Raw genomic sequence first — 44,506 nt, 5'->3', positions numbered from 1 at the left:
GGCGGGTGGGGCTGGCGACGCCCGTGGGCGCGTTCTTACTGGCCGTGGTATGGCGCGGGCCTGATCGGAGCGGGATACGGTGTGGGTTGGGGTTCGCCCTATTATTCCAACATCGGCTACGGCGGCTGCTATCAGCTTTGCAACGTGTGGACCAATTGGGGCTGGCGGCCCCAGTGGGTGAACGTCTGTCAGAGCGGCTGGGGCGGCTGGTGAGGCGACTGGGGCTGGTAAACCGATCGCTTCGCATCAGCCTTTTGAGACATGAACGCCCTTCCGATTTCGGCAGGCGTTCATGCGCCGAGGGAGGAGCTGGAGTGTCTAAGACGATCACAGCGGCGGCCGCGACCGGCGCTCTGCTCTTTGGCGTGATGGCCCATTCCGGCGCCTCCCAGGCGCAGCGATGGGACGGATGGCATGGCTTCGGCTGGGGCGGCGGCGGCTTCAATGGCGCGATACTGCCCGGCGTCGGCTGGGCCGGCCGTTGGGGCGGTCGGGGCGGCTGGGGCCGGCCCGTAGGCTGGGGCCAGCCTTGGGGCTGGAGCTATTACCGCACAGACCTCCCCGCCTATTCGCCCGGATACGGCGCGGGATATGGTTGGGGCTGGCCCAGCTACGCCAACGCCGGCTATGGCGACTGCTATCAGCTCCGCAGGGTGTGGACCCATTGGGGCTGGCGACGCCAATGGATGAACGTCTGCCCGGGTTGGGGCTGGTAACACGCGGCGGCCTGCTTAAGCGCCCTTCCGATTTTCCGGGAGGGCGTTTTGTATTGGCGCCTCGCCGGCCGCCCGGATCGGTTGCGGCGACGCTGATAATGGCTAGATTGCGGGCGTCGTCACTCGCGAGGCCACCTCATGCCGCAGCATGCGCGCGTCATCATTATTGGGTCCGGCCCAGCCGGCTATACGGCGGCGATCTACGCCGCGCGTGCGCTGCTCGAGCCGATGCTTATCGCCGGCTTCGATCAGGGCGGCCAGCTCATGATCACCACCGAGGTCGAGAATTACCCGGGCTTCGCCGAGCCGATCCAAGGCCCCTGGCTCATGGAGCAGATGCGCCTGCAGGCCGAACATGTCGGCACGAAGCTCGTCTCCGATCATATCGTCGAGGCGCATCTCGACGAGCGGCCGTTCAGGCTCACTGGAGATTCGGGCAAGTCCTACACTTGCGACTCGCTCATCGTCGCGACGGGCGCCAAGGCGAAGTGGCTCGGTCTGCCGAGCGAGGAAAAGTTCAAAGGCTTCGGCGTCTCCGCCTGCGCAACCTGCGACGGATTTTTCTTTCGCGGCAAGAGAGTGCTTGTCGTCGGCGGCGGCAACAGCGCGGTCGAAGAGGCGCTGTATCTTTCCAATCTCGCGTCGCATGTGACGATCATCCACCGCCGCGACGAATTCCGCAGCGAGCGCGTATTGGTGAAGCGTCTGCTCGCGCAGGAAAACGTCTCGATTCTCTTCAATCACGTCATCGACGAGATTGTCGGCGACGAGAACCCGCTGAGCGTCACCGGCGCGCGCGTCAAGAATGTCGCAACCGGCGCGATCCACACGCTTGAGGCGGATGGCGTCTTCGTCGCCATCGGCCATTCGCCGGCGTCGGAACTCTTCCGCGGCCAGTTGACGATCAAACCGTCCGGCTACATCGCCGTCGAGCCCGGATCGACGCGCACCAGCATGCCGGGCGTCTACGCCGCCGGCGACGTCGCCGACGAGGTCTATCGTCAGGCCGTCACCGCGGCGGGCCTCGGCTGCATGGCGGCGCTGGAAGTCGAGAAGTTTCTGCTCGATGCGCCGAAGTCGGCGGTCAAGGAAATCGCCTGAGAGAGTTCCCTCCCCCCGCTTGCGGCGGGGATGAATCACGAGGTTTTGCGCAATCTCGAAAGCGTTGTGGACACGATCTGCGCAGCGCTCTACCAAACGATAGAGCCCCCCACCCCTAACCCCTCCCCGCCGCAGGCGGGGCGAGGGGAATAGACTGCGCGAATGTCCGATCTCCTTCTCGAACTTTTCTCCGAAGAAATTCCGGCGCGCATGCAGCGGCAGGCGGCTGACGACCTCAAGCGGCTCGTCACCAATGCGCTCGTCGATCGCGGCCTGACTTACGAAGGCGCCGCCGCCTATGCGACGCCGCGCCGTCTCGCGCTGCAAGTGGTGGGCCTGCCGTCGCGCCAGCCGGATCTGCGCGAAGAGCGCAGAGGCCCGCGCGTCGGCGCGCCCGAGGCGGCGGTCGCCGGATTTCTAAAAAGCGCCGGCCTCGCCTCGCTCGATCAGGCGAGGATCGAGAAGGACAAGAAGGGCGCTGAATTTTATCTCGCGGTCATCGAACGCGCGGGCGCCGAAACCATCGACGTGCTCGCCGAGATTCTGCCGGCGATCATCAAGAACTTTCCTTGGCCGAAATCGATGCGCTGGGGCGCGGCGTCCGAGCGCGGAGATTCGCTGCGCTGGGTGCGGCCGCTCCATTCCATTGTCGCGACCTTCGGACCGGAGACGGAATCTCCCGAAATCGTCCGCTTCGAAGTCGACGGAATCGCGTCTGGCAATGTGACCCACGGCCATCGCTTCCTGGCGCCGCAGCCCATTCGCGTGAAACGCTTCGAGGATTATGCGCTCTCGCTCGAGCGCGCCAAGGTCGTCATCGATCCGGCGCGCCGGCGCGACATCATTCTGCATGACGCAAAGGATCTCGCCTTCGCGCAAGGGCTGGAGCTTGTCGAAGACGCGGGCCTGCTCGAAGAGGTCGCGGGCCTCGTCGAATGGCCGGTGACGCTGATGGGCGCCTTCGACGAGAGTTTCCTCTCCATTCCGCCGGAAGTCATTCGGGCGACGATCCGCGTGAATCAGAAATGTTTCGTGCTGAAGCGACCTCGTGCTTCGAGGCTCGCTTCGCTCGCGCCTCAGCATGAGGTCGCGGAGGCTGCCAGTCGCCCTCATCCTGAGGCGCCGGCGCAGCCGGCCTCGAAGGACGAGGGCGAACTGACCAATCGCTTCATCCTCGTCTCGAACATAGAAGCCTCCGACGGCGGGGCGACGGTCGTCGGCGGCAATGAGCGCGTCATCGCCGCGCGTCTCTCGGACGCGAAGTTCTTCTACGAGACCGATCTCAAGACGAGGCTCGAAGAGCGTCTGCCGAAGCTCGACGCTATCGTCTTTCACGAAAAGCTCGGGACGCAGGACGATCGCGTGAAGCGCATCGCGGCGTTGGCGACAGAACTTGCGCCGATCGTCGACGCCGATCCTGAGAGAGCCGAGCGCGCGGCGACGCTCTGCAAGGCCGATCTCGTTTCCGAGATGGTCGGCGAGTTTCCTGAATTGCAGGGGCTGATGGGCCGCTATTACGCAAGCGCGCAAGGCGAAGACGCCAGCGTCGCCGCGGCGATCGAGGAACATTACAAGCCGCAGGGGCCGAACGACCGCATTCCGACCGATCCCGTGTCGATCGCTGTGGCGCTTGCCGAAAAGCTCGACACGCTCGTCGGCTTCTGGGCCATCGACGAAAAGCCGACGGGCAGCAAGGACCCTTACGCGTTGCGCAGGGCGGCGTTGGGCGTCATCAGGATCGTGCTGGAGAACGAGCGGCGACTCGAATTAATCCCCATCCTGGGAAGTCATACTGCGCGCGTTCACATCGACATCCATTTTGAGAAGCTGAAGGGACAGATTCGCATTGCAAATGAGATGCCTAAGGCGGGCTTTTCGATGGAACAAAAGGAGCGGCTTGTCCAAGAATTACTCTCTTCAGCCGATCCGGAAAGAGCTGCAGAATTTCTAGACGCACGCGTTCCGGGTGCGTGGCAGGAGAGCTTCGACCTCCTCGAATTTTTCATCGATCGCCTGAAGGTCTACTTGCGCGACAAGGGGGCGCGACACGATCTGATAGATGCGGCGCTTGGCGCCGTCGCTTTCGCCGACTCCGATGAGGAGCAAGCGACAGGCGCGCCGCTACAGGACGATCTGCTCATGATCACGCGCAAAGTCGAGGCGCTCGACACATTCCTTGCAACCGACGACGGCAGGAATCTGCTCGCCGGCTACAAGCGCGCCAGCAACATCCTGAAAGCCGAGGAGAAGAAGGACGGGCCGGACGCCTATGCGCGTCGCCACGCGCCGAACCTGCGCATCGAGCCGCAAGAGCATAAGCTCGCCGCGGCGATCGCCCGTGCGCGCGAAGAGACCGCCGAACATCTTTCGAAGGAAGATTTCGCCGGCGCCATGCGCGCGCTGTCAAAACTTCGCGAACCGGTCGACGTCTTCTTCGACGATGTGACGGTCAACGCCGACAACGCCGATCTGCGGTTGAACCGGTTGCGCCTCCTCGCCGAGCTGCGCCGCGTGATGATAGGCGTCGCCGATTTCGGCAAGATCGCGGGAGAGACGGGGACGGCGTGAAATATTTCCTCATCCTGAGGAGCAAGCGAAGCTTGCGTCTCGAAGGACGAGGAAATCAGGGACGTTCTTGAAATTCGCCCTCGTCCTTCGAGACGCGCCTTTCAGGCGCTCCTCAGGATGAGGGCGAATACTTACGCCCCATTTCCGGTGAAATTACGCGGCGCGGGCGAGATGATCTTCGCCGAACCGCCGCCGATCTCGAGCACCGATAATCCGCGTTCATTGCCGCCGTCCGGCTTGAAGCGGAAGACGCCGTCGGCGCCGTTGAAGCCGGAAGGATTGGTCAGCACGCTTTCCGAATAGCGCTGCGATCCTTGCGAGCGCGACAGCGCGATAGCGAGCGACACGGCGTCATAGGCGAGCGTCGCGACGCGCGCCGGGTCGGACCCGTATTTGGCCTTGTAGCGCTGCGCGAAAGCGTTGAAGCCGGCGTTCTCCGGCGCCGTGAACCAGGCGCCCTGCAGCGCCGGCAGGCTCAGCGTGCGCGCGTCGTTCCACAGGCCCGTGCCGAAAATCTGCACCTTCTTGGAGTCGATGCCATTCGCCACGAGCTCCTTGGACACCGCCTGCATCGCCTCGGCCTGCTCGGGAATGAACAGCGCGTCGAACTGATCGCGCGCGGCGGCCAAACGTTTCACGGAATCGCCGGGCGCGCCGGGCTTGTAGCGCTCGATGACCGGCACGCGAATCCCGTAAGTCGCGGCGCTCTGCTGGAACTGCGCCATGGCCAGCGTGCCGTAGTCGTTTTCGGGCACCAGCGCCGCAATCGATTTCTTGCCGTGCTGCGACGCGTAGCTGACGCCGCGGTCGACATAGCCCTCCACCGGGAAGGACAGCAGATAGCTGCCGCGGCCCGCGGCCGAGGAGTCCGTCGAAAAGGCGATCATCGGCTTGTTGGCGGAACGCGCGACGCGGCTGGCCTCCTTGACGCCGGCGCCGAACACCGGACCCAGGACGACCTCGGCGCCCTCGTTGATCGCCGCCTGCGTCGCCGCGGCGGCGCCGGACGGCGTCGAGCGATCGTCCTTGACGAGGATCGTCACGTCATTGGCGCCGCTGTCTGCATAGGCGAGCTTTGCGGCGTTGAGCAGCGACGCGCCGACGGAGGAAGGACCTGAAGGGCCCGTCAGCGGCACGATCAGCGCGATTTTCACCGCGCCTGTTCCTATCGTCTCGCTTTCTGCGGGGGCGATCTGGGTCGCGCCGCTGAGCTTTAGATCACGCACGCCAGGCGCCCACGGCCCGCTCGTGGGACTGCAGGCGGCGAGCGTGGCCGCAAGGCCGACGAGCGCAGCGCGCTTCGCCACGGCCCCGCCGCGCGGGAACGCGCCGGCGCGCGCGCGAGAAGACAATATCGACATGAAAACCCCCTGCGCGCCCAGGGCTCCCGCCATGGCGCGGCTATTCCGCGCTAAGGGTCCGAGTCCCTAGCCGAAAGTCAATAGACGGTCCATTTGGAGGAATTGCGGCTGGCGTGCAGTTGGCGCTTGTCCTCTTAAACGAACATCTAGTATCTTAAAACGAACAAAGAGCGACGCGCATGACCATCGAGGCCATTTCTCCGCCTGCTGCGAGCTATACCGCCTTCGGCCTGCGCGCCGAAGCCGAGAGAATCGAGCCGGGACTGCACCTTGTCGCGACTCCGATCGGCAATCTGAAGGACGTTTCGTTTCGCGCGCTCTCCACCCTCGCCGCGGCGGACGCGGTGGTCGCCGAGGACACAAGGGTCACCAAGACGCTGCTCGCCCATTACGGGATTTCGACGCCGCTGATCGCCTATCACGAGCATAACGCCAGGGTGATCCGCCCTCACCTTTTGGCGCGGCTCGAGGCGGGGGCGAAGCTCGCGCTCGTCTCCGACGCCGGCACCCCGCTCGTCTCCGACCCCGGCTTTCGCCTCGTTCAGGAGGCGCTCGAGAAAGGCGTGCATGTGACGTCAGTGCCCGGCCCTTCCGCCGTGCTGGCGGCGCTGGTCGTGGCCGGACTGCCGACCGACCGCTTCTTCTTCGAGGGGTTTCTGCCCCACAAAAGCGGCCCGCGGCGCGCGCGGCTCGCCGAACTCGCCCAGATTCCCGGAACGCTGGTGTTTTTCGAAAGCCCGCGCCGATTGGTCGAGACGCTCGCCGATTGCGCGGCGATCCTCGGCAAACGCAATGCTGCGATCGCCCGCGAACTGACCAAAATGTTCGAATCGGTCCGGCGCGGGACGCTCGACGAACTCGCGGCGACGCTCGCCGAAGAGGAACCGCCACGGGGCGAGATCGTGCTGCTCGTCGCCCCGCCCGGCGCCGACGCGGCGCAGACCGCGGCCGCCGATCTCGACGCCAAAATCGAAGAGGCGCTGATTGCGCATTCGGTGAAGGACGCGGCGAGCGTCGTTTCCGCGGCGACCGGCCAACCGCGCCGACAAGTCTATGCGCGGGCGCTGGAGCTGGCGGCGGGACGCGCGAAGTAAGATGAACTTGCGCCCCCTCCCCAACCCTCCCCGCTGCGCGGGAGAGGGAGTCCGACTCGGGTCCGCGCAATGAAACTGCACAATCTGCGTCGTTAGGGTCCCCTCTCCCGCGCAGCGGGGGAGGGACAGGGAGGGGGCATAGTGATCGCGCTCGTTTCATCATCAGCGAATTGAAGGACGACGCCCGCCGCGCCGCTTATGTCTACGGCCTTCGCGCCGAGACGGCGGCGACGCTGTGGCTGCGGGCGCGGCTCTATCACATCCTGGCGCGCAATTTTCGCGCGCATGGCGGCGAGATCGATATTATCGCGAAGCGCGGCCGCACGATCGTCTTCGTCGAAGTGAAGGCGCGCGGCGCACTTGAAGACGCCGTCATCGCCATCACGCCGCAGAAACACCGCCGCTTCTCGCAGGCGGCAGGTCGCTGGCTCGCCGCGAACCCTTGGGCGATGAATTACACGCTGCGCGCCGACGCGATTTTTCTCGCGCCGCGGCGGCTGCCGCGCCATCTCGAAAACGCCTTCGAGCTGCGCGTCGGCTGACGCCCAAGGCGGACCTCACCAGGTCTGGATAAATCGCCGTTCGAAACCCTCCAGCGCGACCGCCGTGAGCACGCCGCTACTCACGGCGCGGGTGTCGAGATTGATCCGGTTCGGCAAATCCTCAACATCATTATGCGGCGTATGCCCATGCACGATTACCTTGCCAAACGATTCGGCGCAGTCGAGAAACCCTTCACGGATATTCATCAGATCGTGCGGATCTTGCAAATGCAGCGGCCTGCTGCGGCGCACGCCCGCGTGGCAGAAGAAATAGCCGCCATACTCCGCCCACAGCCGCGTTTCCTCGATAAAGCGGCGATGTTCCTGTGGGAAATGCGCGAGAAATTTGACGCGGACCTGCGACGCGCCGCCTTGCGCGACTTCTTCGCCCGCGTCGACGCCGTAAGAATGCAGCGTCGTCAGCGCGCCGTTTTCAACCCAGTCGTCGAGCGCTGCGGCGTCGTTGAGGAAGCGCAGCAGCGCTTCTTCATGATTGCCGCGCAGCGCGACGATGGGCGTTGGGAACTCCCCGCTGGACAAGCGCTTTAAAACACCGTTCGAGCCAAGTCCTCGGTCGATATAGTCGCCGATGAAGACGGTGACCGCCTGCCCGCAGGGACGCGCCCTGAGATCTTCGACCATGGCTTCGGCGAGAACGTGCAGAAGATCGGCGCGGCCATGAATGTCGCCGATCGCATAGATGCGCATGCCGGGCGGCGCCTCGGCGGTTTTCAAAGCGGAGGGGAACCAGCGCGTCGTCATGGCTTCTCCCGAAGTCATCATTTATCGTTAGGAAGCGTTTTGGCGAGCCATAGGGCGCCTGAGGGGGTGGCCTCATCGGCGGGGAAGCCTGTGGTCCTTTCCTCTGGCCGCCTCGGCCCCGACAATGCAGCCAGACGCAGAAGGGGCGAGGGAGAGCATGCTGAATTCACAAAGGGTTTCTCATTACGCGGCTCGCCTCGCGCTGATTCTCGCGTTCGCCGTGACCTTTGTCCTCTGCGCGCCGGTCCTTGCGGATACGCCGGATGAAACCTTCAAGGCGCTGGGTCTTGCGAAGACCGCCTCGCCCAAGGAGCTCTACGACGCGCTGACCAAGCGCTACTACGACGAATCACAAGGCGCCGGCAAAGGCTCTTTCTCGAAATATTGGGAGCCGATCCCAATCTCCAAATATCTCAATCCGCACGACTTCTATAAGCCGCCGCAGACGATCGACATCGACGCGCAGCGCGCGCAATGCGTCGAATGCCACAGCCAAGTGACGCCCGGGTGGACGCACAGCTGGAAGGGCAGCGTGCATGGCAATCTCGACGCGATCCGCAATCTGCCGGACTCGGATGCGCGCGCCTATAAGAAGGCGATGATCACGGAGGTCGAGAATAACCTTCGCTCGATGGGAACGCTCAAAGCAGGCGAGAACCTGAAGGAAGTCGGCTGCATCGACTGCCATATGGGAGTCGGCAAGGATCACGGCCAGCACAAGACCGAATTGCGCATGCCCGACGCCGCGGCCTGCGGACAATGCCATGTGCAGCAGTTCGCCGAACGCGAGTCCGAGCGCGACACCTTCACCTGGCCGCAGGATCAATGGAAGCCCGGCCATCCCTCACACGCGCTGTCGATGAAAGCCAATGTCGAGAACGCGGTGTGGGCGGCGATGGAGCAACGCGAAGTCGCGGAAGGCTGCACCTTCTGCCATACGCCGCAGACGACGTGTAACTCCTGCCACACGCGCCACGAATTCTCGGCCGTTCAGGCGCGTAAGCCGCAGGCCTGCGCCATCTGCCACAATGGCGTCGATCACAATGAATTCGAAGGCTACATGCTGTCGAAGCACGGGACGATCTATCAGACGCGCGGCGACACATGGGACTGGAACGTCCGCCTCGCCGACGCGATGGAAAAGGGCAATATGAACGCCCCGACCTGCGCCTTCTGCCACATGGAATATCAGGGCAAGTTCACGCACAACATGGTGCGCAAGTCGCGCTGGGCCTTCGTGCCGATGCCGAAGATCGCGGAGAACTTGAACCATCCGTGGTTCACGCAGCGCAAGGAATCGTGGGTTTCGACCTGCTCCAACTGTCACTCCGACAGATTCGCCCGCGCCTATCTCGACGGCATGGATAAGGGCATCGTCTCCGGCCTCGACATTACCGAGAAGGCGCGCAGCGTCCTGGTGAAGCTCTACAACGACAAACTGCTGCCGGGTCAGACGACGAACCGTCCGGCGCCGCCTCCGCCCGAGAAGGACGACGCGGGCGGTTTCTTCCAGCTCTTCTGGCAGAAGGGCAACAATCCGAGCGCGATCGAATATGTCTTCGCCGACATGTGGGAGCATCATCAGATCAAGCACTACAAGGGGCTCGCGCATATGAACCCCGGCGGCTACACCTATACCGAAGGCTGGTCGCAGCTCATCGGCGCGGCGGCGAAGATCAATGACGAGGATACGAAGCTGCGCGAAGCCGCGGAAATCCGCGCCGAGCTGAAGCGCATCGCTGGCCAGAAGCGCGGCGACCTCGATCTCGATTCGCCATCGCGCCGCGCCTTCGCGGGCGGCCTCGGACTGCTGGCCGTGCTTGCCGGCGCCGGTCTGCTCATGCGCCGAGGACGCACGGGCGGGTGAGAGAACGGCGTCAAGGCCGTCATTGCGAGCGAAGCGAAGCAATCCAGAATCGTGCCCACGGCTCTGGATTGCTTCGTCGCTTCGCTCCTCGCAATGACGCCATTCTTGCATTGAAATCGCGATTGTCATTCCCGGCGCGCGAAGCGCGACCGCGAATCCAGGGAAGTCTCCGAAACATTTGGCTGCTGCTCTGGATTCCCGCTTTCGCGGGAATGACAATCCGGTGCTGAAACAATCAGAACTCTGGTGGTTAGACGCGCATGACTCCCCGCATTCGGCTCATCGCCGGCGTCGCCCTCATCGTCTTCGGCTTCGCCCTGCTTGCCTGGGCGATCTACGCCGGACTCAATCCAACCGCGCCGTTTGAAACCCGGCTCACGCCGATCTTGGCGGAAGCGGCGAAGGATGCCGAAGGCTTTGGACTGACGCCAGAGCGCCTTCAGCAGATCGGGGTATCGGCGAAGGACGAGCGCGGCCCTATCGCCACTGGCGTCGTCGCGCGCGATGACGCAGGTCGGCTGACGCCGCTCGTGTGGCGCAATCAGGTAACGGAACCGATCTTCTTCGCGGACATTTCCGCAGCCGATGCGACAAAAGTTCTTGCCGCAATCCGCGAACATACGCCGCAGGACGCCGTCGTGCTGGCGTGGTGGGATTTCTCGCGCGCGATCCGGCTTATCGCGGGACGCGAAGCGCCGCTCGACGACGCAGAGGCGCGCGGCCTTCTGTTGCCCGCCGCCTGGTCGGCTGCGGGGGCGGCAGAGCGCGCGCGATGGGGGGCGGGAGTACCGACCTCGTCCGCGAATAGTTTCACGCGTTTCATGGACGCGCTGCTCGAGGCCGATGAGGCGCGCGCCAGCGAGGCGTTGAAAAAACTTGCCGGCGGCAAGCCCGCCTATGTCGCTATGCGCATTTCGGACGCGTGGATGCTCGCCGCCGCACGGCCGCAACAGCTCTCCATCGCCTATAAGGATTTCGCCGCGACCGGCGTTTCGCACGGTCTCATCAAATCCGCGCAACAATGGATGCGCGATCAAAAGATCGAAGGCGGCTTCGCCGTCGAACCGATGGGCGGCGCCACGCGACTGCATTATTTCCAGCGCAAGAGCGACGGCGACAGGCTGATTGCGCGGCTATTGCCGTTCTCGACGTCCCTGCCCTCGCCGCTTACGCGATTTTCCCTCGTCTATCAGCACAAGGGATGGTGGATTTACCGGCTCAACGATTAGTGGGTCAGCACCTTTAGCGCAATGATCGTCCGTCTTGGCGACAGGTCGCCAAGACGGACGATGAACGCTCCTCCCCATCAAACGAATTCGCGCGCAGGGCGGTCGGGGCTCGGGTAATCGCCATGCCTGCAACGCTCCAAGGCAATTTCCGTCTTTATTGCTGAGGCATGCGGCTCGACCTCCTTCGCAAAAAGCTTCTCTACAACGCACGCTTGATCAAACAGATGGTTCGGATGCCCCCAATTCGTGAGCTATATCGGGATTAAAATGGCTTTTTGCCAATAATGTTTACAGTAGATACAAATTGCTATGTTTACATTACCAATATAAATTTCATTATACTGTTAAAATGTTTACATTCTCTTTCATTTTAGAATGCGTTAGCCTCGCATGTGTTCTCGTTGGAGTAACACTGATGTCAAACTGTAATTGCAAGGAGGCTTCTACTATGGCGAATGATCCGTCATCCAATCAAGTTCCTGATTTCACGGTCTCAGGCTTCGCCGCGCAGGGCGGCTCCTCGGAGTTTCAGGCGCTTCTGCCCAATGTTCTGGCGCTGGCCATAAAGTTCTGCGTGAAGGGAAGTTACAATCAGCAGACGCGTCAGCTTTGCGTCGATATTCCCGTGATTGGCACCAAGTGCATTACGATCCCGCTGAGTATTCCGATCAGCGCCAGCATCAAGGTCTGCGGCGAGACCTGCGGGAGCTTTATCCCGCATGGCGTGAAAGTATCGGTGTATATCGACAATAACCCCAACCCCATCTGGTCGGGCGTTATTTGGGGAACTTGCCCCTAACGATCACGCCTGGCGCCTTCGCTCGAGGGCGGAGGCGTCGGGCTCTCTTGCGTATAGCGCTTTAAACAGTGCGGGATTTTCCGCCCAATAGTTGATCGTCGGCTGACGAAATCTCATAGACCGCGCTTGGAGTTCACTCGCCCAGCCCATCGCAAGCGCGAAGCAGGCCCGCAGGACAGCGCAGCGCCCTCCAAACTTCGCTTAAGCCCTTACGGCTTGTTAATGCTCCAGCCCTATGATTTGTTGTGCGCCGCACCGCAGCCCCACAAATGGCGAAATTGCAGGCGATAGACCGGGCGTCGCAGCCAAAGCCGCCGCAGAACGCCTGCCGACTCAAGGACAAATCATGAATCCAGCCGAGATCGCCGCGAGCCCTCTCGCCGCTCCCGCCGCCGACATCACGATTTGGAGCATGTTCTGGGGCGCACATATCGTCGTCAAGATCGTCATGGTCGGACTGCTCGCCGCCTCGGTGTGGTGCTGGGCGATCATCATCGACAAGACGCTGCTTTTCGCGCGCCTGCGCCGCTCAATGGACCGCTTCGAAGAAAGCTTCTGGTCGGGCAATTCGCTCGAGGAGCTGTACGGCAAGCTCTCCGAGCGGCCGCAGACCGGCATGGCGACGCTTTTCGTTGCGGCGATGCGGGAGTGGAAGCGCTCCTTCCAGGGGGGCGCCAGCGCCTCCTTCATGGGACTGCAGGCGCGTATCGAGAAGGTGCTCGACGTCTCGATCGCCCGCGAGGTCGAGAAGCTTGAATCCAATCTGCTCGTGCTCGCGACCGTCGCGTCCGCCGGCCCCTTTGTCGGTCTGTTCGGCACCGTGTGGGGCATCATGACGTCGTTCCGCTCGATCGCGGCCTCGAAGAACACCTCGCTCGCCGTGGTCGCGCCCGGCATCGCCGAAGCGCTGCTCGCCACCGCGATCGGTCTTTTCGCCGCCATTCCGGCGCTGATCGCCTACAACAAGATGCAGGGCGACGTCGCCAAGGCGCAGGCGCGGATGGAAAGCTTCGCCGACGAATTTTCCGCCATCCTGTCGCGGCAGATCGACCAGCACGCGGCCTCATCGAACCGTGATCGCGCGGCGTAGGCATGGGCGCTTCCCTCTCGACCCCGGGACGCAAGGGCGGCAGGCGGCGGCGCGGCGTGCCCCGCTACGGCGCCATGGCCGAAATCAACATGACGCCGTTCATCGACGTCATGTTGGTGCTGCTCATCATCTTCATGGTGGCGGCGCCGCTGCTCGCAACCGGCGTCGCCGTCGATCTTCCGCAGACCAAGGCCGGCGCGCTCAACATCGATCAAAAGCCGGTCTCGATCGCCATCGACGAGAAGGGACAAGTGTTCCTGATGGATCAGCCGGTCGAGACGACGCAGCTGCTCGACAGGCTGAAGGATGCCGTGAAGCAGGGATTCGACGAACGCATCTATGTGCGCGGCTCCAAGGCGGTCAACTACGGCCGCGTCGCCGAAGTGATGTCGCTTGTCATAAGCGCCGGCTACAAGAAGGTCGCGCTGGTGACGGAGCAGGAGAAGAAGTGAGCTGAGCGGAAGTGAAAATTTCGCGCTCCGAACCTGGTTTTCCTCTCTCCTCGGCAATCCACGCAGGATTGCTTCTGGCCGCGTTCGTCCTGTTTTCCGACGCGCGCAAATTCGAAGATGCGGTGGAGATGGTTCCGGTCGACCTCGTCACCGCCAGCGAACTCACGCAGATCATGAAGGGCGAAAAAACCGCGCGCGAGATCAAGCCCGCGCCGCGCGTCGACAAGGTCGCGCCCGAAGTTGAGACGAAGCCCGAGCCGCCGCTCGCGCAGGCCAAGAAGGACATTGCGACGCCGCCCCCCGTAGCGCGTCCGCTGCCGCAGCCGACCGCCGACGATGCGCCGCCGACGCCGCCCAAGCGAGTCGCCGCGCTGCCGCCAAAGCCGGAGCCGCCGCCAAAGCCTGTGGAAAAGCAACCCGAACCGAAACCGGCGGCAAAGCCTAAAGCCGCCGCCCCGGAACCGGAGAAGAAAGAGCCCGAGAAAAAGGAGCCGGACGAAGCGGAAGTCGTGAAGCCAAAGCCGCCCGCCCGCACGAAGCCGGATACCACAGCGAAGGACGCGGCTGCGACGGAGAAACCGAAAGAGCGGCTTAAGATCGACGAGGTGGCGAAGCTCCTCGAGAGCAAGAAGCCGCAAGACAAGCCTGAGCCCGAGACATCGATCGGCGAACTCGCCGAAAAAGCCGTCAAGGAGTCGAAGCCGAAGTCGGGCGAGGAGAATGCGCCGAAGTCGAAATTCGACGCCGCGAGCATCTCGAAATTGCTGAGCCGCGAAGCGCCGCAACGCAAGGCCGCGACCGGCCGAGCGACGCAGGCGGCGGCGCTCGGCGCGCCAACGGGAGCAGCTGCAACGATGTCGGCTTCGATGGAGGCGCGCATCGCCGCCTACATTCACGACCACTATTATCCCTGCTGGGCGTCCGGCTTGTCGCTCGGCGGGCAAACCTATACGCCGATCGTCGAGTTCCATCTTTCGCGCGAGGGCGAACTTGAAGGGCGTCCAAAACTGCTGAACGCCTCGGCGAGTCCGACCGAACACGCCCGCGGCGAGCAAGCGATGCAGGCGGTGCGCCGCTGCAGCCCGATGCGCATTCCGCCCGAGTTCCTGCCCTATTACGAAGAGGCGCTACACGAGGTCACGATCCGCTTCCAGGACGCGAATTAGTGAGCGGCGGCGTTCAAGGCGAACGGATTTGCCCCCACCCTGTCCCTCCCCCCGCTTCGCGGGAGAGGGGACGCTCGCGCGATGCGGATGAAGCGCAAAATCTGCTCCCTCTCCCGTCCGAAGTCGGCTGTTGCCGCCTTCGGAATAGATATGCAAACCGGGAACACCCGGTTTGCGCAGCGGGGAAGGGTTGGGGAGGGGGTCGATGACGCTCCCTCCGACATTATCCATCGCGGCGAAGCGCTACGCTTTCTTCACGCCGATGCTTGAAAGATATCGCCCATGACACGCTGCATCACCCGCCGCGCCGCCGCCGGCCTCATCGCCGGCGCCGCGCTCGCCCCTTTCCTTCCCGCTTCTCTGGCGCGCGCCGGACGCATCATCGATCTCAAGGGCGGCGGCTTTCAGCCGGTCAATATCGCCGTCGCGCCTTTTGTCGGCGACGACGCCGCGCGCACCGTGACCTCGGTGACGCTCAACAACTTCAAACGCTCGGTGTTCTTGAATCCGATCGACCCCGGCGCATTGCCGGCAAACGCCGCCCCGCCGGACGCCGCGCCCCATCTAGCGGCTTTCAAGGCCGTGAACGCGCAATTTGTCCTCACCGGTCGCTCGCAACGCGCCGGCGACGGCAGACTGAAAACGGAGTTCCGACTCTTCGACGTGACGACGGGCGAACAAGTCGCGGGCCAGCAATATGTCACCGACGCCGCCAATATGCGGCGCGTCGCGCATCTTCTCTCAGACGCCGTTTTTTCCCGCATCACTGGCGAGAAGGGCTTTTTCGACACGCGCATCGTCTTCGTCGACGAAACCGGCTCCAAGGACAGGCGCCGCAAGCGCCTCGCCATGATGGATCAGGACGGCGCGAATGTGCGCTATTTGACGCGCGGCGACGAACTCGTCGTCACGCCGCGATTTTCGCCTAACTCGCTCGACGTCACCTACATGTCGTTTGGCGCCGACGGCGACCCCAAAGTCCTGTTGATGAATATCGAGAACAGCCAGCGCGAAGTGGTCGGCAATTTTCCGGGCATGACCTTCTCGCCGCGGTTCTCGCCCGACGGACAGAAGATCATCATGTCGCTGGCGCAGGGCTCGACGACCAATCTTTACACGATGGATCTGCGTTCGCGCACGACGACGCGTCTGACCGACACCTCCGCGATCGACACCGCGCCCTCCTATTCGCCCGACGGCGCGCGCATCGTCTTCGAGAGCGACCGCGGCGGGTCGCAGCAGATATATGTCATGGGCGCGCATGGCGGCGAGGCAAAGCGCATCTCATTCGGCGGCGGCCGCTATTCGACTCCCGTCTGGTCGCCAAAGGGCGATTACATCGCCTTCACCAAGCAGAACGGCGGCAATTTCGCGATCGGCGTCATGAAGATCGATGGCTCCGGCGAGCGCATTCTTACCGAGGGCTTTCACAATGAAGGGCCGACCTGGGCGCCCAACGGTCTCTTCCTGATGTTCTTTCGCGACTCTTCCGGCGGCGGCGGACCGAAAATCCACATGGTCGACGTCTTCGGCCGTTCGGAGACTCAGGTGCCGACGCCAGGCTATGCGAGCGATCCCGCCTGGGGCCCGCTGCAGGATTGAGCAAAGGCGCGCTTTTCGATTAGACTGCCTTTATGAAACGCGTCGAAGCCATCACGCGACTGCAGGAATGCGCGCCAGCCATCAAGGCTCGCGGCGCGACGTCCTTATTCCTCTTTGGCTCCGCCGCACGCGATGAAGCGGCGGCGGACAGCGATCTCGATCTTTTCATCGACTATGATCCGGCCAGCCGATTCAACGCATTTGACCTTGTCGGCATTAAACTTTTTCTCGAGGATGAGTTGAAGACTGCGGTGGATTTGACCACTCGGGACGGCCTGCATCCTCGCCTGCGCCAGGCGATCGAGAAGTCGGCGGTCCGCGTTTTTTAATGGCTCGCGAATTCCTCCACGCCGTCGACGATATTTTGGACGCCATAGCCGGCATTGAGGACGCCACGCGCGGAAAGAGCCTGGCCGACTATCAGCGGCAATGGCTTCTGCGCCATGCCATCCAACGCGCAATCGAGATCATTTCTGAAGCAAGCCGCGCAATTCCAGACGAAGTGAAGGCGACGCAGCCAAACATCCCATGGCGGAGCGTTCGCGCTATCGGCAATGTATTGCGTCACGAATATCAAGGACTATCCGATCAAATCATATGGAATGTTGTGGTCGATGAATTGCCGAAACTCAAAGAGGCGATTACGCACATTCGGAATAAATTCGATACGACCGGCCCTTCAATATGACCAAACCCGTCCGTCTCGAAGAAAGCTGGCGCAAACATCTCGCTGCGGAATTCGAACAGCCCTATTTCCGCGAGCTGCGCGAATTTGTCCGCGGCGAATACGCCGCGCGCCGGATCTATCCGCCGGCGCCGCAGATTTTTCGCGCCTTCGACGAATGTCCGTTCGATAAGGTGAAAGTCGTCATTCTCGGACAAGACCCCTATCACGGCGCCGGCCAGGCCTGCGGCCTTTGCTTCGCCGTCGGCGCGACTACGCCGCCGCCGCCATCGCTGCAAAATATCTTCAAGGAAATCCAAGCCGATCTCGGCCGTCCGGTTTCGCGCGATCCCGATCTTTCGCGCTGGGCGCGACAGGGCGTGCTGCTGCTCAACGCAACGCTCACCGTGCGCGAGAACGCCGCCGGCTCGCACCAGAACAAGGGCTGGGAGCAATTCACCGACGCCGCCATTCACGCGCTCTCGCGCGAACGCGAAGCCGTCGTCTTCATGCTGTGGGGCGCTTACGCCCGGCGCAAGGGCGCAGGGATCGACCGGCGCAAGCATCTCGTGCTTGAATGCGCGCATCCCTCGCCGCTTTCAGCCAACAATGGCTTTTTCGGCTGCAAGCATTTCTCGAAGTCGAACGATTATCTGATCGCGCACGGCGAAACGCCGATCGACTGGTGAGGTTCAAAAAGAGCCGGTTCGGCGAACCTCTCATCTGCTCGCGGCCGCCGCTTCATGAATCTTGAGCAGCTCGTCGTCGGTCTGCGCGACGCGCGCAAAGCATGGACGCGACGTCACGCGCTCGACATATGCGGAGATTTGCGCGCTTTCGGGAACAAGGCCAAAACCGACTGTCCACCGCAGCGCGGCGCCCCAAAGAATGTCGGCGGCGGTGAAGCGCTCGCCGAAGAGATAGGGGCCAGCCGCCAATTGCGCGTTGATCAGCGCCATGACGCTATCGAAATCTCCGTAGGGACTTCTGCTTGTAGGCGCCGGTTCACGCTTCATCGAACGATCGACGATCGCAGGCTCGAACGCCGACCCGTAGAACACAAGCCAGCGCAGATAAGGCCCGCGCAAGGCGTCGCCAATAGCTGGCGCGAGGCCTTTCTGCGGAAAAGCGTCGGCAAGATAGATGAAAATCGCGCCGAGCTCGGTCACGAGCGCGCCCTTGTGAACGATGGCCGGCACCTTTCCGAGCGGATTGACGGCGAGGTATTCCGGCTTGCGTTGTTCGCCAAGCTGGAAATTCAACACGCGCAGCTCGTAGGGAACGTCGAGTTCCTCAAGCAGAGTCAGCACGCTCGAGGCGCGCGTGCGCGGCGCGTAATACAAGATCAGACTGTCGTCGTTCATTGGCGCTCCACGCGTGATGATCAGGGCACGAACAAAAGAAAAATATATGTCGCGAAAACGACGAGATGCACCAGCCCGGTCATGAGATTCGTGCGGCCGGCGCCAAAGCTCACAACGCTGAGCAGCAATGTCAGCAACAGCAGGACGGTGTCGCGCTTTTCGAGACCGAAGACGATCTCCCGGTTCGTCGCGACGCTCAGCAGCGCCACGGCGGGGACAGTAAGCCCGATCGTCGCGACGACAGAACCGAGCGCGCCGTTGAGACTTGTCTGCAGCGCATTGCGCGTCGCCGCGCGTATCGAGTTCATCGATTCGGGGAGCAGGACAAGCATCGCCACAGCCGCGCCGGTCACCCGGTTCACGTCGTCGACGCCTCCCCAGCGAAGCGCCTCTTCGAGACCGGGAATGACGCGCTCCGCGAGAAGCGAAACGCCAAGCAGGCTGGCGCCCAGTCCCACGACTGCGAATATCGCCGCCCCGCGCGAAGGCTTCGCTTCGCCGTGGCCCACGGCGGCGACATGCACGTCGATAAAGTAGGATCGATGCCGTACCGTCTGAATGAAGAGAAACGCGCCGTAAAGCAGCACCGAAAGGATGCTGACGAAAATGAGCTGAGTTGTAGACAGGGTGGGTCCGTAGCTCGACGTCGTGTAATCGGGCAGAATGAGCGTAAGAACAGAAAGCGCGATCAGGATGGCCAAATAGGCGCTCGTCGCCATCGGCTGGATTTCCTGCTCGTGGTGACGGAAGCCGCCGAGCAGAAGGCAAAGACCAACAAGGCCATTGCAAACGATGATGATCGCAGAGAAAACCGCCTCGCGCGCTTCGGTCGGATCCTCTTCGCCATATTCGACCATCGAGGCCATGATGGCGACCTCGATAATTGTCACGGCGATCGTGAGCACGAGCGTGCCATAGGGTTCGCCCATTTTGGCGCCGAGAATTTCGGCGTGCTGCAAGGCAGCGAAGACGGCCCCGATCAACAATGCCGCTGCAAGGGCCGGCGGAACGAAATCGATGGATGCGGGAATTTGCGCGATCCAGCGCGCGCCGAACAGAAAAACGCCGGCCATCCCCAGCGCCAGCGCCGGAAACAGCACCGCACCAACGGTGATCCTCGCCGCCTGCATGCCGTCCTCTGATCGCCGCAGCCCAAGCTTTGCAGGACTGTGGCCAGACGGTCATGCGGGATCAAGGCGGCGACCCGAGGAAATGCGCGGCGAGTCGGGGTTCTACACAGAACTTTGGTCCGGGCGGGCGCCTCCGGCGAGTCTTTCCATCCCGGCCGGCGGCGAATAGATCTAGGGAAATGACCGCTCACGCAAATCCGCGCGATCTCCCCCCTGAAGAAGACGACGTCTTTGACGCGCCCGACGCCGCTGAGGAGGCGCAGGCGGAGCTGTGCGATACGGGAGCCGAGGCGCCCGAAACGCCTGAAAGCGTCAAGCGCGGCGTCGACGTCATCAAGAAGCATTGGCGTCACGCGCCGAACGGGCCCGGCGTCTATCGCATGATCGCCGAAAGCGGCGAGGTGCTCTACGTCGGCAAGGCGAAAAACGTGCGCAAGCGCGTCGCGAGCTATACGCGCCTGGCAGGTCATGTGAACCGCATTGCGCGGATGATCTCGGCGACGACGACGATGGTGTTCATCTCGGTCGAGACCGAAACCGACGCGCTGCTCTTGGAAGCCAATCTCATCAAGCAGATGAAGCCGCGCTTCAACGTGCTGATGCGCGACGATAAATCTTTCCCTTACATTTTGATCGCCAAGGATCATGACGCGCCGCAGATCCTGAAACACCGGGGCGCCCGCGCGCGCAAGGGAGACTATTTCGGACCCTTCGCCAGCGTCTGGGCGGTCAATCGCGCTTTGAATGCGCTGGAGCGCGCTTTTCTTCTGCGGTCCTGCGCGCAGAGCTTCTATGACAATCGCACGCGTCCGTGCCTGCTCTATCAGATCAAACGCTGTTCGGGCCCGTGCACCGGCGAAATCTCGATGGAGGATTACGCCGAGCTCGTGCGAGAGGCGCGAGATTTCCTCTCCGGCAAAAGCCGCGCCGTGCGCGAACAGCTGGCGCGCGAAATGACCGAAGCCTCCGAGCGACTGGAGTTTGAGCGCGCGGCGCGACTGCGCGACCGCATCTCGGCGCTCTCGGCGGTTCAGGGCGCGCAGGGAATCAATCCGCGCAGCGTCGAAGAAGCCGACGTTTTCGCCATCGCCAAGGACGCCGGACGCTTCTGCGTCGAAGCGTTCTTCTTTCGCGCCTATCAGAACTGGGGCAACCGCTCCTACTTCCCCCGCGCTGACGCGACGTTGTCCGAATCCGAAGTGCTCGACGCCTTTCTTGCGCAGTTTTATCAAGAGCACCCTTCGGCGCGCTGCGTCTTTCTCTCCCATCCGATCGAGGACGCCGCGCTGCTCGAAGAAGCCTTAACCGCGCGGCTTGGCCGCCGCGTCGAAGTGCTCGCGCCGCAGCGTGGCGAGAAGCGCGAACTCGTGGAGCATGCGCTCCAAAACGCGCGGCAGGCGCTCGGGCGCAAGCTCGCCGAAGACGCAAGCCAGCAGCGCCTGCTCGCGGCGCTTGGCCAGGCCTTCGGTCTCGTCTCGGCGCCGCGGCGCATTGAGGTCTACGACAATTCCCACATCGGCGGCGCACAGGCGATCGGCGCGATGATCGTCGCGGGCGCCGCCGGATTCATGAAAGCCCACTACCGCACGTTCAACATCAGAAGCGCGGAGATCACGCCGGGGGACGACTTCGGCATGATGCGCGAGGTGTTGACGCGCCGGTTCGCGCGGCTCGCAAAGGATGGTGAGAAAGATCAGGACGGCGACGCTTTTCCAGCAAAACCCGATCTCGTTCTGATCGACGGCGGACGCGGCCAATTCGACGTGGCGCGCGACGTCTTGCGCGGACTCGGAGTCGAAGGGGTCGCGATCGCGTCGATCGCCAAGGGCGCCGATCGCAACGCCGGGCGCGAAACATTCTTCGTCGAAGGTCGCGAGCCGTTTCGCCTGCCGCCGCACGATCCGGCGCTCTACTTTGTGCAGCGCCTGCGCGACGAAGCGCATCGTTTCGCGATCGGCACGCATCGCGCGCGGCGCAAAAAGGAATTCACCAAAAATCCGCTCGATGAGATCGCCGGCGTCGGACCCTCGCGCAAACGCGCGCTGCTCCTGGCGTTTGGGTCGGCGAAGGCTGTCTCGAAAGCCGCGCTTTCGGACCTCGAGAAGGTGCCTGGCGTCAACAAGGCCACGGCGCGGCTCGTCTATGAGCATTTCCAGCGCGAGTAGCGCCGGTCGAATGCCCGCGAACAGCGCGCTACTGACCGCCGCAGGAGACGTCGCCTTCTTCGCAGGTGAGCTGATGCTGCAACCGTTTCGTCTGCTGCTCGGTCACATCGGTAAGACATTGCGCCACGACCATGCTGTGAATGCTGCCGCCGATTGTCCGCAGCGTCTCAAAGGCGCATTGCGCATCCCGGTAGGCGATCCAGGATTTTTGCGCCTCCCGTAATTTTGACTGCCCCGCCGCGCTGATCTTTTTCAGCAATTTGGCGTAGACGGCGTTGAGTTCGGCGTCGGCCTGTTTGAAATTCTCTCCCGCGCACAGATTGAGGTCCGTCTGAGAGCCGCGACCGTCGCAGTCCTTCGCGAGCGCCCAGCTCGTCGAATGCGCCAGAACGACAAAAGCCGCGCTGATGGCGGCGGCGCGCCGTAAAGGAAAGATTCTCATTGGCGGATTCTCCTCTATTCGGGATAAGGGCGCTATCATGGGTTGGCATGCGAAAGCTTTTTCGAATTTTTTATCACGCCTATCTCAAGTTTGACCGCGACGACGGTTGGGCGGTCACGAGCTATATCGCGCTCGCAATCCTGACTTCGCTGTTTCCGTTCCTCATCTTTCTGACGGCGCTCGCCGGCTTTTTCGGCTTGGGGCAGGAAGCGGACGCGGCGAGAGAGCTGCTCTTCGACACATGGCCGCCGAATGTCGCCGGTCCGATTTCCCGAGAGATCAGCAATGTGCTGACGCAGCCGCGCGGCGGGCTGCTGACGCTGGGCGCGATCTTCGCCATATATTTCGCCTCTACCGGCGTGGAGGCGTTGCGGGTCGCCCTGAACCGCGCCTATGACGTCAAGGACAAGCGCCCCTGGTGGCTGACGCGCCTCGAATCGATTCTTTACGTCTTTCTCGGCGCGGCCGCGCTCCTCGCCGTCGCGATCCTGCTCGTGCTGGGGCCTCTGGCGCGCGCGATCGCCGAACGCTACGTTCCCGCCATTGTTCAAGATCTTCAGCCGCTCTACGCGCCGGTGCGCTATGGCGTCACCACCGCCCTGCTGGCCATTGCCCTATATGCGGCTCATAAATTTTTGCCCGCGGAACGGCGGGACCTGACCTTCATCGGCCCGGGCATCGCGCTGACGCTGATCGCGTCGCTCGCGCTCGGCGCCGGCTTCGGCGCCTATCTCGTAAGATTCGCCGGCAGCTATGTTTCGACCTACGCCGGCCTCGCCTCGATCGTGATCGCCATCGTATTTCTTCAGATGCTGGCGGCGATCTTCATTTATGGCGCCGAGCTCAATCAGACAGTCGCAACGGGCGGCAAGAGCCCGGAAAACCAGGGTTAAGCGCACCTTAACCGAGATTTTTTACGCTGCCCCGCATCCGCGCGCCGTTGGCGGCGCTGCGATCAAGCGAGGCTTCTCTTCATATGCGCAGCCATGCAAGGGGCCATTTTACCGAGCAGCTTCGCGAGTTTGCGGCGCGCAGGCTGGCGGAAATCCTGGGCGCCGCCTTGCTCGTGGGCGCCGGTGCGCTCACACTAGCGCTCGTCAGCTGGTCCGCCCGCGATCCTTCGCTCAACCACGCGACCTCGGGCCACGTCCGCAATCTGCTCGGCGGGCCGGGCGCGATCGTCTCCGATCTGTTGATGCAACTCGTCGGCTTCGGCGCCATCGCCGCCATCGTGCCGATCGCGACCCAGGGATTGCGTCTTATGAGACGTCGCCGGATCGGCCGCGTGATGCTGCGCGTTGGACTCTGTGTCCTCGGCGTTTTCGCAACCGCCGCGACCGCGTCGCTTCTGCCCGCGACCGAACGCTGGCCGCTGCCCACCGGCCTCGGCGGCGTCGCCGGCGACGCCATCCTTACTGTTCCGCGGTTGATCTTTGCCGGCTCGGGCATGCTGACCGCGCTGTTCGGCGTCGCCGCCGCTTTCGTCGCCATCCTCGCCGTAACCGGCGCAGCGGGGCTGGGCTTCGAATCCGAAGCGGATATGCGCATCCGGTCCTCTGAAGATGACGCGAAGATTCGTCCGGGCGCCGACGATGACGACGACGCCGGCGGCGAGCCTGGCGTCGCGTTGATCTCGCTCGGCGCGCTGATTCATCTTGGACTGGCGTTGAAAGCCTGGATGCTGCGCGCCGCCGCAAGGTTCAAACGTCGCGCCACGACGACGGACCGACCGCCGCCGCCGCGCTATCCGCGCGTCGAGCCGACCTTCGAGGACATGGACGTTTACCCCGCCTTTTCGCCGCCGCAGCCCCTCGATCTCGACGAGGGGACCTATGCGCCCGCGGCCGCCGCTCCCCCTGCTCCCCGCAGGACGCGTGCGCCAGCCCGCGCCGCGCAGCCACGCGTCAATACGCGCTACGAAACGCCGCCCCTGACCCTTCTCGCCGAGCCGAAGAAACAGCCGAGCGGCGTCAAGCTCCCGCAGGAGGCGCTCGAGCACAACGCGCGTCTGCTTGAGGGCGTGCTCGAGGATTTTTCCGTCAAGGGCGACATCATCAATGTCCGCCCCGGGCCCGTGGTCACGCTCTATGAACTGGAGCCCGCGCCCGGCATCAAGAGTTCGCGGGTCATCGGCCTCGCCGACGACATCGCCCGCTCGATGTCCGCCATCTCCGCCCGCGTCGCCGTCGTGTCAGGGCGCAACGCCATCGGCATCGAACTGCCGAACCAGCGTCGCGAGATGGTCTATCTGCGCGAACTCATCGCCTGCGACGATTTCGTCCGCTCCAACCACAAGCTCGCCATCGCGCTCGGCAAGACGATCGGCGGCGAGCCGGTGATCGTCGATCTCGCCCGCATGCCGCATCTTTTGGTCGCCGGCACAACCGGCTCCGGCAAGTCAGTCGCGATCAACACGATGATCCTGTCGCTGCTCTATCGGCTGAAGCCCGAAGAGTGCCGGCTCATCATGGTCGATCCGAAGATGCTGGAGCTCTCCGTCTACGACAATATCCCGCATCTGCTGACGCCCGTCGTCACCGACCCGAAGAAGGCGGTCGTGGCGCTCAAATGGGCCGTGCGCGAGATGGAGGATCGCTACAAGAAAATGTCGAAGCTCGGCGTGCGCAACATCGACGGCTACAACGCCCGCGTCGCCGACGCGCAGGCCAAAGGCGAGACGATCACCCGCACGGTGCAGACCGGTTTCGACCGCGAGACCGGCGAGGCGATCTTCGAGCATGAGGAGATGACGCTCTCCGCGCTGCCTTATATCGTCGTGATCGTCGACGAGATGGCGGATCTCATGCTCGTCGCCGGTAAGGATATCGAAGGCGCGATCCAGAGACTGGCGCAAATGGCGCGCGCCGCCGGCATCCATCTGATCATGGCGACGCAACGCCCCTCCGTCGATGTCATCACCGGCACGATCAAGGCGAATTTCCCGACGCGCATCTCCTTCCAGGTGACCTCCAAGATCGACAGCCGCACGATTCTGGGCGAACAGGGCGCCGAGCAGCTGCTCGGCCAGGGCGACATGCTCTACATGGCGGGCGGCGGTCGCATTTCGCGCGTGCATGGGCCTTTCGTGTCCGACCGCGAAGTCGAGGACATCGTCGCCCATGTGAAGACGCAAGGCGCGCCGCAATATCTCGACGCGATCACCGCCGAGGACGATGTTGGCGAAGACGGCGAAGCGCCCCTTCCCGGCTCGATGGACGCTGAGGAAGGCGGCGACCTTTACGACCGCGCCGTCAATATCGTGCTGCGCGACAAGAAGTGCTCGACGAGCTACATCCAGCGCCGCCTCTCGGTCGGCTACAACAAGGCCGCTTCGCTCGTCGAACGCATGGAGCAGGAAGGCGTCGTCTCCGCGCCCAACCACGCCGGAAAGCGCGAAATTCTCGTCGGCGGCGGCATCGATCGCGGCGCCTTCGATATCGAGGCGGCGGAGTAGGAACTTTTCAGCCGGGAGTTTCTATGCCGTGGTGGATTGAATTCTCGGAAGTCGCTCGCAATCTGGGCCTCGTCGTCGCCGGCGCGGTCGGCGTCTATCTCGGCTGGAAACGAGTGACCGTGGCCAACCAGCAAGCCGAGGCGCAGACCCGTCAGGCAGAGCTGACACGCCGGGACCATGTCGCTGAGCTGTTCAACAGAGCCGTGGGGCAGCTAAGAGACGAAAAGCTTGAGGTCCGGCTGGGGGCGATTTTCACGCTCGAGCAAATCTGCCTCGATTTCGAAGACCTGTCCGGACCCGTACTACAGCTGCTGACTATATATCTGCAGGAAAGCCCTGTAGACTATGGCGACTCCGAACCGCCGGCGGATGTTCGTGAGATTGTCCGGCTGGTGCGCAATCGGAGAGGACGGAGAGAATGACGCAGGCAGCCCGCGGCGAGACGAGACGAGAGTTCAGGATCGACCTGAGCGGGACGTTCATTCGGCGAACCGACCTCAGCAACGCCGATCTCGAAGGAGCCGACCTGCGCGGGGCCGACTGCGCCTTCGTGAACTTTCGCGGCGCGAATTTGCGGGACGCCATGCTGGACGGAACCAATCTGAAAGGCGCCGACCTCACTGGCGTTCGCAATCTTACACGCGCTCAGATCGCACGAGCGATCATTGACGATCAAACCATCCTTCCGTCCGCGCTGGCGGAATAGCCCGGCGCCCGAAGGCGCTTGGCGCACGGTCTGGCAAGAGCAGCTTAAGTCTCGGCATCTATGCCTGAGACGTTCCCCCGCCCCCATTCCGCCAACTTATGCTAGGAAGACGGCGACAGCTTTCCAGAATCGGAACCCGCCGTGAAATACGTCCATTTTGCCGCCCTGCTCGCCGCGCTTTCAATCGCCGTCCCGGCCGCCGCTGCGAATGTCGCGCGCGCTGCGCGGCCGACGCAGGGAAGCGTTCCGGCGGTCGCCGAGAATAAAGCAGCGGAGGCGAAGCCAGCCGAAGCCAGTCCCGTGGAAGCAAACTCCCGATCGGCTGAGGTCAAGCCTGCTGAAGAGAAGAGCTCCGACGCTAAGGCCCTGACGGCCAAGCCCGGCGAGGCCAAGCCTGCAGACCCCCCACCCGCCGGGAAGAAGGGCGCCAAGCCGTCCGCGCAGGGACCCGCCTCTGCCGCCGCCACGATCGCGCCTGCGCCCGCGCCGGAGCCTGAGAAGCCGCTCACCCGCGCCGAGGCGATCAAGCGCGCCAACGCCTTTTTCAACGCATCGCCGGTGATGACGGCCGATTTCGTGCAGATCGGCGGCGACGGCAAGCGTTCGGAAGGCAGGCTTCACGTTCAGCGCGCCGGCCGGGTGCGTTTCGAATACGCCCAGCCGGCGACGATGGAAGTCGTCGCCGACGGCGCGCAGGTCGCGGTGCGCGACCGCAAGCTCAACACGCAGGACCTCTACTTCATCACACAGACGCCGCTCAAATTCTTGATGAAGGACAAGATCGACCTCGAAAAGGACGTCACCCTCGAGGATGTGAAGATCGATGATTCCGGCGTCACCATCGCGCTCGAGGATAAGGCGACCTTCGGCGGCACGTCGCATGTGCGTTTGATCTTTGACCCCAAAACCTTCAAATTGAAGCAGTGGCAGGTGAAGGACCCGCAAGGCTATGAGACCTTGATCTCGGTCTTCAACATCGACCAGGCGAAAGTGCCCGATCCGACGCTGTTCAAGATCAACAAATAAGCCGTTGCCGTCGGCGGAGTCGATTTCGGCCGCGATCCCCTATCTAGCGCTGGCGCTGGGTCTGCTCTGCGCCACGGGCGGCGGAGAGCTGTTCGTGCGCGGCACAGTCGGGATCGCCCGCGCCGCCCGCGTCGCGCCGAGCGTCATCGCCGCGACCGTCGCCGCTTTCGCCACCTCAAGCCCGGAATTGACCGTCGCCATCCAGTCGGCGCTGGCGGGAGAGCCGGAAATCTCCTTGGGCGACGCGCTCGGCAGCAATGTCGCCAATTTGGCGCTGATCTTCGGCGTCGCTCTGCTGTTCGGGCCGCTTGCCATTATCCGCGCCGAGGTGACGCGGAATTTTGCCGTCGCCGTTGCGGCGCCTGCGGCTCTCAGCGTCATGCTGATCGACGGATCGCTGTCTCGTGCGGAGGCTGCCATCCTCTTGGGCGGTTTCGCGTTGTGGTTCGGAATGGTCGCGCTAAAGGCGCGTGAGGAGCGGCGCTTAACCCCGGCGCTGCAGGAGTCGTCTTCAGGCTTCATACGGGCTCTCGTCGAGACCTCGATCGGACTCGGGCTACTGATTGCCGCCGGAAGTCTCATCGTCTTTAGCGCAAGTGAAATCGCCAGGCGATTTGGCTTCAGCGATTTCATCATCGGCGCGACTCTGGTCGCGGTGGGCACCTCGACGCCCGAACTCGCCACTGCGCTGATGGCGCGCATTCGTCGACAAGACGACGTCGGCTTTGGGGCCCTGCTCGGCAGCAATATCTTCAACGGGCTGTTCATCATCGGGGTGGCCGGCGCCATTACGCCGATCCAGACGTCCGAATTGGAGACGGCGCCGGCTCTCATAGCCGGCTTGATCGCGCTCGCGCTGGTTTATCCGCCGCGCAGCGGCGTCTACCGTCCGTGGCGGGGCGCTGCGCTGCTCGCCGTCTATGGGGCCTATTTGGCGGCGGTGATCGCCTTCGGGCGTTAGGCCGCCTTCTTTTTTGGCGCGAGCAGTTTGCGGTTCATCAGGACTTCGGCGATCTGAATCGCGTTGAGCGCCGCGCCCTTGCGCAGATTGTCGGAAACGCACCACAGAACGAGCCCGTTATCGACGGTCGGGTCGGTACGGATGCGCGAGACATAGGTGGCGTCCTCGCCCGCCGCTTCATGCGGCGTGATGTAGCCGCCGGCTTCGGGCTTGTCGATCACCAGCACGCCCGGCGCCGCGCGCAAAATGTTACGCGCCTCGTCCGCCGAGATCGGCTTTTCGAATTCGATGTTCACCGCCTCCGAATGGCCGATGAAGACCGGCACGCGCACGCAGGTGGCGACAAGCTTGATCTTGGGGTCGAGAATCTTCTTCGTCTCCGCGACCATCTTCCACTCTTCCTTGGTGAAGCCGTCCTCCATGAAGACGTCGATCTGTGGAATCAGGTTGAAGGCGATGCGCTTGGGAAACTTCTTCGCTTCGACGGGGTTGGCGACGAACACCGATCGGGTCTGGGCAAAGAGTTCGTCCATGCCCTCCTTGCCCGCGCCAGAGACCGATTGATAGGTCGAGACGACGACGCGCTTGATCGTTGCGGCGTCGTGCAAAGGCTTCAGCGCGACGACGAGCTGCGCCGTCGAGCAGTTCGGATTGGCGATGATGTTCTTTTTGGAAAATCCCGCCGCGGCGCCGGCGTTCACCTCCGGCACAACCAAAGGCACGTCAGGGTCCATGCGCCAGGCCGAAGAATTGTCGATGACGACGCAGCCCTGCGCGCCGATCCTGGGCGCCCATTCCTTCGCGACGGAGCCGCCCGCCGACATGAGACAGATGTCGACGTCAGAAAAATCGTAGGAGTCGAGCGCCTTGCACCTCAGCGTTCTGTCGCCGAACGAGACTTCCGTGCCGATCGAGCGCGATGACGCCAGCGCAACGACTTCCGAAACCGGGAAGCGGCGCTCAGCGAGAATATCGAGCATCTCGCGGCCTACGTTGCCCGTAGCGCCGACGACCGCAACCTTATACGCCATGATCAAACTCCAGCCGGCGACCGCCGGCGCCTGAGATTTTTAGAATGGGAGGCCGACGGACATATTCCCCGACGGCGAAACGCCAATAGGCATTTTCCCGTTCGACGCGTTCGGCGTCTCGTCTTCCTTGTCCTTCTGCTTTACGCCGGACGGCGCCTTGCCGGTGGACCAGCCTTCAAGCTCGCCAAACTGGCGGTTGCCGGCGCCTCCCTGCTGCTGCTGCTGGCCGGCGCCGGCGCGCGGGGCTTGCTGCGCCTTCGCTCTCTTGGCCTTCGGCGGCGTCGTTACAGACCCCGAAGCGTCGAGCGCTCCTGGATCGGCTTGAAGCTGTTGCGCCGAGGCGACCTGGGGCCCGGCCGCGATCAGGAAAGCGGCGCAAAGGAGCGTGCCGAAAGAAAGACGAGCGCAGGTCGACATGGCGCAAATCTCCGTGAACATTTGCCCCCGTCCTAAACCGGCGGCGCGGCGGGATCAAGGCGGGCCAGCCCCGCAGTTTGTGCTGGTCCTGGTCGCCCTAATTAACTTCCGCGGGGATCAGGCAGCGTAAGGCTCGCGATGAACGTCTCAGCCTTTCTCACCGTTTTAACGCTTGGCAGCGCCGTCTCGATCATCGTGCTGATCCTTCTCGGATTGCGCAAGGCGCTTCAAACGCCCCCATGGACGGCGCGCGACCGTGACAAGGTGCTGAGCGCCTTCGCGATCGCGCTCATCGGCTGGTTCCTGGCGGCGACCGTCTCATCGTGGCTCAGCGCTTATCAAGCAGCCCCAGGCGCAATGCCGACGATCCAATACGCGCTTCTTACGCCGATTATCATCGGCGCGTGGCTGATCTGGCGGTCGCCGACAGTCGGCCTGATCATCGACGCGATACCTCAGCAATGGCTCGTGGGCGTTCAAATCTTTCGTGTGCTCGGCGGAATTTTCTTGGTCCTCTATGCGATGGGCAAGATGCCCGGCGTATTCGCCTGGCCCGCAGGAGTCGGCGACCTGCTCGTCGGCGTGCTTGCCGGGGTCATTGCGGCCGCCTATGCGCGCGCCCCGCGCGTGAATCCCGATCTGGTCATGTGGTGGAATATCCTCGGCCTCACAGACCTCATCATCGCCGTCGCAACCGGCATAGCCAGTTCGCCGTCAAGGATTCAGGTCACGGCGTTCGACCAGCCGAACGTGCTGATCACCATGTTCCCCCTCGTGCTCGTTCCCGCCTTCCTTGTTCCGTTGTGGATATTGTTGCATATCGCGTCGCTGGCGAAATTGCGCCGGCGCGCCACAACCGCCAAATAATCCTCACGGCGCGGCTATCTCGCCGCTTCCGCCTCGTCCTGGGCGATGGCCCTGTTTTTGAGTTCCGCGATCGCCTTGGCCGGCGACAGGGACTTCGGGCAGACCTGGGTGCAATTCATGATCGTGTGGCAACGGTAGAGCCGGAAGACGTCGTCCACATAGGAGACGCGATCCGTCGTCGCTTCATCGCGCGAGTCCTGCACCCAACGGAACGCCTGCAGCAGCGCCGCCGGGCCCAGAAAACGATCGGCGTTCCACCAATAGCTCGGACAGGCCGTCGAGCAGCAGGCGCACAGGATGCATTCGTAGAGCCCGTCGAGCTTGGCGCGCTGCTCCGGCGACTGCAGCCGCTCTTTCTCGGGGGCGGGACCGGCCCGCAGCCAGGGCTGGATCGCCGCGTATTGCTCATAGAAGATCGTCAGATCGGGCACGAGGTCCTTGACCACCGCCATATGCGGCAGCGGATAGATTTTGATCGCGCCGTCGATCTCATCCATGCCCTTGGTGCAGGCGAGCGTGTTCAGACCGCCGATATTCATTGAACATGAGCCGCAAATGCCCTCGCGGCAGGAGCGACGAAAAGTCAAAGTCGGATCGATCTTGTTCTTGATCCAGATCAGCGCGTCGAGAACCATCGGTCCGCAGTCGTCGGCGTCGATGAAATAGGTGTCGAGGCGCGGATTGGCGCCGTCGTCAGGGTCCCACCGATAGATGCGCAGTTCGCGCACACGCTCGGCGCCTTCGGGCCTCGGCCAGGTTTTGCCTTCGGAAATGACGGAGTTCTTGGGTAGCGCGAATTCGACCATTTTCCGATCCTACGATCCTTGCGTGTCCGTCTCGCGCATGGGCCAGTCAGCGAGAAGAACGACGCGGTTTCGATGCCCGTTGGCGATAGCCTTTTCAAGGAATTTTCGGTCGTCCGTCACCAGACTCGCGCCATTCATCATCGCGCATGCGAGATAGACGCAATCCGGGAAAGGATGGTTAAGCTTTAGCGCTATGTCGAATGCGACGCGCAGAGTCTGTTCAGCATGGACGAACCGGGAAAAAGAGGCAGGAAGATCGTCTAGGGCGTTCAACGCCTGCTCCTTTGTCACCGTCCCTTCTGTCACTTTGCGTCGCAGGGCGTTCGCCACCTCCGTGAGAATGATGTCGGGCGCGATCAGTTCCGCGGCGGTCGCCAACACATTCCGCGCTTCATTGCGCCAAGCCTCCGCAACATACCATTTGACGGCAACGCTGGCGTCGATAACGACTACCACTGGTCGCGCGCCTCGCGAATGATCGCGGTGCTGTCGCTTTGCTCGACATCCTTTGGAGTCATGGCGGCGATGCGGTCCACAGCGGCCAGACGAGCCGCGCGAACCGTGTTCTCGCTGACCGCCTTCTCAAGAAGGTCGGCGGCCTCCTCCTCCACTGTGCGGTGATGGACGGCGGCGAGTTCCTGAATCCGGGCGATCGCCTGGGGGCTGATGCTTTTGATCGTGATCGCGTTCATAGCTGCATGTCCTGATACGCAGTCTCATTGGGCGTCGCGCGGTCCGACGCTTTCACGACGCAACCGCGCCGGAGCAACAGGCGCTGATGCGGAGCGGCACGCTTCCAACAGCTTGCTATCGTTTCTTCGATAGACATCGTCGTATTCCCGTCGCCTCAATACACCCGCGCCTTCGGCTCGACGTAAGCGACCTCATTAGTCATCGTGTAGCTGTGCACCGGGCGATAATCGATTGAGGTTGTCTTCCTCTCGCGGTCGATCGTCGCGAGCGTATGTTTCATCCAGTTCTTGTCGTCGCGCTCCGGGAAATCCTCTCGCGCATGCGCGCCGCGCGATTCCGTGCGATTGGCGGCGCTCTCCATCGTCGTGACCGCCTGCACGATGAGATTGTCGAATTCGAGCGTCTCGATGAGATCGGAGTTCCAGATCAGCGAGCGATCGGTGATCTTGACGTCGGCGCCATCGCGCCAGACGGCGTTGATCTGTTCGACGCCTTCGGCGAGGACCTCGCCGGTGCGATAGACGGCGCAGTGCGACTGCATCGTGCGCTGCATCCTGTCGCGCAAGACCGCGGTGGGCGCGGAGCCGCTGGCGTTGCGGAAAAAATCGAGCCGCGACAGCGGAAGATCGGCCGAATCCGCCGGAAGTTCCGGCTGCGTATCGTTCGGCTTGATGAGTTCGGCCGCACGCAGCGCCGCGGCGCGTCCAAAGACGACGAGATCAATAAGCGAGTTGGAGCCCAGTCGATTGGCGCCATGCACCGAGACGCAGGCGCCTTCGCCGAGCGCCATCAGGCCCGGAACCACCTCGTCGGGATTGCCGTTACGCTTGCGCAGAGCCTCGCCGTGAAAATTCGTCGGTATGCCGCCCATGTTGTAATGCGCGGTCGGTATGATCGGAATCGGCTGGCGCGTTACGTCGACGCCGGCGAAAACCATCGAGCTTTCGGAAATGCCCGGCAGGCGCTCATGCAGGATCGCCGGATCGAGATGCTCGAGATGCAGATAGGCGTGATCCCTGTCCTTGCCGACGCCCCTGCCCTCGCGCACCTCCATCGTGATCGCGCGCGAAACCATGTCGCGCGGCGCGAGATCCTTCACCGAAGGCGCGTAGCGTTCCATGAAGCGCTCGCCTTCGCTGTTCGTCAGATAGCCGCCCTCGCCGCGCGCGCCTTCCGTAATGAGGCAGCCCGCGCCGTAAATTCCCGTCGGATGAAACTGCACGAACTCCATGTCCTGCAGCGGCAGCCCGGCGCGCAGCACCATGGCGTTGCCGTCGCCGGTGCAAGTGTGAGCGGAAGTGGCCGAGAGATAGATGCGGCCATAGCCGCCGGTCGCGAGCACGGTGAGCGCGGCGCGAAAACGGTGAATTGTCCCGTCATCGATCTTCAGGCACACGACGCCCCGGCAGGCGCCGTCCTGATCCATGATGAGATCGAGCGCGAAAAATTCGACGAAGAACTTCGTGTCGAGCTTCAGCGCCTGTCCGTACATCGTATGGAGCATCGCGTGGCCGGTGCGATCGGCGGCCGCGCATGTGCGCTGCGCCGGCGGGCCCTTGCCGAAGTCCGTCGTCATCCCGCCGAAAGGACGCTGATAGATCGTGCCTTCGCTCGTGCGCGAGAAGGGGACGCCCCAATGCTCCAGTTCATAAACTGCGGGCGGGGCGTTGCGGCACATATATTCGATGGCGTCTTGGTCGCCGAGCCAGTCGGAGCCCTTAACGGTGTCGTACATGTGCCATTTCCAATTATCCGGCCCCATGTTGCCGAGCGCGGCGGCGATGCCGCCCTGCGCCGCCACGGTGTGCGAGCGGGTTGGAAAGACCTTGGTGACGCAGGCGACGTTCAGTCCCGCCTCGGCGCAGCCGACGACGGCGCGAAGTCCCGAACCGCCTGCGCCGACGACGACGACGTCAAAAGTGTGATCGACGATCGCATAGGCCCGACCGCCCACCGACACATTTGATGCAGGACCCTTTGCAATCATCGATTAAGCCTTCTCGAATCTCATGTGCGCCGCGCGCGGCGTAGCTGCGTCGTTACAAGACGGGATCATTGAGCTCAAAGCAGCGATGTCGCGCTGCTTCCTGCTCTCGCCTGTCACGCCGACGTCTGTCGATCGCATCGTCCGACTACTTCGGCGCGGCGATGAGGAGGATCGCGAGGATCCAGATCGCTGCGATGACGCGCGACGCCCAAGTGTTGGCGACGATCGCCTGCGCCTTCAACGCTTTGTCGTGCACGTAATCTTCGATGATGTCATCCATGCCGCGTCGCGCATGGATCATGCCGATGACGCCAAACGCAAGCAGCACGAGCGCGGGAATCGGCCTGCCGATTTCGGCGCGCACCGCTTCGAGCGGCTTGCCGGCAAGTCCGAGAATCCACCAGGCGCTCAACATCCCAAGCGGGACAAGCGCATAAGACGTCAGCCGCATGAAGCGTGCATGGGGCGAACCGCTATGGTCGGAGACATAGGCGTCGCCGGGTCCGGTTCGACCGCTCTTGAATCTTGCAGCAACCGTCATGAATTCGCTCCGCTCAGCTCGCCAGCGTCTTGAAGATGAAGACGAGCAGCGTCAGCAGGATGCCGCCGACGAGCGTCCCCTGCGCCAGCAGTTCCCGCCCCTTTGCATCCATGTAAAGGCCGCGATCCCAGAGCGCGTGGCGCACGCCGCCGAGCAGATGATGAAAAATCGCCCAAACGACCATCAGCACAAGCAGATTGCCGATGAAGCCCGACGCGATCCAGGAAACGGCGGAGAAGGCCCCGCCGCCGATCGCCGCGCCGAGCAGGAACAGCGCCAGAAGCGCCATGCCGACGTAAAGCCCCGCGCCGGTGATACGATGCGCGATCGACATCGTCATCGTCAGGATGGGCTTGAAGATCGTCAGATGCGGCGACAGCGGCCGCCGCGCGGCGAGCCTGTCTGTGTCGGCGTCGGCCATGTGGAACCCTCTCGCGTGCGGCCGATTTCTTTCTCGGAACGCTTCCAAGCAGATAATTCAATTGTTGTGGCGCCGCAACCAAAAGCGATCGAACAGGCGCGGACGCAAAAGCCCCCGTCTTGGGGACTCTTGCGCGCGCGTTCATAGCATTTGGATTCAGTAGTTCGCCATCGCCGGTCCGGGAGGCGCCAGCATCCAGTTGAAGCGGTAGTTGACGCCCGCGCGAATAGTATTGAGATGCGCGCGCTGCTCGGTTTCGATGATGAAAGGCGCGACGTAGATAGAATCGTAATTCGCGCCCATGTTTGTGTAGAGATATTCGACCTTCGCCGACCAGTTCGGCAGGAAAGCGTATTCGAGCCCGCCGCCTGCCGTCCAACCGGTTCCCGTGCGGGCCTGAGAGCCAAACCATCCGTAGTTGAGACTCAGGTCGCCATAGGCGAAGCCGCCCGTGCCGTAAAGCAGCAGCTGCGCGTTCAGCATCGACACGCCCGCCCGCCCGCGCACCGTGCCGAACCAGTCGACGTTGCGCGTCACGCCCCACCCCTGATTGCCGTCGCCGCCGACGCTCGATCCTTGAAAATCCGTTTCCAGGCCGACGACAAAAAGCGGCGTGACTTGGTAATTATAGCCGATCTGGGCGCCGCCCACGACGCCGCCGGTGTTGGACCCGCTCGAGGGCGCCAGCCAATGTCCATAGTCGTCTCGATCGAGCCAGCCGCCGCCAAGATTGAGGCCGACGTAGATCCCGGTCCAGGTGAAGACTGGCGGCGGCGGAAGATAGGCCGCCGGCGGCTCCCTGCGCGAAGGCAGGTCTGCGGCCGAGGCGGACAGAGCGGCCAGGGACGCCGCGACGGCGAAGCCGAAAGCTCGTTTTTTCATTAGAACCTCGATGGTGCGTTCCTTGAAACGCCAGCGCCCCCGCCGGTTGCGAAATGAACGATCAACAATGGCGCAATTGCGAAATTTTATCGTTCATTTTCAATGCTTAATCGACATGCTTAGCCATCCGTTAACCGGCCTGAATTCTGCCGTGAAGCTCTTAACGCGCGCCGCTCAATCCGGCCTGGGGACCGCCCCGCTCCGACTGCCGCCCGCCGCTAACCCAGCGAGCGCCAGCGACGCGCAAAGCGCGCCCGCCCAGAAGGCGGCCTGGGGACCAAAGGCGTCCCAGAGCGCCCCCGCGCCCGCGCTCGCGACAAGCAGCGCGACGCCGCTCGCGAGATTGAAAACGCCGAAAGCCGAGCCGCGCAGCGCGAGCGGCGCGACGTCGGCGACAAGCGCGGCGAGCAGGCCCTGGGTGAGGCCCATATGCAGGCCCCAAAGCGCCACGCCCAGCCAAACGAGCGGCAAATGCTCGGCGACCGCCAAGGCGGCGTCGGCGGCGATCAGCGCGACAAGGCCCGCCATCAGCGGCGTCTTGCGATCGCCGCGATCCGAGAAGGCGCCGACGGGATAGGAGGCGCCGGCGTAGACGACATTCATCGCGACGAGCGCCAGCGGCGCGAGCGCCTCCGGCAGTCCGACGTCGCGCGCCTTCAAAATGAGGAAAGCTTCCGAGAAACGCGCCAAACTGAAGACGACGCCGATCGCCACAACGATCCAGAAGGGGCCGCCGAGCCGGCGGACTTCGTCGATGTGCAGCGGAAAACGCGCCGGCCGCGGCGGGCGAGAGGCTTCCGGTTCGCGCACGCCCAGCGCCAGCACCACAACGGCGAGAGCCGCCGGAATCGTCGCGATCCAGAACACGAAGGGGATGCTGTTCGCCGAGAACCACATGGCGGCCACAGCGACGGCCGGCCCGAGAAAGGCGCCGATCGTGTCGAGCGACTGGCGAAGCCCGAAAGCCGCGCCGCGAACGGAGGACGGCGCGATATCGGCGACAAGCGCGTCGCGCGGCGCCCCGCGTATGCCCTTGCCGATGCGATCGATGAAGCGGGCGGCCATGACCCAGGCGACATTCGGCGCCAGCGGAAACATCGGCTTGGTCAGCGCGGCAAGCCCATAGCCGATGATCGCCAGCTGCTTGCGGCGGCCGAACCAGTCCGATAGCGCGCCAGAAAAAATCTTGACGACCGAGGCGGTCGCCTCGGCGACGCCTTCGATGACGCCGACTTCGGCCATCGAGGCGCCCATCGCCCCGACGAGATAGATCGGCAGCAGCGCATGGATCATCTCGGAAGAAAAATCCATGAGCAGCGACACGAGGCCGAGCGCCCATACGCCCGAAGGTATGGCGCGCAGACGCGAGACGCCGCTGGAGTCGTTCATGAACCTACAAGGCTCGCGCGCTGACCCTCTCCCAAAGAGAGAGGGTCGGTCCGAAGGACCGGGGAGAGGGCCGCTCGCTTCACTCGAAGTCGATGTGAGCGGCGCGCCACTGCGTTACGCAAACCCATGCAGCGCGGCAACCCCTCTCCCGGCTGCTTCGCAGCAACCCTCTCCCCAGGGGAGAGGGTTAGCACGCGGATACCCTCTCCCGTCGGGAGAGGGTCGGTCCGAAGGACCGGGGTGAGGGGTTGCGATCTCTCCGCTTCAGGCGCAAGGAATCCGCTGCGGCTGCGCTAAAATGAGAGCAGGGAACCCCTCACCCGGCTGCTCCGCAGCCACCCTCTCCCGATGGGAGAGGGTTGGCGCGCGCTGCAATAAAGGCACGCGTTAAGCGCTACGCCTTCAGCGCCTGCGCCAGCCGCGCGATTCCGTTCTCGATCTCTTTTTCGGTGAGCGCGACGAAGCCCAGCATCAGCAGCCGATCGCCGCCGTCATTGTCGTCGAAGCGCAGCGCCGAGCCCGTCGCCAGCGAACAGACGCCAACGCCCGCGGCAACGCCTCTCTTCTCCACCTCGGCGGCGTCCGGAAAACCGTCCGGCAGCTTCCAGACGAGATGCATGCCGGCCTGGTCGCCGTAGATCTCGCAGGCGCCGAAATGATTCCGCAGCGCGCCCAGCAGCGCGTCGCGCCGATCGCGATAGAGCTGGCGGATGCGCCGCAAATGGCGCCCGAATTCGCCGCTCGACATGAAATCCGCCATCGCCGCCTGTTCTAGCCAGCTTTGGCCATTGTTCATCAGCATTTTCATGCGCCGGCCGGCTTCGGCGAGACGGCGGGGCAGCACGACATAGCCGAGGCGCAGTCCGGGTCCCATGCACTTGGAGAAGGTGCCGAGGTAGATGACGCGCTCGTTGCGATCGAGCCCCTTCAGCGCCGTCAGCGGCGAACCGATAAAACGGAAGTCGCTGTCATAGTCGTCTTCCATAATGTAGGCGTCGTACTGCGTCGCCCAGGCAAGAAGCTCGAGCCGCCGCTGCAGGCTCATGGTCACGCCGATCGGATATTGATGCGACGGCGTCACATAGGCGACGGCGCCCCTGGTTTTCGGCAATCGCGACACGTCGAGCCCGTCCTGGTCCACGGGCACGGGATGAAGCGTCGCCCCAAGGCTTTCGAGCACGAAGGCGGCGCCCTGATAGCAAGGCGACTCGACGACGGCGGTGGACCCGGGCGTCACGAGCAGGCGGCCGACGAGATTGAAGCCGTCCTGGCAGCCGCCGACGATGACGATCTGCTCCGGATCGGCGACGACGCCGCGCGCCGGCGCAAGATGTTTGGCGACGGCGCGCCGCAGCTCCATCAATCCTGCGGCGTCATTATAGCTCGTGAGATTGGCGCCGACCGCCTTCAGCCGATTCTTGATGTGATGCGACCAGGCCTTGAGCGGAAAGGATCGCGCGTCCGGCCGGCCCACCCAGAAATCGGCGGCGAGACGACGGCGCTCCGGGTCGGCGAGGCGATGGGTGCGCAACGCGCCGCAGGCCGCTGGAACTTCGATCGCAGCCCCCTGCTCTTGCGTCAGCGGCGTGCGGTGATCGGCCGACAGAAACGCCGTGTCCGGCAGATCCGGCGAAACGAAGGTGCCCACATATGGCTTCGTGCGGATATAGCCTTCGGCGATCAGGCGCTCATAGGCCAGCACGGCCGTGTTGCGTGAGACGCCAAGCTGGCTGCTCAATTCGCGCGTCGTCGGCATCGGATCGTCGCACTTCAGCTGACCATTAAGAATCATCGAGCGGATCTGATCGAAGATCTGGTTCTGCAGAGTGTTCTTGTCTGACTCGGCCAGAATGATCGACAGTTGCACATGCCCGCTCTTGACGATGGGCGCTGGACGATCCGTGGTCGTGAAGGTCATCGCTGCAATCTCCCCTGGGCGCAGGCTAATGCGCTTTCGACCGTGCCGCATAGGTCCACAGGTAAGGTAAGCATTGGCGCCAACTTTGGCAGGCCTGCAGGCGAGGACGCCAGCCAGAGAGGAGAACTGTTTTGATCTGGCGCCATGAGGTTGCTTGCTCCTGGCGCTTTTACTTGGACGCGCATTGGGGAAAGCTGCAATTGCCCAATCAGAGGCGCTAAGAAAATCGAGGGAGACCAAAATGTCGCTTGCGAACTCGCGCTTCGTGCCCCTCGCGTTTTGGGTCGGTTTTCTCGCCCTCGGCCTCGCCACCAACGTCAACCATGAAACAAAGGCGCGCGGTTTCGCGCGCGACAAGCAGGAGGTGAGCGTCGCCAGCGCTTCCGCCAAGCGCCTACCGCTGCTGATCCAGGATCTCCATCAACCCGTCATGCGCGACTGACCACGCCGAATTTCTTGCTCCTCGCGCCGCGCGAGCGGCGTTTTTTTTGCGCCGAATTCCTATGGTTTGCGCAGGGGCACGAGGCGGTTCAGCACGGTGATGGACAAGAAGCCGCCGACCCAGGCGCCCACCGCCGCGAACGCCACATAGGCCCAGTTCGACGTATAGCTGATCACCGCAAAGGCCGAGAGCAGATACCAGATGCTGCTCCAGCTCGCGGCGGCCACGCGCCGACGCTCCGACACGGCGGCGTTGAAGAACACATAGACCGCGTCGGTGATGGCGGTCGAGGCGGCGACGCCAATCCCAATCAACGGGTCAATCGCAGGCAGGTCCATGGTCTCCTCCGCTTTCGCCCGTTCAGGGCGGAGGGGAGCAGCTATGGACGCGGCAATGGAACGAGGCAATCGAGATGGCGAACGCGCCTTGGCCACGAGCGCTTACTCAGCGCGGCCGGCCTGGGCAGGCGCCTCTCCACACGCCCAAACGCATGTCTTCGCGGATTTGCCCTCGCAAAACGGCTGATAAAGGACGTAGTACCAGACCGAGTAAGGGATCGGACCGTCGGGTTGAGTCTGGGCGCCCCCGGGCATGCGCAGGATAGTGGGCGCCCTTGCCTGGGGCGCCTTTGCTTGGGGCGCCTTTGCGTGATCTTTCGACTGGGCCGCGCCGGCGGCGACGGAGAGGCCAAGCAGGGTGAGGACGAGATATTTCCACATATGCTGGCCCTGCCTCTTCAAACGAAGCAAGACGCCAGATGGCGCGCGAATATGCTCGGGCAAGCGACGAGCTACAGTTTCGCGCGCACGTCGGGTCAATGTTGCAAGGCTTGCGGCGACGGGCGAACCGAAATGGGCCGCCTAAATGGTGGGCGCGACAGGGATTGAACCTGTGACCCCTACGATGTCAACGTAGTGCTCTCCCGCTGAGCTACGCGCCCCAGGCCCGTGGGCCGGAGCGCCCGTCTATACTGACGTACGCGGCAACGCGCAAGCGGGGTTTGCCTGCGACGTTGGGAAACAGCCTTGACCGCAAGCCACGGAAAGAATTGACGTTCCGTAAAGGACGCGGGCTTCGCGTGCAAAAGTTTTGTGACATTGAGCGATTTCGAGTCTTGCGGCGCGCCCGCTTTGTGGCAGACTTAACGCCGCTCCCGCTTGTCGAGCGGAGAGAGTTAAGGAGGTTTCGCATGTCCTTGCAGGGCCATATCGTCGAACTCCAGCGCCGCCACGAGGCGCTTAAAAAGGAGATCGAGCAGGAACAGCTGCATCCCCAATCGGACGAATTGAAGATCCTGGAACTCAAGCGCAAAAAGCTGCAGATCAAGGACGAGCTCGCCAAATTGTCGATTAGCGAAACGCGACATTAGCGTTTCCCTTCGCTCACTTTCTGCTTCACGCCATGGGCGGAGAGAGATCTCCGCCTTATTTTTTTGGCATTCGCGCCGCGGCGCGCGATTTGCGAGACCCGGTCCTTATGCCCGTTACCGAGCTTTATCGCGCCGAGACGTTGCACGAAGGTCTGGGCGAGCCCTTCTTCGACCGCGTCGAACCTGCCACGTTCCCCGAACATCGACTTCGCTACCGCAATCAGCGTTGGGCGGCGCGGGTCGGCCTCGACGGGCTGAGTGATGCGGAGTGGGTTGAGCACATGGGGCGTTTTTCGCCGCTCCCGGGCGGGCTCGCGCATCCGCTGGCGCTGCGCTACCACGGCCACCAATTCCGCGTGTACAACTCGGATCTCGGCGACGGTCGCGGCTTCCTGTTCGCGCAATTGCGCGACGCCAAGGATGGCCGCCTGCTCGATCTTGGCACCAAGGGCAGCGGCCAGACTCCCTGGTCGCGGCGCGGCGATGGGCGGCTGACGCTCAAGGGCGGCATGCGCGAGATTCTGGCGACGGAGATGCTGGAGGCGCTCGGCGTCGACACTTCCAAAACTTTCAGCCTGATCGAAACAGGCGAGGCGCTGATGCGCGGCGACGAACCCTCGCCGACACGCTCAAGCGTGTTGGTGCGCCTGTCGCATTCGCATATTCGCATCGGAACGTTTCAGCGTCTCGCCTTCCATGACGACGCCGCGGCGATCGAGAGGCTGCTCGACCACGTCTGCCGCCACTATTTTCCCGCCCTCACCGATCTTCCGGCGCCGGAGAGGGCTCTCGCCTTTCTCGACGAGGTCACAGCGCGCGTCGCCCGGCTCGGCGCCGGCTATATGGCGTCAGGCTTCGTTCATGGCGTGCTCAATTCCGACAATATCAACGTCACCGGCGAGAGCTTCGACTATGGCCCATGGCGCTTTGCGCCGGTCTACGACCCGACCTTCACCGCCGCCTATTTCGACGAAAGTGGGCTTTACGCCTTTGGCCGCCAGCCCGGCGCGCTCGGCTGGAACCTGTCCCGTCTGGCCGAATGCCTGATCCCCCTCATCGGGTTAAAGGCCGCCGAACAGGTTCTGGCGACCTTCCCCACGCGCATTCAGCAGGAATTTCGGGCGGCGCTGCTCCGTCGGCTGGGGCTCGCCTCGGCCGGCGAGGAAGCCGACGCTGCGCTGGCGAAGGCCTTTGTCGATTTTCTGACAGTGACGCAGGCCCCCTTCGAACAGACCCTCTTCGACTGGCGCGGCGGCATGGCGTCCGCCGGGCGCGCCAAACACAGTCCGTCCGCGGCGCATTACGAAGCGGAAGCTTTCACGCCACTTCGCGCCGCTTTGGCCGAACATGAGCCGGCGCCGACGGCGCGCCTGGATCACCCCTATTTCCAGCGCTCGGCGCCCTGTACGATGCTGATCGACGAGGTCGAGGCGCTTTGGGCGGCGATCGCCGAGCGCGACGACTGGACGCCGCTTTACGCCAAGATCGCTGCAATCGACGAGATGCGGAGCGCCTATGAATGACGACAGAGCAATTCGCTTGAACGACCCTTGCCCGCGGCGCGATAATTGCGCTCCAGAGCAAACGATTCCCCAACGTTCAATGGCGTTCGAGGGCGACTGTCAATGAACGATACGAGCGAGATCGACACGGGCGTGACTCGCGCTGAAGTCGCGCGGCTTCGTTTGGAGCATCACGATCTGGAGACCGCGATCGACGCGTTGCTGGCGATCGGCGCCGCCGATCAGCTGCAGATTCAGCGGCTGAAGAAGCGCAAGCTGCTGCTGCGCGACCGCATCGCCTATCTCGAAGACCAGCTCACGCCCGACATTATCGCTTAAGCTGGGTTGGCTTCGTTCCTCTCGCCGCTCTGTGGCCGGATCGCCGCTTATGGCCGCCCCGCCACGAAGCCGAGGGCGCGGAGCAGCAGCGGCATGGTGAGGCCCTGAACCACAATCGAGAAGCCGACCACTGCGAAAGTGATGGCGAGTATCTCGTCGCGTTGCGGCAGATCGCCGGGAAGCGATAGCGCCAGGGCGAGCGCAAGCGCGCCGCGCAAGCCGCCCCACCAGAGAACATGCTGCTCGCGAAACGAGATCTTCCATCGCGAAAGGAAAAACAACGAACTCAACGGATAGACGACGACGGCGCGCGCGCAAAGCACCGTAGCGATCCCCACGGCCAGCGCCGTCGCCCCAATGGCGCCGAACGGAGTCGACGCCACATCCGCGCCAATCATGAGAAACACCATCGAATTGGCCAGGAAAGCCGCGAAATCCCAAAAGGACAGAACGAATTCGCGCCCCTTGAGGGTGATGTAGCCGCCTTCGTGCTCGCTCAGCAGGCCCAGATTGCCCATGACGAGGCCGGCCGTCACCGTCGCCAGCACGCCGGAGACATGGAAATATTCGGCGACCAGAAAAGAGCCGAATGCGGCGATGGTCGTCAGCGCCGCTTCGATGAGATGTTCCGAGGTGCGCAGCGAGGCGAGGATGGCGGCCCCGCCGAACAAGGCCCCGACAATGACGCCGCCGAACACGACTTTCCCGAGAGTCAAGGCGGTCGCCGCGGCGCTCTGGTCCGCGCCGCCGCTCTGCACGAAGGCGAGCGCCATGACGAAGAGCACCGCCGCAGCGCCGTCGTTGAGCAGGCTTTCGCTTTCGACCAGCAGCCGCATGCGGCCTTTGATCCGGTTGTCCTTGAACATCGCAATGATCGCGACCGGATCCGTCGCCGCGATCAGCGCGCCAAACAGCATCGCCGAGAAAAGAGGCCAGTGGAGCAACGTCGTCATCGACGCTGTGACAACGGCTGCGGAAACGACCGTTCCGATTCCCGCGAGCGCGAGCAAAGGCAGCGAATCGCGCACCAGTTCGCGCCAGGACAGGGTCAGCGCCGCCTCGAACAGGAGCGGCGGCAAGATGAGGTCGAAAATCAGATCATGAGTCAGATGCGGCGCGAAGTCGGCGCCCGACAAAGCGACGGCGGCGCCGACAAGAACCAGTCCGACCGTATAGGGCAGTCTGATCTGACGCGCGGCAATTGCGACGATCATCGCAACGGCCAGCACCGCGACCGCTTGCCTCAGACCTTCATCCATGTCGCGTCTACTCCAATCAAAGAAAATCTTGCAGGGTTGTTTAGCTGCGCGCCGCCCGCTCGCGAAGTGAAATCGGCCTGCGATCGACGCCAATCGCGCGCTTGCCTATCGGGAAGCCATCGTCTATGCCGCATGGCTTCCCTTTGCGAAGGAAGCCAGAGTGGGGAAGTCGAAGCCGCCGGTCGCCGTCATCATGGGGTCGCAGTCCGACTGGGCGACGATGCGCCACGCGGTGGAAACTCTCGCGGCGCTCGAGATCGGCTATGACGTGCGCATCGTTTCGGCCCATCGCACGCCCGACCGGCTGGCGGCGTTCGCGAAGGGCGCCGAATCGGAAGGCTTCCAGGTCATCATCGCCGGGGCTGGCGGGGCCGCGCATCTG

General features: G+C 63.3%; 47 protein-coding genes, 1 tRNA gene and 1 pseudogene. 29 read left to right on the top strand and 20 right to left on the bottom strand.

Annotation, left to right across the window (positions count from 1 at the left end; all coding sequences use genetic code 11):
- The 4 genes and pseudogenes from NEI07_RS04415 to glyS form a co-directional block, all read left to right on the top strand.
- Positions 1 to 213: pseudogene (locus NEI07_RS04415) on the top strand (hypothetical protein); the annotation flags it as partial.
- Between the two features lie 101 nt (positions 214 to 314).
- On the top strand, positions 315 to 716 hold the full coding sequence (locus NEI07_RS04410) for a hypothetical protein (RefSeq protein WP_256032987.1): 402 nt from the start codon (positions 315 to 317) through the stop codon (positions 714 to 716).
- 138 nt (positions 717 to 854) lie between these two features.
- Positions 855 to 1,817: a thioredoxin-disulfide reductase gene (gene trxB, locus NEI07_RS04405; RefSeq protein ID WP_256032986.1), complete on the top strand. Its 963-nt coding sequence runs from the start codon at positions 855 to 857 to the stop codon at positions 1,815 to 1,817.
- A 162-nt stretch (positions 1,818 to 1,979) separates the two neighbouring features.
- Positions 1,980 to 4,385: a glycine--tRNA ligase subunit beta gene (glyS, locus tag NEI07_RS04400; protein ID WP_256032985.1), complete on the top strand. Its 2,406-nt coding sequence runs from the start codon at positions 1,980 to 1,982 to the stop codon at positions 4,383 to 4,385.
- A 131-nt stretch (positions 4,386 to 4,516) separates the two neighbouring features.
- On the opposite strand, the gene NEI07_RS04395 is transcribed toward glyS, so the two are convergent.
- On the bottom strand, positions 4,517 to 5,746 hold the full coding sequence (locus tag NEI07_RS04395; protein WP_256032984.1) for a penicillin-binding protein activator: 1,230 nt from the start codon (positions 5,744 to 5,746) through the stop codon (positions 4,517 to 4,519).
- A 179-nt stretch (positions 5,747 to 5,925) separates the two neighbouring features.
- On the opposite strand from NEI07_RS04395, the gene rsmI reads away from it, so the two are divergent.
- Complete coding sequence (gene rsmI, locus NEI07_RS04390) at positions 5,926 to 6,840, top strand: 16S rRNA (cytidine(1402)-2'-O)-methyltransferase (RefSeq protein WP_256032983.1); 915 nt, start codon at positions 5,926 to 5,928, stop codon at positions 6,838 to 6,840.
- Positions 6,841 to 7,001: 161 nt separating this feature from the next.
- Positions 7,002 to 7,382 carry a YraN family protein gene (locus tag NEI07_RS04385; protein ID WP_256032989.1) on the top strand — a complete coding sequence of 127 codons (381 nt, stop codon included), beginning with the start codon at positions 7,002 to 7,004 and terminating at the stop codon, positions 7,380 to 7,382.
- A gap of 15 nt (positions 7,383 to 7,397) precedes the next feature.
- Here the strand turns inward: NEI07_RS04385 and NEI07_RS04380 are convergent, their stop codons facing one another.
- The gene (locus NEI07_RS04380) at positions 7,398 to 8,144 is read right to left on the bottom strand and encodes a metallophosphoesterase (RefSeq protein WP_256032982.1); all 747 of its coding nucleotides are present in this window, start codon (positions 8,142 to 8,144) and stop codon (positions 7,398 to 7,400) included.
- A gap of 220 nt (positions 8,145 to 8,364) precedes the next feature.
- Here NEI07_RS04380 and NEI07_RS04375 point away from each other — a divergent pair, with 220 nt between their 5' ends.
- The 10 genes from NEI07_RS04375 to ung all read left to right on the top strand — a co-directional run bounded on the left by NEI07_RS04375 (position 8,365) and on the right by ung (position 17,702).
- A complete protein-coding gene (locus NEI07_RS04375; RefSeq protein WP_256032981.1) occupies positions 8,365 to 10,011 on the top strand; it encodes a multiheme c-type cytochrome in 1,647 nt (548 codons plus the stop codon).
- Between the two features lie 260 nt (positions 10,012 to 10,271).
- A complete protein-coding gene (gene haoB, locus NEI07_RS04370) occupies positions 10,272 to 11,240 on the top strand; it encodes a hydroxylamine oxidation protein HaoB (RefSeq protein ID WP_256032979.1) in 969 nt (322 codons plus the stop codon).
- 448 nt (positions 11,241 to 11,688) lie between these two features.
- Positions 11,689 to 12,039: a hypothetical protein gene (locus tag NEI07_RS04365; RefSeq protein WP_256032978.1), complete on the top strand. Its 351-nt coding sequence runs from the start codon at positions 11,689 to 11,691 to the stop codon at positions 12,037 to 12,039.
- Between the two features lie 346 nt (positions 12,040 to 12,385).
- A complete protein-coding gene (gene tolQ / locus NEI07_RS04360; RefSeq protein ID WP_256032977.1) occupies positions 12,386 to 13,129 on the top strand; it encodes a protein TolQ in 744 nt (247 codons plus the stop codon).
- A 2-nt stretch (positions 13,130 to 13,131) separates the two neighbouring features.
- Positions 13,132 to 13,581, top strand: a complete 450-nt coding sequence (locus NEI07_RS04355; protein WP_018407708.1) for an ExbD/TolR family protein — start codon at positions 13,132 to 13,134, stop codon at positions 13,579 to 13,581.
- Between the two features lie 68 nt (positions 13,582 to 13,649).
- Positions 13,650 to 14,747 carry a cell envelope biogenesis protein TolA gene (locus NEI07_RS04350; RefSeq protein WP_256032976.1) on the top strand — a complete coding sequence of 366 codons (1,098 nt, stop codon included), beginning with the start codon at positions 13,650 to 13,652 and terminating at the stop codon, positions 14,745 to 14,747.
- A 282-nt stretch (positions 14,748 to 15,029) separates the two neighbouring features.
- Entirely contained in the window at positions 15,030 to 16,349 is a 1,320-nt protein-coding gene (gene tolB, locus NEI07_RS04345) for a Tol-Pal system beta propeller repeat protein TolB (RefSeq protein ID WP_256032974.1), read from the top strand.
- A gap of 32 nt (positions 16,350 to 16,381) precedes the next feature.
- Positions 16,382 to 16,678, top strand: coding sequence for a nucleotidyltransferase family protein (locus NEI07_RS04340; RefSeq protein ID WP_256032972.1), 297 nt, complete (start codon positions 16,382 to 16,384; stop codon positions 16,676 to 16,678).
- Positions 16,678 to 17,037, top strand: coding sequence for a HepT-like ribonuclease domain-containing protein (locus NEI07_RS04335; RefSeq protein ID WP_256032971.1), 360 nt, complete (start codon positions 16,678 to 16,680; stop codon positions 17,035 to 17,037). The genes NEI07_RS04340 and NEI07_RS04335 overlap by 1 nt, the downstream gene beginning before the upstream one ends.
- Positions 17,034 to 17,702, top strand: a complete 669-nt coding sequence (ung, locus tag NEI07_RS04330) for a uracil-DNA glycosylase (RefSeq protein ID WP_256032970.1) — start codon at positions 17,034 to 17,036, stop codon at positions 17,700 to 17,702. Before NEI07_RS04335 ends, ung begins: the two co-directional genes overlap by 4 nt.
- Positions 17,703 to 17,732: 30 nt before the next feature.
- On the opposite strand, the gene NEI07_RS04325 is transcribed toward ung, so the two are convergent.
- A complete protein-coding gene (locus NEI07_RS04325) occupies positions 17,733 to 18,377 on the bottom strand; it encodes a glutathione S-transferase family protein (protein ID WP_256032968.1) in 645 nt (214 codons plus the stop codon).
- A gap of 20 nt (positions 18,378 to 18,397) precedes the next feature.
- Positions 18,398 to 19,507: a calcium:proton antiporter gene (locus NEI07_RS04320; RefSeq protein ID WP_256032966.1), complete on the bottom strand. Its 1,110-nt coding sequence runs from the start codon at positions 19,505 to 19,507 to the stop codon at positions 18,398 to 18,400.
- Positions 19,508 to 19,686: 179 nt separating this feature from the next.
- Here NEI07_RS04320 and uvrC point away from each other — a divergent pair, with 179 nt between their 5' ends.
- Positions 19,687 to 21,672 (top strand): excinuclease ABC subunit UvrC, encoded by a 1,986-nt coding sequence (gene uvrC / locus NEI07_RS04315; protein WP_256032965.1) that lies wholly within the window; start codon positions 19,687 to 19,689, stop codon positions 21,670 to 21,672.
- 28 nt (positions 21,673 to 21,700) lie between these two features.
- On the opposite strand, the gene NEI07_RS04310 is transcribed toward uvrC, so the two are convergent.
- Positions 21,701 to 22,114, bottom strand: coding sequence for a lysozyme inhibitor LprI family protein (locus NEI07_RS04310; RefSeq protein ID WP_256032964.1), 414 nt, complete (start codon positions 22,112 to 22,114; stop codon positions 21,701 to 21,703).
- A 47-nt stretch (positions 22,115 to 22,161) separates the two neighbouring features.
- Here NEI07_RS04310 and NEI07_RS04305 point away from each other — a divergent pair, with 47 nt between their 5' ends.
- The 6 genes from NEI07_RS04305 to NEI07_RS04280 all read left to right on the top strand — a co-directional run bounded on the left by NEI07_RS04305 (position 22,162) and on the right by NEI07_RS04280 (position 28,261).
- On the top strand, positions 22,162 to 23,007 hold the full coding sequence (locus NEI07_RS04305; protein ID WP_256032963.1) for a YihY/virulence factor BrkB family protein: 846 nt from the start codon (positions 22,162 to 22,164) through the stop codon (positions 23,005 to 23,007).
- 83 nt (positions 23,008 to 23,090) lie between these two features.
- Complete coding sequence (locus NEI07_RS04300) at positions 23,091 to 25,568, top strand: DNA translocase FtsK (RefSeq protein ID WP_256032961.1); 2,478 nt, start codon at positions 23,091 to 23,093, stop codon at positions 25,566 to 25,568.
- Positions 25,569 to 25,591: 23 nt separating this feature from the next.
- Positions 25,592 to 25,990, top strand: coding sequence for a hypothetical protein (locus tag NEI07_RS04295; protein ID WP_256032959.1), 399 nt, complete (start codon positions 25,592 to 25,594; stop codon positions 25,988 to 25,990).
- Complete coding sequence (locus tag NEI07_RS04290; protein WP_256032958.1) at positions 25,987 to 26,274, top strand: pentapeptide repeat-containing protein; 288 nt, start codon at positions 25,987 to 25,989, stop codon at positions 26,272 to 26,274. Before NEI07_RS04295 ends, NEI07_RS04290 begins: the two co-directional genes overlap by 4 nt.
- Positions 26,275 to 26,415: 141 nt before the next feature.
- A complete protein-coding gene (locus NEI07_RS04285; RefSeq protein WP_256032957.1) occupies positions 26,416 to 27,300 on the top strand; it encodes an outer-membrane lipoprotein carrier protein LolA in 885 nt (294 codons plus the stop codon).
- Between the two features lie 4 nt (positions 27,301 to 27,304).
- Positions 27,305 to 28,261 (top strand): sodium:calcium antiporter, encoded by a 957-nt coding sequence (locus NEI07_RS04280; RefSeq protein WP_256032956.1) that lies wholly within the window; start codon positions 27,305 to 27,307, stop codon positions 28,259 to 28,261.
- On the opposite strand, the gene NEI07_RS04275 is transcribed toward NEI07_RS04280, so the two are convergent.
- Together NEI07_RS04275 and NEI07_RS04270 are read right to left on the bottom strand one after the other, a co-directional pair.
- Entirely contained in the window at positions 28,258 to 29,292 is a 1,035-nt protein-coding gene (locus NEI07_RS04275) for an aspartate-semialdehyde dehydrogenase (protein WP_256032955.1), read from the bottom strand. The genes NEI07_RS04280 and NEI07_RS04275 overlap by 4 nt on opposite strands.
- A 39-nt stretch (positions 29,293 to 29,331) precedes the next feature.
- Positions 29,332 to 29,709: a hypothetical protein gene (locus NEI07_RS04270; protein WP_256032953.1), complete on the bottom strand. Its 378-nt coding sequence runs from the start codon at positions 29,707 to 29,709 to the stop codon at positions 29,332 to 29,334.
- Positions 29,710 to 29,847: 138 nt separating this feature from the next.
- Here NEI07_RS04270 and NEI07_RS04265 point away from each other — a divergent pair, with 138 nt between their 5' ends.
- Positions 29,848 to 30,576, top strand: a complete 729-nt coding sequence (locus tag NEI07_RS04265) for a hypothetical protein (protein ID WP_256032952.1) — start codon at positions 29,848 to 29,850, stop codon at positions 30,574 to 30,576.
- A gap of 14 nt (positions 30,577 to 30,590) precedes the next feature.
- Here NEI07_RS04265 and NEI07_RS04260 read toward each other — a convergent pair whose 3' ends face one another.
- The 9 genes from NEI07_RS04260 to pdxR form a co-directional block, all read right to left on the bottom strand.
- Positions 30,591 to 31,382 (bottom strand): succinate dehydrogenase iron-sulfur subunit, encoded by a 792-nt coding sequence (locus NEI07_RS04260; protein ID WP_256032951.1) that lies wholly within the window; start codon positions 31,380 to 31,382, stop codon positions 30,591 to 30,593.
- A gap of 9 nt (positions 31,383 to 31,391) precedes the next feature.
- Complete coding sequence (locus NEI07_RS04255; RefSeq protein ID WP_256032950.1) at positions 31,392 to 31,838, bottom strand: type II toxin-antitoxin system VapC family toxin; 447 nt, start codon at positions 31,836 to 31,838, stop codon at positions 31,392 to 31,394.
- Positions 31,832 to 32,074, bottom strand: a complete 243-nt coding sequence (locus NEI07_RS04250; protein WP_196405732.1) for a FitA-like ribbon-helix-helix domain-containing protein — start codon at positions 32,072 to 32,074, stop codon at positions 31,832 to 31,834. Before NEI07_RS04250 ends, NEI07_RS04255 begins: the two co-directional genes overlap by 7 nt.
- Before the next feature lie 155 nt (positions 32,075 to 32,229).
- Positions 32,230 to 34,062, bottom strand: a complete 1,833-nt coding sequence (sdhA, locus tag NEI07_RS04245; RefSeq protein WP_256032949.1) for a succinate dehydrogenase flavoprotein subunit — start codon at positions 34,060 to 34,062, stop codon at positions 32,230 to 32,232.
- Between the two features lie 145 nt (positions 34,063 to 34,207).
- Positions 34,208 to 34,603, bottom strand: coding sequence for a succinate dehydrogenase, hydrophobic membrane anchor protein (gene sdhD, locus NEI07_RS04240; RefSeq protein WP_256032948.1), 396 nt, complete (start codon positions 34,601 to 34,603; stop codon positions 34,208 to 34,210).
- A 13-nt stretch (positions 34,604 to 34,616) separates the two neighbouring features.
- A complete protein-coding gene (sdhC, locus tag NEI07_RS04235; protein WP_256032947.1) occupies positions 34,617 to 35,024 on the bottom strand; it encodes a succinate dehydrogenase, cytochrome b556 subunit in 408 nt (135 codons plus the stop codon).
- Positions 35,025 to 35,180: 156 nt separating this feature from the next.
- Entirely contained in the window at positions 35,181 to 35,906 is a 726-nt protein-coding gene (locus NEI07_RS04230) for an outer membrane protein (RefSeq protein ID WP_256032945.1), read from the bottom strand.
- A gap of 174 nt (positions 35,907 to 36,080) precedes the next feature.
- Entirely contained in the window at positions 36,081 to 37,295 is a 1,215-nt protein-coding gene (locus tag NEI07_RS04225; RefSeq protein WP_256032943.1) for an MFS transporter, read from the bottom strand.
- Positions 37,296 to 37,689: 394 nt separating this feature from the next.
- Positions 37,690 to 39,213 (bottom strand): MocR-like pyridoxine biosynthesis transcription factor PdxR, encoded by a 1,524-nt coding sequence (gene pdxR / locus NEI07_RS04220; RefSeq protein WP_256032942.1) that lies wholly within the window; start codon positions 39,211 to 39,213, stop codon positions 37,690 to 37,692.
- Positions 39,214 to 39,454: 241 nt separating this feature from the next.
- Between pdxR and NEI07_RS04215 the strand changes: the two genes are divergently transcribed.
- Positions 39,455 to 39,655, top strand: coding sequence for a hypothetical protein (locus NEI07_RS04215; protein ID WP_256032941.1), 201 nt, complete (start codon positions 39,455 to 39,457; stop codon positions 39,653 to 39,655).
- A 59-nt stretch (positions 39,656 to 39,714) separates the two neighbouring features.
- Here NEI07_RS04215 and NEI07_RS04210 read toward each other — a convergent pair whose 3' ends face one another.
- From NEI07_RS04210 to NEI07_RS04200, 3 genes are all read right to left on the bottom strand, one after another.
- The gene (locus tag NEI07_RS04210) at positions 39,715 to 39,993 is read right to left on the bottom strand and encodes a hypothetical protein (RefSeq protein ID WP_014892689.1); all 279 of its coding nucleotides are present in this window, start codon (positions 39,991 to 39,993) and stop codon (positions 39,715 to 39,717) included.
- A 102-nt stretch (positions 39,994 to 40,095) separates the two neighbouring features.
- On the bottom strand, positions 40,096 to 40,374 hold the full coding sequence (locus NEI07_RS04205) for a hypothetical protein (RefSeq protein WP_256032938.1): 279 nt from the start codon (positions 40,372 to 40,374) through the stop codon (positions 40,096 to 40,098).
- 146 nt (positions 40,375 to 40,520) lie between these two features.
- Positions 40,521 to 40,595 (bottom strand) — tRNA-Val (locus NEI07_RS04200).
- A 249-nt stretch (positions 40,596 to 40,844) separates the two neighbouring features.
- Here NEI07_RS04200 and NEI07_RS04195 point away from each other — a divergent pair.
- The 3 genes from NEI07_RS04195 to NEI07_RS04185 all read left to right on the top strand — a co-directional run bounded on the left by NEI07_RS04195 (position 40,845) and on the right by NEI07_RS04185 (position 42,865).
- Complete coding sequence (locus NEI07_RS04195) at positions 40,845 to 41,024, top strand: YdcH family protein (protein ID WP_256032937.1); 180 nt, start codon at positions 40,845 to 40,847, stop codon at positions 41,022 to 41,024.
- Between the two features lie 107 nt (positions 41,025 to 41,131).
- Positions 41,132 to 42,547 carry a protein adenylyltransferase SelO gene (locus NEI07_RS04190; protein WP_256032934.1) on the top strand — a complete coding sequence of 472 codons (1,416 nt, stop codon included), beginning with the start codon at positions 41,132 to 41,134 and terminating at the stop codon, positions 42,545 to 42,547.
- A gap of 102 nt (positions 42,548 to 42,649) precedes the next feature.
- A complete protein-coding gene (locus tag NEI07_RS04185; protein ID WP_256032932.1) occupies positions 42,650 to 42,865 on the top strand; it encodes a YdcH family protein in 216 nt (71 codons plus the stop codon).
- 47 nt (positions 42,866 to 42,912) lie between these two features.
- On the opposite strand, the gene NEI07_RS04180 is transcribed toward NEI07_RS04185, so the two are convergent.
- The gene (locus NEI07_RS04180; RefSeq protein ID WP_256032931.1) at positions 42,913 to 44,124 is read right to left on the bottom strand and encodes a cation:proton antiporter; all 1,212 of its coding nucleotides are present in this window, start codon (positions 44,122 to 44,124) and stop codon (positions 42,913 to 42,915) included.
- Positions 44,125 to 44,317: 193 nt separating this feature from the next.
- Between NEI07_RS04180 and NEI07_RS04175 the strand changes: the two genes are divergently transcribed.
- Positions 44,318 to 44,506 (top strand): AIR carboxylase family protein (locus NEI07_RS04175; RefSeq protein ID WP_256032988.1); only part of this gene is annotated, 189 nt, incomplete at its 3' end.

Source organism: Methylocystis suflitae (assembly GCF_024448135.1).
Taxonomy (GTDB): domain Bacteria; phylum Pseudomonadota; class Alphaproteobacteria; order Rhizobiales; family Beijerinckiaceae; genus Methylocystis; species Methylocystis suflitae.
Note: the sequence above shows the minus strand (reverse complement) of the source record. Positions and strands in the feature narration are given on the sequence as shown.

What these genes read in the sequence shown, in the direction of transcription:
- trxB (WP_256032986.1), top strand. Translation starts at nt 855, where the DNA reads ATGCCGCAGCATGCGCGCGTCATCATTATTGGGTCCGGCCCAGCCGGC.
- glyS (WP_256032985.1), top strand. Translation starts at nt 1,980, where the DNA reads ATGTCCGATCTCCTTCTCGAACTTTTCTCCGAAGAAATTCCGGCGCGC.
- NEI07_RS04395 (WP_256032984.1), bottom strand. Translation starts at nt 5,746, where the DNA reads ATGTCGATATTGTCTTCTCGCGCGCGCGCCGGCGCGTTCCCGCGCGGC.
- rsmI (WP_256032983.1), top strand. Translation starts at nt 5,926, where the DNA reads ATGACCATCGAGGCCATTTCTCCGCCTGCTGCGAGCTATACCGCCTTC.
- NEI07_RS04380 (WP_256032982.1), bottom strand. Translation starts at nt 8,144, where the DNA reads ATGACGACGCGCTGGTTCCCCTCCGCTTTGAAAACCGCCGAGGCGCCG.
- haoB (WP_256032979.1), top strand. Translation starts at nt 10,272, where the DNA reads ATGACTCCCCGCATTCGGCTCATCGCCGGCGTCGCCCTCATCGTCTTC.
- NEI07_RS04365 (WP_256032978.1), top strand. Translation starts at nt 11,689, where the DNA reads ATGGCGAATGATCCGTCATCCAATCAAGTTCCTGATTTCACGGTCTCA.
- tolQ (WP_256032977.1), top strand. Translation starts at nt 12,386, where the DNA reads ATGAATCCAGCCGAGATCGCCGCGAGCCCTCTCGCCGCTCCCGCCGCC.
- NEI07_RS04355 (WP_018407708.1), top strand. Translation starts at nt 13,132, where the DNA reads ATGGGCGCTTCCCTCTCGACCCCGGGACGCAAGGGCGGCAGGCGGCGG.
- tolB (WP_256032974.1), top strand. Translation starts at nt 15,030, where the DNA reads ATGACACGCTGCATCACCCGCCGCGCCGCCGCCGGCCTCATCGCCGGC.
- NEI07_RS04340 (WP_256032972.1), top strand. Translation starts at nt 16,382, where the DNA reads ATGAAACGCGTCGAAGCCATCACGCGACTGCAGGAATGCGCGCCAGCC.
- NEI07_RS04335 (WP_256032971.1), top strand. Translation starts at nt 16,678, where the DNA reads ATGGCTCGCGAATTCCTCCACGCCGTCGACGATATTTTGGACGCCATA.
- ung (WP_256032970.1), top strand. Translation starts at nt 17,034, where the DNA reads ATGACCAAACCCGTCCGTCTCGAAGAAAGCTGGCGCAAACATCTCGCT.
- NEI07_RS04325 (WP_256032968.1), bottom strand. Translation starts at nt 18,377, where the DNA reads ATGAACGACGACAGTCTGATCTTGTATTACGCGCCGCGCACGCGCGCC.
- NEI07_RS04320 (WP_256032966.1), bottom strand. Translation starts at nt 19,507, where the DNA reads ATGCAGGCGGCGAGGATCACCGTTGGTGCGGTGCTGTTTCCGGCGCTG.
- uvrC (WP_256032965.1), top strand. Translation starts at nt 19,687, where the DNA reads ATGACCGCTCACGCAAATCCGCGCGATCTCCCCCCTGAAGAAGACGAC.
- NEI07_RS04310 (WP_256032964.1), bottom strand. Translation starts at nt 22,114, where the DNA reads ATGAGAATCTTTCCTTTACGGCGCGCCGCCGCCATCAGCGCGGCTTTT.
- NEI07_RS04305 (WP_256032963.1), top strand. Translation starts at nt 22,162, where the DNA reads ATGCGAAAGCTTTTTCGAATTTTTTATCACGCCTATCTCAAGTTTGAC.
- NEI07_RS04300 (WP_256032961.1), top strand. Translation starts at nt 23,091, where the DNA reads ATGCGCAGCCATGCAAGGGGCCATTTTACCGAGCAGCTTCGCGAGTTT.
- NEI07_RS04295 (WP_256032959.1), top strand. Translation starts at nt 25,592, where the DNA reads ATGCCGTGGTGGATTGAATTCTCGGAAGTCGCTCGCAATCTGGGCCTC.
- NEI07_RS04290 (WP_256032958.1), top strand. Translation starts at nt 25,987, where the DNA reads ATGACGCAGGCAGCCCGCGGCGAGACGAGACGAGAGTTCAGGATCGAC.
- NEI07_RS04275 (WP_256032955.1), bottom strand. Translation starts at nt 29,292, where the DNA reads ATGGCGTATAAGGTTGCGGTCGTCGGCGCTACGGGCAACGTAGGCCGC.
- NEI07_RS04270 (WP_256032953.1), bottom strand. Translation starts at nt 29,709, where the DNA reads ATGTCGACCTGCGCTCGTCTTTCTTTCGGCACGCTCCTTTGCGCCGCT.
- NEI07_RS04265 (WP_256032952.1), top strand. Translation starts at nt 29,848, where the DNA reads ATGAACGTCTCAGCCTTTCTCACCGTTTTAACGCTTGGCAGCGCCGTC.
- NEI07_RS04260 (WP_256032951.1), bottom strand. Translation starts at nt 31,382, where the DNA reads ATGGTCGAATTCGCGCTACCCAAGAACTCCGTCATTTCCGAAGGCAAA.
- NEI07_RS04250 (WP_196405732.1), bottom strand. Translation starts at nt 32,074, where the DNA reads ATGAACGCGATCACGATCAAAAGCATCAGCCCCCAGGCGATCGCCCGG.
- sdhA (WP_256032949.1), bottom strand. Translation starts at nt 34,062, where the DNA reads ATGATTGCAAAGGGTCCTGCATCAAATGTGTCGGTGGGCGGTCGGGCC.
- sdhD (WP_256032948.1), bottom strand. Translation starts at nt 34,603, where the DNA reads ATGACGGTTGCTGCAAGATTCAAGAGCGGTCGAACCGGACCCGGCGAC.
- sdhC (WP_256032947.1), bottom strand. Translation starts at nt 35,024, where the DNA reads ATGGCCGACGCCGACACAGACAGGCTCGCCGCGCGGCGGCCGCTGTCG.
- NEI07_RS04230 (WP_256032945.1), bottom strand. Translation starts at nt 35,906, where the DNA reads ATGAAAAAACGAGCTTTCGGCTTCGCCGTCGCGGCGTCCCTGGCCGCT.
- NEI07_RS04225 (WP_256032943.1), bottom strand. Translation starts at nt 37,295, where the DNA reads ATGAACGACTCCAGCGGCGTCTCGCGTCTGCGCGCCATACCTTCGGGC.
- pdxR (WP_256032942.1), bottom strand. Translation starts at nt 39,213, where the DNA reads ATGACCTTCACGACCACGGATCGTCCAGCGCCCATCGTCAAGAGCGGG.
- NEI07_RS04215 (WP_256032941.1), top strand. Translation starts at nt 39,455, where the DNA reads ATGTCGCTTGCGAACTCGCGCTTCGTGCCCCTCGCGTTTTGGGTCGGT.
- NEI07_RS04210 (WP_014892689.1), bottom strand. Translation starts at nt 39,993, where the DNA reads ATGGACCTGCCTGCGATTGACCCGTTGATTGGGATTGGCGTCGCCGCC.
- NEI07_RS04205 (WP_256032938.1), bottom strand. Translation starts at nt 40,374, where the DNA reads ATGTGGAAATATCTCGTCCTCACCCTGCTTGGCCTCTCCGTCGCCGCC.
- NEI07_RS04195 (WP_256032937.1), top strand. Translation starts at nt 40,845, where the DNA reads ATGTCCTTGCAGGGCCATATCGTCGAACTCCAGCGCCGCCACGAGGCG.
- NEI07_RS04190 (WP_256032934.1), top strand. Translation starts at nt 41,132, where the DNA reads ATGCCCGTTACCGAGCTTTATCGCGCCGAGACGTTGCACGAAGGTCTG.
- NEI07_RS04185 (WP_256032932.1), top strand. Translation starts at nt 42,650, where the DNA reads ATGAACGATACGAGCGAGATCGACACGGGCGTGACTCGCGCTGAAGTC.
- NEI07_RS04180 (WP_256032931.1), bottom strand. Translation starts at nt 44,124, where the DNA reads ATGGATGAAGGTCTGAGGCAAGCGGTCGCGGTGCTGGCCGTTGCGATG.